General features: G+C 69.3%; 49 protein-coding genes and 3 pseudogenes (1 of these 52 running past the window's edge). 26 read left to right on the forward strand and 26 right to left on the reverse strand.

Annotation, left to right across the window (positions count from 1 at the left end):
* On the reverse strand, nucleotides 1–1,040 hold the 5' portion of the coding sequence (locus tag ACIHCL_RS12590) for a radical SAM protein (protein ID WP_399860426.1). Its footprint begins 481 nt before the window's first position; only the first 1,040 of its 1,521 coding nucleotides appear in the window; the start codon lies at nucleotides 1,038–1,040; its stop codon lies off the left edge, out of view.
* 211 nt (nucleotides 1,041–1,251) lie between these two features.
* Here ACIHCL_RS12590 and ACIHCL_RS12595 point away from each other — a divergent pair, with 211 nt between their 5' ends.
* Nucleotides 1,252–2,637 carry a hypothetical protein gene (locus tag ACIHCL_RS12595; RefSeq protein WP_399860429.1) on the forward strand — a complete coding sequence of 462 codons (1,386 nt, stop codon included), beginning with the start codon at nucleotides 1,252–1,254 and terminating at the stop codon, nucleotides 2,635–2,637.
* Nucleotides 2,638–2,646: 9 nt separating this feature from the next.
* On the opposite strand, the gene ACIHCL_RS12600 is transcribed toward ACIHCL_RS12595, so the two are convergent.
* Nucleotides 2,647–3,456 carry an SDR family NAD(P)-dependent oxidoreductase gene (locus ACIHCL_RS12600; protein WP_399860431.1) on the reverse strand — a complete coding sequence of 270 codons (810 nt, stop codon included), beginning with the start codon at nucleotides 3,454–3,456 and terminating at the stop codon, nucleotides 2,647–2,649.
* Nucleotides 3,457–3,736: 280 nt separating this feature from the next.
* Between ACIHCL_RS12600 and ACIHCL_RS12605 the strand changes: the two genes are divergently transcribed.
* The 13 genes from ACIHCL_RS12605 to ACIHCL_RS12665 all read left to right on the forward strand — a co-directional run bounded on the left by ACIHCL_RS12605 (nucleotide 3,737) and on the right by ACIHCL_RS12665 (nucleotide 17,120).
* Complete coding sequence (locus ACIHCL_RS12605; protein ID WP_399860434.1) at nucleotides 3,737–4,309, forward strand: ATP-binding protein; 573 nt, start codon at nucleotides 3,737–3,739, stop codon at nucleotides 4,307–4,309.
* 536 nt (nucleotides 4,310–4,845) lie between these two features.
* On the forward strand, nucleotides 4,846–5,520 hold the full coding sequence (locus tag ACIHCL_RS12610) for a hypothetical protein (protein WP_399860436.1): 675 nt from the start codon (nucleotides 4,846–4,848) through the stop codon (nucleotides 5,518–5,520).
* Nucleotides 5,521–5,592: 72 nt separating this feature from the next.
* The gene (locus ACIHCL_RS12615; protein WP_362622105.1) at nucleotides 5,593–5,787 is read left to right on the forward strand and encodes a DUF5999 family protein; all 195 of its coding nucleotides are present in this window, start codon (nucleotides 5,593–5,595) and stop codon (nucleotides 5,785–5,787) included.
* A 425-nt stretch (nucleotides 5,788–6,212) separates the two neighbouring features.
* Nucleotides 6,213–8,081: a glycoside hydrolase family 15 protein gene (locus ACIHCL_RS12620; protein WP_399860569.1), complete on the forward strand. Its 1,869-nt coding sequence runs from the start codon at nucleotides 6,213–6,215 to the stop codon at nucleotides 8,079–8,081.
* Nucleotides 8,082–8,550: 469 nt separating this feature from the next.
* Entirely contained in the window at nucleotides 8,551–9,669 is a 1,119-nt protein-coding gene (locus ACIHCL_RS12625) for a hypothetical protein (RefSeq protein WP_399860438.1), read from the forward strand.
* Entirely contained in the window at nucleotides 9,656–10,705 is a 1,050-nt protein-coding gene (locus ACIHCL_RS12630; RefSeq protein ID WP_399860439.1) for an enolase C-terminal domain-like protein, read from the forward strand. The genes ACIHCL_RS12625 and ACIHCL_RS12630 overlap by 14 nt, the downstream gene beginning before the upstream one ends.
* A complete protein-coding gene (locus tag ACIHCL_RS12635) occupies nucleotides 10,705–11,154 on the forward strand; it encodes a hypothetical protein (RefSeq protein WP_399860442.1) in 450 nt (149 codons plus the stop codon). Before ACIHCL_RS12630 ends, ACIHCL_RS12635 begins: the two co-directional genes overlap by 1 nt.
* The gene (locus ACIHCL_RS12640; protein ID WP_399860445.1) at nucleotides 11,151–11,855 is read left to right on the forward strand and encodes an HAD family hydrolase; all 705 of its coding nucleotides are present in this window, start codon (nucleotides 11,151–11,153) and stop codon (nucleotides 11,853–11,855) included. The genes ACIHCL_RS12635 and ACIHCL_RS12640 overlap by 4 nt, the downstream gene beginning before the upstream one ends.
* Nucleotides 11,852–12,628 carry a class I SAM-dependent methyltransferase gene (locus ACIHCL_RS12645; RefSeq protein WP_399860448.1) on the forward strand — a complete coding sequence of 259 codons (777 nt, stop codon included), beginning with the start codon at nucleotides 11,852–11,854 and terminating at the stop codon, nucleotides 12,626–12,628. Before ACIHCL_RS12640 ends, ACIHCL_RS12645 begins: the two co-directional genes overlap by 4 nt.
* Nucleotides 12,629–12,701: 73 nt before the next feature.
* Entirely contained in the window at nucleotides 12,702–13,472 is a 771-nt protein-coding gene (locus ACIHCL_RS12650) for a phytanoyl-CoA dioxygenase family protein (protein ID WP_399860451.1), read from the forward strand.
* Nucleotides 13,473–13,487: 15 nt separating this feature from the next.
* A complete protein-coding gene (locus ACIHCL_RS12655) occupies nucleotides 13,488–14,141 on the forward strand; it encodes an L-threonylcarbamoyladenylate synthase (protein ID WP_399860454.1) in 654 nt (217 codons plus the stop codon).
* The gene (locus ACIHCL_RS12660) at nucleotides 14,131–16,251 is read left to right on the forward strand and encodes a phosphoketolase (RefSeq protein ID WP_399860457.1); all 2,121 of its coding nucleotides are present in this window, start codon (nucleotides 14,131–14,133) and stop codon (nucleotides 16,249–16,251) included. Before ACIHCL_RS12655 ends, ACIHCL_RS12660 begins: the two co-directional genes overlap by 11 nt.
* The gene (locus ACIHCL_RS12665) at nucleotides 16,248–17,120 is read left to right on the forward strand and encodes a phytanoyl-CoA dioxygenase family protein (RefSeq protein ID WP_399860459.1); all 873 of its coding nucleotides are present in this window, start codon (nucleotides 16,248–16,250) and stop codon (nucleotides 17,118–17,120) included. Before ACIHCL_RS12660 ends, ACIHCL_RS12665 begins: the two co-directional genes overlap by 4 nt.
* A 23-nt stretch (nucleotides 17,121–17,143) precedes the next feature.
* On the opposite strand, the gene ACIHCL_RS12670 is transcribed toward ACIHCL_RS12665, so the two are convergent.
* The 3 genes from ACIHCL_RS12670 to ACIHCL_RS12680 are packed head-to-tail and all read right to left on the reverse strand — an operon-like array spanning nucleotide 17,144 to nucleotide 20,053.
* Entirely contained in the window at nucleotides 17,144–18,322 is a 1,179-nt protein-coding gene (locus tag ACIHCL_RS12670) for a cytochrome P450 (RefSeq protein WP_399860461.1), read from the reverse strand.
* 4 nt (nucleotides 18,323–18,326) lie between these two features.
* Nucleotides 18,327–19,511 (reverse strand): MAB_1171c family putative transporter, encoded by a 1,185-nt coding sequence (locus ACIHCL_RS12675; protein WP_399860464.1) that lies wholly within the window; start codon nucleotides 19,509–19,511, stop codon nucleotides 18,327–18,329.
* The gene (locus tag ACIHCL_RS12680) at nucleotides 19,508–20,053 is read right to left on the reverse strand and encodes a regulator component (protein WP_399860466.1); all 546 of its coding nucleotides are present in this window, start codon (nucleotides 20,051–20,053) and stop codon (nucleotides 19,508–19,510) included. Before ACIHCL_RS12680 ends, ACIHCL_RS12675 begins: the two co-directional genes overlap by 4 nt.
* 351 nt (nucleotides 20,054–20,404) lie before the next feature.
* Between ACIHCL_RS12680 and ACIHCL_RS12685 the strand changes: the two genes are divergently transcribed.
* Nucleotides 20,405–21,247: a helix-turn-helix domain-containing protein gene (locus ACIHCL_RS12685; protein WP_399860468.1), complete on the forward strand. Its 843-nt coding sequence runs from the start codon at nucleotides 20,405–20,407 to the stop codon at nucleotides 21,245–21,247.
* A gap of 33 nt (nucleotides 21,248–21,280) precedes the next feature.
* Here ACIHCL_RS12685 and ACIHCL_RS12690 read toward each other — a convergent pair whose 3' ends face one another.
* Nucleotides 21,281–21,727 (reverse strand): Secondary metabolite protein, encoded by a 447-nt coding sequence (locus ACIHCL_RS12690; RefSeq protein WP_399860470.1) that lies wholly within the window; start codon nucleotides 21,725–21,727, stop codon nucleotides 21,281–21,283.
* A gap of 431 nt (nucleotides 21,728–22,158) precedes the next feature.
* Between ACIHCL_RS12690 and ACIHCL_RS12695 the strand changes: the two genes are divergently transcribed.
* The 9 genes from ACIHCL_RS12695 (at nucleotide 22,159) to ACIHCL_RS12735 (ending at nucleotide 29,176) form a co-directional block, all read left to right on the forward strand.
* A complete protein-coding gene (locus tag ACIHCL_RS12695; RefSeq protein WP_399860472.1) occupies nucleotides 22,159–22,485 on the forward strand; it encodes a transcriptional regulator in 327 nt (108 codons plus the stop codon).
* A gap of 1 nt (nucleotide 22,486) precedes the next feature.
* The gene (locus tag ACIHCL_RS12700; RefSeq protein ID WP_399860474.1) at nucleotides 22,487–23,506 is read left to right on the forward strand and encodes a hypothetical protein; all 1,020 of its coding nucleotides are present in this window, start codon (nucleotides 22,487–22,489) and stop codon (nucleotides 23,504–23,506) included.
* 54 nt (nucleotides 23,507–23,560) lie between these two features.
* Entirely contained in the window at nucleotides 23,561–24,211 is a 651-nt protein-coding gene (locus ACIHCL_RS12705) for an ATP-binding protein (RefSeq protein WP_399860477.1), read from the forward strand.
* 119 nt (nucleotides 24,212–24,330) lie between these two features.
* Nucleotides 24,331–24,897, forward strand: coding sequence for a WhiB family transcriptional regulator (locus ACIHCL_RS12710; protein WP_399860479.1), 567 nt, complete (start codon nucleotides 24,331–24,333; stop codon nucleotides 24,895–24,897).
* Nucleotides 24,894–25,916: a DUF2637 domain-containing protein gene (locus ACIHCL_RS12715; RefSeq protein ID WP_399860482.1), complete on the forward strand. Its 1,023-nt coding sequence runs from the start codon at nucleotides 24,894–24,896 to the stop codon at nucleotides 25,914–25,916. The genes ACIHCL_RS12710 and ACIHCL_RS12715 overlap by 4 nt, the downstream gene beginning before the upstream one ends.
* 101 nt (nucleotides 25,917–26,017) lie before the next feature.
* Complete coding sequence (locus tag ACIHCL_RS12720; RefSeq protein WP_399860485.1) at nucleotides 26,018–26,242, forward strand: hypothetical protein; 225 nt, start codon at nucleotides 26,018–26,020, stop codon at nucleotides 26,240–26,242.
* The gene (locus ACIHCL_RS12725; RefSeq protein WP_399860487.1) at nucleotides 26,239–26,904 is read left to right on the forward strand and encodes a MobC family plasmid mobilization relaxosome protein; all 666 of its coding nucleotides are present in this window, start codon (nucleotides 26,239–26,241) and stop codon (nucleotides 26,902–26,904) included. The genes ACIHCL_RS12720 and ACIHCL_RS12725 overlap by 4 nt, the downstream gene beginning before the upstream one ends.
* Complete coding sequence (locus tag ACIHCL_RS12730) at nucleotides 26,904–28,664, forward strand: relaxase/mobilization nuclease domain-containing protein (protein ID WP_399860489.1); 1,761 nt, start codon at nucleotides 26,904–26,906, stop codon at nucleotides 28,662–28,664. The genes ACIHCL_RS12725 and ACIHCL_RS12730 overlap by 1 nt, the downstream gene beginning before the upstream one ends.
* Nucleotides 28,665–28,771: 107 nt before the next feature.
* Nucleotides 28,772–29,176 carry a hypothetical protein gene (locus ACIHCL_RS12735; RefSeq protein WP_399860492.1) on the forward strand — a complete coding sequence of 135 codons (405 nt, stop codon included), beginning with the start codon at nucleotides 28,772–28,774 and terminating at the stop codon, nucleotides 29,174–29,176.
* Between the two features lie 54 nt (nucleotides 29,177–29,230).
* Here ACIHCL_RS12735 and ACIHCL_RS12740 read toward each other — a convergent pair whose 3' ends face one another.
* The 5 genes from ACIHCL_RS12740 to ACIHCL_RS12760 all read right to left on the reverse strand — a co-directional run bounded on the left by ACIHCL_RS12740 (nucleotide 29,231) and on the right by ACIHCL_RS12760 (nucleotide 31,048).
* Nucleotides 29,231–29,446, reverse strand: a complete 216-nt coding sequence (locus ACIHCL_RS12740; RefSeq protein ID WP_399860495.1) for a hypothetical protein — start codon at nucleotides 29,444–29,446, stop codon at nucleotides 29,231–29,233.
* 181 nt (nucleotides 29,447–29,627) lie between these two features.
* Nucleotides 29,628–29,981, reverse strand: coding sequence for an esterase (locus ACIHCL_RS12745; RefSeq protein ID WP_399860498.1), 354 nt, complete (start codon nucleotides 29,979–29,981; stop codon nucleotides 29,628–29,630).
* Between the two features lie 65 nt (nucleotides 29,982–30,046).
* Nucleotides 30,047–30,259, reverse strand: coding sequence for a hypothetical protein (locus tag ACIHCL_RS12750; RefSeq protein WP_399860501.1), 213 nt, complete (start codon nucleotides 30,257–30,259; stop codon nucleotides 30,047–30,049).
* 220 nt (nucleotides 30,260–30,479) lie between these two features.
* A complete protein-coding gene (locus ACIHCL_RS12755) occupies nucleotides 30,480–30,656 on the reverse strand; it encodes a hypothetical protein (RefSeq protein WP_399860502.1) in 177 nt (58 codons plus the stop codon).
* Nucleotides 30,657–30,709: 53 nt separating this feature from the next.
* Nucleotides 30,710–31,048 (reverse strand): DUF317 domain-containing protein, encoded by a 339-nt coding sequence (locus tag ACIHCL_RS12760; protein WP_399860505.1) that lies wholly within the window; start codon nucleotides 31,046–31,048, stop codon nucleotides 30,710–30,712.
* A 285-nt stretch (nucleotides 31,049–31,333) separates the two neighbouring features.
* Between ACIHCL_RS12760 and ACIHCL_RS12765 the strand changes: the two genes are divergently transcribed.
* Nucleotides 31,334–31,528, forward strand: coding sequence for a hypothetical protein (locus ACIHCL_RS12765; protein WP_399860508.1), 195 nt, complete (start codon nucleotides 31,334–31,336; stop codon nucleotides 31,526–31,528).
* A gap of 5 nt (nucleotides 31,529–31,533) precedes the next feature.
* On the opposite strand, the gene ACIHCL_RS12770 is transcribed toward ACIHCL_RS12765, so the two are convergent.
* The 15 genes and pseudogenes from ACIHCL_RS12770 to ACIHCL_RS12840 all read right to left on the reverse strand — a co-directional run.
* A complete protein-coding gene (locus tag ACIHCL_RS12770) occupies nucleotides 31,534–32,019 on the reverse strand; it encodes a hypothetical protein (protein WP_399860511.1) in 486 nt (161 codons plus the stop codon).
* Between the two features lie 47 nt (nucleotides 32,020–32,066).
* Nucleotides 32,067–33,013 (reverse strand): annotated as a pseudogene (locus ACIHCL_RS12775) (DUF317 domain-containing protein).
* Between the two features lie 118 nt (nucleotides 33,014–33,131).
* Nucleotides 33,132–33,974, reverse strand: a complete 843-nt coding sequence (locus ACIHCL_RS12780; protein ID WP_399860514.1) for a winged helix-turn-helix transcriptional regulator — start codon at nucleotides 33,972–33,974, stop codon at nucleotides 33,132–33,134.
* A gap of 147 nt (nucleotides 33,975–34,121) precedes the next feature.
* A complete protein-coding gene (locus ACIHCL_RS12785; RefSeq protein WP_399860517.1) occupies nucleotides 34,122–34,973 on the reverse strand; it encodes a large ATP-binding protein in 852 nt (283 codons plus the stop codon).
* The gene (locus ACIHCL_RS12790; RefSeq protein ID WP_399860519.1) at nucleotides 34,970–35,638 is read right to left on the reverse strand and encodes a hypothetical protein; all 669 of its coding nucleotides are present in this window, start codon (nucleotides 35,636–35,638) and stop codon (nucleotides 34,970–34,972) included. The genes ACIHCL_RS12785 and ACIHCL_RS12790 overlap by 4 nt, the downstream gene beginning before the upstream one ends.
* A complete protein-coding gene (locus ACIHCL_RS12795; protein ID WP_399860522.1) occupies nucleotides 35,635–36,111 on the reverse strand; it encodes a hypothetical protein in 477 nt (158 codons plus the stop codon). Before ACIHCL_RS12795 ends, ACIHCL_RS12790 begins: the two co-directional genes overlap by 4 nt.
* Nucleotides 36,108–36,875, reverse strand: coding sequence for a glycosyl hydrolase (locus ACIHCL_RS12800; protein WP_399860524.1), 768 nt, complete (start codon nucleotides 36,873–36,875; stop codon nucleotides 36,108–36,110). Before ACIHCL_RS12800 ends, ACIHCL_RS12795 begins: the two co-directional genes overlap by 4 nt.
* Entirely contained in the window at nucleotides 36,872–37,477 is a 606-nt protein-coding gene (locus ACIHCL_RS12805; protein WP_399860527.1) for a DUF4913 domain-containing protein, read from the reverse strand. The genes ACIHCL_RS12800 and ACIHCL_RS12805 overlap by 4 nt, the downstream gene beginning before the upstream one ends.
* Before the next feature lie 60 nt (nucleotides 37,478–37,537).
* The gene (locus ACIHCL_RS12810; RefSeq protein ID WP_399860570.1) at nucleotides 37,538–38,437 is read right to left on the reverse strand and encodes a DNA cytosine methyltransferase; all 900 of its coding nucleotides are present in this window, start codon (nucleotides 38,435–38,437) and stop codon (nucleotides 37,538–37,540) included.
* Between the two features lie 115 nt (nucleotides 38,438–38,552).
* A pseudogene (locus ACIHCL_RS12815) lies at nucleotides 38,553–38,807 on the reverse strand (hypothetical protein); the annotation flags it as partial.
* Nucleotides 38,737–39,315: a hypothetical protein gene (locus tag ACIHCL_RS12820; protein ID WP_399860529.1), complete on the reverse strand. Its 579-nt coding sequence runs from the start codon at nucleotides 39,313–39,315 to the stop codon at nucleotides 38,737–38,739. The gene ACIHCL_RS12820 and the pseudogene ACIHCL_RS12815, both read right to left, overlap by 71 nt.
* Nucleotides 39,316–39,363: 48 nt before the next feature.
* Nucleotides 39,364–40,536, reverse strand: coding sequence for a DnaB-like helicase N-terminal domain-containing protein (locus tag ACIHCL_RS12825; RefSeq protein WP_399860532.1), 1,173 nt, complete (start codon nucleotides 40,534–40,536; stop codon nucleotides 39,364–39,366).
* Nucleotides 40,533–40,778, reverse strand: coding sequence for a hypothetical protein (locus ACIHCL_RS12830; protein ID WP_399860535.1), 246 nt, complete (start codon nucleotides 40,776–40,778; stop codon nucleotides 40,533–40,535). Before ACIHCL_RS12830 ends, ACIHCL_RS12825 begins: the two co-directional genes overlap by 4 nt.
* Before the next feature lie 27 nt (nucleotides 40,779–40,805).
* Nucleotides 40,806–41,729 (reverse strand): hypothetical protein, encoded by a 924-nt coding sequence (locus tag ACIHCL_RS12835; RefSeq protein ID WP_399860537.1) that lies wholly within the window; start codon nucleotides 41,727–41,729, stop codon nucleotides 40,806–40,808.
* Nucleotides 41,726–43,084 (reverse strand): annotated as a pseudogene (locus ACIHCL_RS12840) (type IV secretory system conjugative DNA transfer family protein); the annotation flags it as partial. The pseudogene ACIHCL_RS12840 and the gene ACIHCL_RS12835, both read right to left, overlap by 4 nt.
* A 211-nt stretch (nucleotides 43,085–43,295) precedes the next feature.
* On the opposite strand from ACIHCL_RS12840, the gene ACIHCL_RS12845 reads away from it, so the two are divergent.
* Nucleotides 43,296–43,456, forward strand: a 161-nt coding sequence (locus ACIHCL_RS12845) for a transposase family protein (protein ID WP_399860572.1), incomplete at its 3' end; no start/stop codon positions are given.

The raw sequence follows: 43,456 nt of genomic DNA on the forward strand, positions 1-43,456 counted from the left end.
CGTACGGCACCCGCCGTGTTCACGTGCTCGATGGCGCGCACCAGGATTTCGGGCGTGCAGGTGAGGGTGTTGCGTTCGATGACGGCTGGGTCGAAGCTCTCGATCCCCATCGGCGCGCAGTTTCCCTCGGTGCAGAAGTCCGCCACCAGCTTGGCGATGCGTAAGCCAACGGGCGCGGCGACGGCCAGTGGGTCGGCGTTGTCGATGTGGAGCACCTCCAGCTCGGGGCAGCGCTCGCGGATGCCGCTGAGCAGGGCGCGGATCGCGTCCTCGTCCCGGTTGCGGTAGGAGAAGAAGCAGGTCTGCTGGCCGAGTCGGAAGTTGCGGACGCCGGCAGCGTAGAGCTGGGCGGCCTCGGCGACGATGTCGTCGACCTCGCGGAAGGCGACGAGCGGGGACTTGGCCGGCTCGTTGCAGAAGTCGCAGAACTTGCGTCGGGTGCAGCCACGGTACAGCTCCAGCTCGGCGACCGGACGCCAGGGCATCTGTTCGACAAGGCCGGCGAACGAGTCCCGTTCGCGTCGCATCTGCTCGTAGTCGGCCGGACGCCGACTGCCGAGCAGGAGATCACCGGACGTCACGGTGTGGGTGTGGACGGCGTCGAACAATCCGGCGTACTCCGCAGGGGAGGCCAGGGCGTATGCGGACAGCGGGCCGAGGAGGTATCGGCGGCCCCGCGTGCAGGCGAGCGCGCGAGCGATCTCCTCGAACGATCCGTTCACCGCGTGGAGATGGACGGACGGAACCGCGTCTCCGGCGATGACGATCACGATCTCGGCGTCCCGCAGGAGCTGGACGGCATCGTCCCGGTTGACGGTGGCGGAGTAGGTGAGTCGGTCGCTCAGGGGCGGTTCGACGGTGGGCTTGCCGCCGGCCAGGCACCAGCGGACGTCGTCGATGGTCATGTACCGGACGTCCGCCTCCGGCCGAGCTCGCCGCAGTGCCGACCAGGCGTTTCGGACGTAGGTCGACAGGTAGGGCGGTACGCCGAGGCCACTCGGCTCGACAGTGAAGCAGTCCAAGATCACTACAGGCTGCATTGGTTCTCCCTCCAGTGCTGAGGGCGCCGGCGGTGTTCCAACGGCGTCCTCGCCGAGAAGGGCCGCGTGCCCCACAGCTCTCTCAGTGTCAGTGCTGGCAGAGCTCGGGAGGAGGGGGCGGCAGGGTTGTTCGGTTGTACAGGGGTTGTATTTCCGTGGCTCTGTGTCCGAAGGCTGGGACGCAGGGTGATCCACAAGGCATCATCTGCACATGGGTAGTTCAAGGGCGAGCGGCGAGACCAACACCGCATTCGCGGCTGTGCTCGGCGAGGCCGGTTGTTCGCACGCCGCTTTGGCGCGCAGGGTCAACGAACTGGGTGCGCTCCAGGGCGAGGTCTCCCGCTACGACAAGGCATCGGTGACCCGGTGGCTGCAGGGGATGACTCCGCGAGGTCGCGCCCCGGAGTTCATCGCCGCCGCCCTGGCGGGGTTCTTGGGCCGCCCTGTCTCTCCCGTGGACATCGGCTTCTCCGAGCAGTCGCAGAGGCCCGTGGTCGTTAGGGCCTTGACGTATCGTGAAGATGTGGGTGAAACACTTCATACACTCGCGGAGCTTGGCTCGACCGACATCTCGCGGCGCAGCCTTCTCGGTGCGGCGCCGTACGTCGCGACAGCCCTTCTGGACCCCCAACGGCATTGGTTGCTGTGGCTCTTGGAGGAAGAACAGGCACCTCGGCTTGCGGTAGTTGCCGGCAGCGGGCCTGCCGAACAGGTCCAGGCGATGATCGAGATGTTCGACGAGATGGACAACCGCTTCGGCGGCGGTGGAGTCCGAGCGAGCATCGTGCACTACCTGAGCACCGAACTCGCCCCCATGCTCCAGCAGCGCAATCTGCCCTCGCACCAGCGCCGACTCCTCTACACCTCGGCCGCGAAGCTCGCGGCGATGGCCGGTTGGTGCTCGTACGACTCCGCCGACTACGGACTCTCGGAGCGCTACATGATCCAGGCACTGAGGCTGTGCGCCGAGGGCGCCGACCGCGTGCTCGGCGGGCAGATCCTGGCCGGTATGTCGCACCTCGCCACCAGCCTCGGCAACCCCACCGAAGGAGTTTCACTGGCGAGAGCGGGAATCGCGACCGCCAAGTCTGCGGGCAGCCCCCTCGGGCTTATGCGCTTGCACGCCATGGCCGCCCGCGGGTACGCGGTCCTGGGCGATTCCCGGCACGCGACGGCATCGCTCCTGGAGGCCGGCAAGGACCTGGAGGCCAGCCGAGGCCCTGCTGAGGAATCGCCGTGGGTCCGCTTCCTGGACCACCACTATCTGGAAGCCGAAGCCGCTCTGGTCCATCGCGATCTTGGCGAAGCGGGACAGGCCGAGCGCCTGGCACTGGCGTCTGTCGAGGCGAACGGCGACCGCCGTCGTCGACAGGCCATCAGTCGCTCGGTGCTCGCGACGGCATTCCTCCAGCAGAACAGACTGGACGAGGCAGTCGGCACCGCGAGCAACGCCGTGGACCTGCTCGCCGGAGTTCACAGCGAACGATCCGTCCAGGCCCTTCGTGACTTCCGTACACGTCTTGCCCCTCACCGGGGCGAAGCCGTCGTCCGCGACTTCGAGCGAAAGGCTCGGCCGATCCTCGGCACAGCAGCCTGAAAGCTCCGGTCAGTACCCGTCCGGTGTTGGGGCGTTCTGGCCCTTGTCGGCAGGCAGGTTGATCCCGGTCACCGCACGCGACTGGTCCGATAGCAGGAAGGCGATCACGTCTGCCACCTCCCCCGGCCGTACCAGCTCTCCCCCCGGGAACTCCGCACGGAATCGGTCGAAGGCTAGCGGGTCCTCCCGGCGCATCCGGTCCCACCGCTTGCCCGGGATGAGCATCGATCCGGGTGAGACCGCGTTCACGCGGATACCATCTACGGCCAGTTCCCTGGCCAGGGACGACACCATGTGGATCTGAGCCGCTTTTGCCGAGCCGTACTGAGCCTGCGGTCCTGGCTTCCACCCGGAGACTGATGCCACCACGACGATTGATCCGCCACCGGCTTCACGCAGATGCGGGGTACTTGTCGCGACCAGCCGGGCAACGTGGCCGACGTTCATCCTCCACGTCGCCGCCCAGTCCTCGGCAGACGCCTCAGTGATCCCCCGCCCCTGCGCACCGCCCGCACACGCGACGACACCATCCAGCCCGCCCAGAACTGAGGCGGCATCATCTACGAACTGCTCCAGGAGCTCCGGCACGGATACGTCCAGAGACCGGACGAACAGAGCAGCTGGCGTGTCCAGCGAAGCGCGGAGCGTTTCCAGCGGCTCGGACTTCCGGGCGCATGTCGCCACCTGTGCTCCTTCTGACAGGAGTAGGCGCACCACGTGCTCCCCCAGCCCTCTGGAGCCTCCCGTCACCACAATGCGGTGGCCCGCGAACCGCCCTGTCAAACCGCGTTGTCCGTGGTCATGCTCTGTGTCCGTCATCTGCGCAACCCTTCAGCAACTGTGCCAACCCGCGTGGTTGAAGACATCCTGCATGCCCCCTTCTGACCAGGGCTCCGCAGCGGTTCCCTTATGGACGTACCCGGCCAGTGCCAACCGTGCAGCGTCGAACTGTCGGCACTGGCTCTACGGACCCGGGTGATGGCACGAACCCGGGACGGCAGTCCACCGCCGCTTATCCGTCGAACCCGGGTCAGGCGGTCCCCAACACGAAGTGAGAGCCAGCGGCACCCCGCGCTCCTCTCCCGACTCGGGAGGCACCATGCCCCAGGCACCACACCCGCGAGACACGCTCACGCTGGCTGGCACGCCCAACGCTGTCGGCCTGGCACGGCTGCACACGGCCCACATCCTCTTCCGCTGGGGCGTGCCGGCCGAGGTCGTGGAGACGGTAAAGCTCATCGTCTCGGAGCTGACCACCAACGCGGTACGGCACCCCAAGAAGAAGGAGGGCGAGGAGGTCTCTCTGTTCTCCTCGCAGTTCGACGTGCAGACCTTCGAGCTGGTGCTGGAGATGGCCCGTGACACCGTCAGGGTGTCCGTGTGGGACCGCGACGCGAGGCCGCCGGTGCTGACGGAGCCCGGGGGCGAGGCGACAAGCGGGCGAGGGGTCTTCATCGTCGCGATGATGAGCAGTCGCTGGGGCCACTACCCGGCTCGGGGCAGGTCCGGCAAGGTGGTGTGGGCCGAGGCCGGTCTCAGCCCGGTGAGTTGTGGCGGTGAGAGCGAGGGCCTGGATCGACCCCCGGGCCGGCCTCCGTCGACCGGGAGCAGACAGTCCCGGCCCGACCCCCGCCTTCTCGGCCGCGTGCTCGTCGGCGTCAGGGGCCTATGAGCCGTGGATGCGGCTCGGCGTCCGGGAGTACGGGAAGTTGAACCACGCTTTCCGGCTCGCTGAGGCGACATGTCCCCGGGACATCGAATTCCTTCAGCTCCTCAATGGGGAGTACGACCTCGCGACCCGCCACGAGGACTCGCAGCCTGCCGCTGCTTCCTGACGTACCCGGGCGATCTCCAGACCGTCCTCCCCGTCGCTGCCCACCGGGGCGCGGCCGGGAGGACACCTAGCCGGGCCCCTTCGACGAACGATCTGCCGAACGCATTGGCGGCCAGGGGTCGGCACCGCGCCCGACCGGAGGGCACGGTGCCCCGGCCGTTGAGTGGTCCTGCTCAAGGCCCGAACACAGCGGTCGGCCCGTCTCCTCCGTCGGGCGGCCCCGGGGACGCGAACCGCCGCGCGAACCCGACCGCCCGGCGGAGGACCCACCACTACAAGAAAGGCCCCAGATGAATCCGACCGGTGCCGAAGTGCGCACGATCACTCTCGCTCCGGCAGAACGGCCCGTTCACCCAGACGTTGCGGAAGCCGCGGTGACCACCGACCCTCGCCAGCCCCGACTGCTTCCGGTGCCCGCCATCGCCCTGTGGTCGAGCCAGCAGGTCCGCACCCCGCCCCTGCGGATCGCACCTGATGGCATCTACCACGAGGGCTCCGAGAATCGGGATGCAGACGGCCAGTTATGGCCCCAGGTCCACGGTCCCCAGGCCGGGATGCCGCACTACGCGGTGATGAACCCCCTCAAGCAGTGCCAGGCGATGGAACATCTGCTGTGCCAAGTTGGCATGGGGCCGGCCACCCGCACCGAGCAGGGCCTGCTGTGGGTACTGCCCCGGCCGACCGGCTCGCCCGATGATCCGGAGTACGACTGGGACCAGGGCGTGACGACGACCGAGCCGCCCGTATGCCTATTCCACGCCAGGGTCTCGGCACACCAGTGTCCCCGGCTCAGCACGAGGGGACACGTGGCGGTTTACGTCCGCGAGGCGGAGCTGGTGGCGGTGGAGGGAACGTACTACCCGCCTCCGCCGACCCGGGCCCGCCCGATCAAGACGGTCCTGCCCATCGACGCCCCGGACGCGCGCCTGATGGTCGCCGAGGGGCTTGCCCGCCGTCTTCGGGCCGTGACGCCCGTCGACACCACCGACCGCACCCTCGCTCATGGAGCGGTCCCCTGCAACCGCCGCACCCGAAAGAAGGACCGGTGAGCCACGACGAGGCCGCCCGTTTTCGTCCACCGCGTCGCTCCCTGATCGCCCCTCCCTACAAGGACGCTCCCTATGTGTCAGCACCAACCCACCTGTCCCACCACCGAGTCCCCCGACCGCGAGGCGGCTCGTCTGAGCGCACACCACCCCGAGCAGGGGTGGAGCCTGTTGTGCAACGGCGTCGTGCTCTTCGAGGACACCGGGGAGCTGCTCCCCGACGGGCAGATCATCGCCCCGCGCCGCCCCATGACGGCGGTGGCCGCGTGATCGCCCTCGACCAACCGAAGGGCGTCGCCAAGGCGTGCGCCGCGCTGCGTGACGTTGTCGGCAAGCTCTCCTACGGCGCAACGCTGCCCTCGGTCGGAGCCCTGGCAGTCCGTATCCACCAGTCAGCGTGGCTCACCCGCCGGGCGCTGCGGGAGCTGGACGCGGACGGCGAGATCGCCCTCGTGCACCGGAAGCCGGCACGACGTCTGCGCCCGGACGAGGTGCACCCTGCAGACGTCCAACTCACGCGGGAGATCCGTGACGCGATCCTCTCCGGACACCACCGGGCCGGCATACCGCTAGTGGTTCAGCGGCGCGGTCTCGATGCCCGCCGCGTAGCCCGGGTGTGCCGAACCCTGCTCGCCGATGGTCTCCTCGTCCGCCAGGACGAGCCCGACGGCCCCCGCCTCTACGTCGCCGCACCCGTGCCGGGTGAGGACGGGCCGGGGCTGATCGAGGACTACGCTCTGATCGGCGACCAGCGGGGCTCTGCCCTGGTCCGGCGGGACGGCAGCATCGACTGGCTGTGCCTGCGCCGGTTCGACTCCGACGCTGTCCTCGCCCGCCTTCTGGGCACCGCCGAGCACGGCTTCTGGCAGCTCGCCCCCGTTCATCTGGCCGACGGCTCCTCTGCGCCCGTCCCGGTGCGCCGGTACGCGGACGACACGATGGTCCTGGAGACCGAGTGGGTCACAGAGACCGGGATGGTGCTCGTCACGGACTTCATGGTCCCGGGCAACAAGGTGCCGCAGGTCGTCCGCATCATGACCGGTGTCCGGGGCGAAGTGGCGATGCGGACTCTGCTGCGGGTCCGGCCCGGATACGGGGGCGATGTCCCCCGCCTCGACCGCGCCGACGAACGGCATGTGGCCGTCGACCTCGACAACGACAGCGGGCGGCTGTGGGTGGATGCCACCGTCCCCCTCCAGACGAACGGCGGTGACATCCACGCCACCTTCGTCGTCTCCGAAGGCGAGACGGTCGCGCTCAGCCTGGCGTGGTGGGAGGGCACCGACACCCCGGTACCGCAGCCGGCCCCTGACGCCCTGCTGAAGCAGACCCTCGACCACTGGAATGCGTGGGTTGCCCGCTGTACCTACGTCGGCCCGGACCGCGAGGACATCGTGCGTTCGCTGCTGGCCCTGGCCGCCCTCATCCACGCCCCGACCGGGGCGATCGTGGCCGCGCCGACCACGTCCCTGCCCGAGGAGATCGGCGGCACCCGGAACTGGGACTACCGCTATCCGTGGCTCCGCGACGGTGCTCTTACCGTCGCCGCCCTCGCCCGCTGTGGGTATCTGCCCGAGGCCCTTGCCTGGATCGACTGGATGGTGCGCGCGTGCGCCAGCGCCCCCGGGCGTCGGCAGATCATGTACTGCATCGACGGTGAGACGGACCTGCGGGAGCAGGTGCTGCCCCACCTGCCCGGATACGAGGGCTCGGCGCCGGTACGGATCGGCAATGGGGCGGCGAGCCAGCTCCAGATCGACGTGTACGGCGAGGTCGCCGACACCCTGCACGAGGTCGCACTCGCCGTCCCGGACGCGGCGCCCGACATCGCCGCCGTCATCGTCGAACTCGCCACGGAGCTGGAGACGCTCTGGCACGAGCCCGACATGGGTGTCTGGGAGATCCGCGGTCCGCGCCGCCCCTTCACCCACTCGAAGGTGATGGCCTGGGCGACCCTCGACCGGGCGGTCCGAGCCATCGAGCGCGGCTGGGCGACCGGCCCGCTGGAGCGGTGGCGGGCGCTGGGGGAGGCGATCCACCGCGAGGTCTGCGAGAAGGGCTACGACCCTGAGCGGAACACGTTCGTGCAGTACTACGGGGCGAGGGAACTCGACGCCTCCCTCCTGCACGCCCTCCTAGCCGGGTTCCTGCCCGCCGACGACAAGCGGGTCATCGGCACGATCGAGGCGGTCCAGCGCGAACTGGGCACGGACAGCGGACTCCTGCTGCGCTACCGGACCGAGGGCGAGTGCGTCGGCGTCGACGGACTGCCCGGCGACGAGGCACATTTCCTGATCTGCACCGGGTGGCTGGCCGAATGCCTCGCGCGGATTGGCCGCGCCGACGAGGCCCAAGCAGTCCTCGATCACCTTCTGTCGCTGCGTAACGACGTCGGCCTCCTTGCCGAGGAGTACGACCCGCGCGCCCGCCGCCAACTCGGGAACTATCCGCAGGCGTTCAGCCACCTGGCACACATTCGTGCGGCCCTGGAAATCGGATCCGCGACCGCCGACGGCGAGCACGCCGTCGCCCTGGCCGTCGAGCCCGCCGGGACGGCGTCATGAGCCTCGCGCACCTACTCACCAGCCGGGCGAAAAGTCACCGGCGCAGGGCACCGGAGGGCCGTACCCCTGGTCTCGTCCTGCTCGGGGCAAATGTGATCGGTTTCGCCTTGATTGGGCACTTGGTTGCGCACGAGACCGATCCCGCCCGCAGTCTCGGTCCAGCCGCTGCGGTCCCGGACCAGACGCCTGCCGAAGAGCAGCCGCCCCGTGCGGCCAACGCCACGGCAGTACTTGAATCCGGTGCCCCCGGGTGGGGGCGGACGGCGTGAACGTTTCTCTCTCTCCTGCACGTGCCCTACGGCTCGGTTCCTCGCTTGTCCACCGTGGACGCGGGGCCGAGGAGGACATGGCTGCCGCCGGCGCATGGTCGCTCAAGCTGGCGGACCCTGCTGCTCGGGGCCGCACACGGCACGATGCCAACCCGCTCCGTAGCAACACCCCTAAACATCAGAGACAGTTGGAGCCCTTCATGACGCATCTCTCCAAGAGTCCGGTCATATCCTTGGATGGTGCCGTCGGCGCAGCACGCCTGCGTCACCTGGAGCGGGCTGCCCTGACCTACGGGGTACCCGTCGAGGACGTGCTGCTGATCGCCGTCAACCTGCACGGAATCACTTCCGACCAGGACCGTCACCGGGCCCGGGTCAACCTCCGACTCACGCGCCGCCCCGAGGTCCCCTGGCAGATCATCGTCCCGCTGAACCGGCCGGCCAGCCCGTTCCGGCTGCGGGGCGACGAGCTGTCGCTGAACGGCGAGGTAGTCGCTCACGTGGAGCGCATCGACGCCGACGAAGCGGTCGGAGGGTACTTCCGTAACGACGGCCGTGCCGCGACCCTCAACCCCAACGCCCGCAGCCGATGCGTCGGGTGCGGTTGGTGCCCCAACACCCTGGAGGCTGCCGCCGACCCGCGGTTGCACGAGGAGCAGGGGCTCGACGACCTGCTGCGCGCCCTCGGCGAGCAACATCCCCGCCGCAACCTGGCCGAACTGACCGAGGTCACTATTTCCACCGGGTGCTTCGAGCGTGAGGAGGCGGCCGTCGCTCACCTGACCGCGTTACGGCCCGCTCTTGCGCGGGCCAGCGTCGAGGCCCGGATCGGCTTTCTCACCTCCGTGCTGCGCAGCGACGAGGCGTTCGAGGCCATCGCATCGCAGGTGTCGCCGTTTGTGCTCAGGCTGACGGCCGAGCACTTCACCCGGCGGGAGGCTCTGATGAAGTCCACCAAGGCCGACCTGCGGCCCGAGCAGATGCCGAACTTGCTGGCGCGGGCACGGGCAGCGGGGCTGGACACCTCGTACACGTACATCGTCGGCCTGGACCCGATGGAAGACCTGGTGCGTGGGGTGAATGAGCTGGCAGACGTGATCAGCGCGTTCCCGAACGTCCAGGTGTTCCAGGCGCACACGGTGATGATGCAGGGCATGCGGACGCCGGGCGCGGAGAGGCTGGAGCATTACCTGCAGGCGCGTACGGCCATCGAGCGGGCCATGACGTCGACCGGGCTGAGGCCGCTGGCATGGGAGTGCTATCGGCCGCTGTGGTACTTCACCTACGCGGGAGAGGACCTCGTCGATGGGCCTCGCTGACGCAATCATCGACCGGGTGCGGGTAGAGCGCCTCGACGAGAGCGTGGCGGGACCGTACGAGGCGGGCGACAGCCGGTTCGCGGTGGTGGTCGAGGCCCGTGGGGTGGCCGGGGTGTTCGCTCCGGTCGACGAGCTGCCCGCTGCGCTCGTCGCCGCCCGGCTCGGACAGAGCGCTCTGCGGCACCCGGTGGTCGACCACGAGGGTCTGCTGCGCAGGATCCTGGCCGAACTTGGCCCGCACGCAGCAGGGGTAGGGCGCTGGGCGGTCGGGGCGCTGGACTGCGCGGTGTGGGACCTGCACGGACGCCTCGCTGACCTACCGGTCGCCGCCCTGCTCAGCGGCCGGCCCGCGCGACAGGTGCCGGTCTACGCCTCTTGGCTCTCCCTGGACCTGAACTCCTCTTCGGCCGCCGAGTCGGTCAAGGCCACCGCCGAGCAAGGGTTCGCCTTCACCAAGTGGGCGATACGCGAAGAGCGAGCCTATGAGATCGCGCAGGTGGCCGAGCGGGCGGCGGCGTGGGTGGGGAAGAACGTTGCGATCGATGCCTTGGGCACATGGGGCCACGTGCTGGCCACAGAAGTCGCACCACTCCTCGCGCCAGAGACGGTGCGTTGGGTAGAGGACCCGCTGGCGCGGACCGACCGGGCCGCGTACACGCGTCTGTGCGGGCAGGCCGAAGGGCTGCGGGTTGCGTTCGGCGAGCGGCTGACCCATGTGGAGGATGCCGTGGCCATGCTGGAGCACTGCCGACCGGTCGCGTTCACGTTCGACGCCGTGTGGTGCGGTGGCATCACCGAAGCGCGGGGCTGGCTGGGTGCCGCGCACGACGCGACGGTACCCGTCCATCTGCACGGCCGGGCGTTCCTGCCCGCTGTGCACCTGGCCGCCGCGTTCCCTCACGCGGCGGGCGCGGTGGAGTACCAGGTGGTGTGGGAGCCGCGACGCCAGCGGGCACTGCGCGGCATGCTCCAGCCTGACGGAGGGCACGTCGCGGTCCCCGACCGGCCCGGTCTCGGGATGGAGGTGCGCTGGTAATGCCCATGCACACGGGCGAGCTGGCGGTCCGCGGACGCCTGGAGCAGTGCGGGGAGAAGGTGCTGCTCGTCGTGGACGAGCGGCTGAGCGGACACGACACTTTCCTGTCCGCGACCCTGCGCCTCGACCGGCCGATGCGCCTGCCCGAACTCCCGGTCCGCATCCTCACGTTCGACGATGTCACCGTCCTTTCACCCCTCAGCTTGGCCCTGCCACAGGCGCAGGCCGGCAAGGAGTGGAGCGGCACGCTGCTGATACCGCACGGCTCGCGCCCGCCGGCGATTCCGGACGACCTCGCCCAAGCAGCCGATAAGGCCAGTGTCGACACCAGCGGCTGGTCGCCGGCTGAGGCCCGACAACTGTTGACCTTCCTCGGCGAAGCCGGTCCCGGCCCCGTGCGTGCCGAACGGATCGGCCTGATCATCGCGGCTCTGGCGGAGCCTTCGTGAGCGCCGCGACCCCGGTGCGGCTGGTGAGCCTCGATGTCGGATACACACTGGGAGAACCGTCCGGGACGACGCTGACGCAGCACTTGGTGGAGCTGTCCCCGCTCCCGGTCCGGCAGGCGAAGCAGGTCGCACAGAAGATCCTGCACGCCCTGGATCCGCACAGCGATGCGACGGGGCCGCAGACGGTATGCGCCGCCCTGGGCATCGCGCCCTCGCGCTTCCCTCACGGCCACCGCCCGCCCGGCTTCGCCCTGTGGCCCGGCGCGGTGGAGGCGGTGGCGCGGATCGCACGGACCGCACCGGTGGTCACCTTGTCGAACGTAAGCTACTGGGACGAGCAGGCGGTCGACGTCGCGGCTCTCCTCGCCCCTCACATACGGGCCCATCACCCGTCGTGGCAGCTCGGGTTCGTCAAGCCCGACCCGCGCGCCGTGCAGACTGTCGCTCGACTGCACGGCCACGACCCCGCAGAGATGCTGCACGTCGGCGACAGCCTCGACTACGACGTGCGCTGCGCCCTCGCCGCCGGAGCCCAAGCCATGTGGATCACCTCGCGCCCAACGTGGTCGGCTGAAGAGCTCCGGCTGCTGGCCGAGCACCCCGGCCGGGTCACGATCGTGGCGGACCTCGCTGGCGCGGTCCGTCACATCGAGCAGACCGCCCTCCCGTCAACCCACACCACCAGGAGCCGTACCTCATGAGCAAGTTCGACACCACCGCCCCGTACTACGCCACTTACCGGCCAGGCATTCCGGACGAAGCCGTCGAGCTGCTCGCGCAGCGAGTAGCCGGCAAGGAGCACCGAGCTCTGCTCGACCTGGGATCCGGCACCGGGCAGGTCCCCCTGGCCCTGGCCGGGCAGGTGACGGAGATCGACCTCGTCGAGCAGGACACGGGCATGATCGGCGAGGCTGGCAAGGCACTCGCCGGGCTGCCGGTCGCCGTCCGTTTGCACAACACATCGGCCGAAGAGTTCACCCCGCCCGCCTCCTACCGGGCCGACTTGGTCACGGTCTGCCGCGCTTTCCACTGGATGAACCAGAGCGTCGTGCTGTCGCGCCTGGAGAGCATGACCGCGCCGGACGCGACCGTCGCCGTCATGGGAGACGGCAGCCTGTGGACCGCGCGCACAGAGTGGACCGACGCCCTGCGGACCTTGATCCAGGAGTACTTGGGAGAAGAGCGGCGGGCCGGGAAGGGCCAGAAGTACGCGGCGCACGACCGGCCGTACCGCGAGATTCTTGCCGAGTCCGCGTTCGGCCAGGTCGAGGAGCACAGCATCACCGTCGAGCGGGAGTGGAGCACCGAGACGGTGATCGGCTACCTGTACTCGACCTCGTTCGCCGCCCGGCCGCTGTTCGGCGAGCAGGTCGACGACTTCGAGCGCCGCGCCCGCGCACTGCTCGACGATCACGCCGCCGGCGGCCTGACCGAGCACGCCTCCTTCCAGGTCGTCCTCGGCCGGCGCGACTGACCGCCACGCCCTCGCCGCCGGGGCGGCCCCTCTCCGCCCCGGCCATCCCTTCCTCCCGAGAAGGAGATCCGCCATGCCCCAATCCGCTACTTGGAGCGACGACGAGCGGCGTCAATTCGTCGACGACGGCGTCCTCATACGCCGTGGCCTAGTCCACGGCACCGTGCTGTCCAAAGCCCGCGAGCTCGTCGGCGGCTGGCTGAACGAGGCATACAACCCCGCGCAGCTCACCGCCTACACCGAACGCAGTTTCGCCCCCGAGCTGGAAGAACACCCCGACCTCCTCGCCCTCTACCAGCGAAGCGGCCTGGTGGAGCTGTCCGGAGATCTGCTGCGGCCCGCGACCACCGCCGGGGTCACCCGAGCACAGATCCAGATCCGGTTGCCGCACGGCGCGCAGCAGCCGGTGAAGGCGATGCACGTCGACGGCGTCTCCTGCCCTCACCTGGAACCCCGTGATCTGCGTACGTTCACCTTCATCGTCGGCGTTGTCCTGGAGGGCGGCGCCACCGCGGACGCCGGCGCTCTGCACTACGTCCCTGGCGGGCACCACCGGATGGCCTCCCACTTCGCCGAGGACTGGGTCCTGGGGCAGCCGGCCCAGACCCCCGACGACATTGATGCCCAGGACGGCATCGCTTTCACCGCCGAGCCCGGCGACGTGGTCGTGATGCACCACCTCGTCCCGCACCGGGTCGGCATCAACACCAGCAGCACGCCCAGGGTGATGGCGTACTTCCGCGTCAGCCATGCCCAGCACCCCGACCTCGCACTGCGCGCTCTGTCGGACCCGTGGCTGGAATACCCAGTGCTCGCCGCCCTCGCCCGTCCCGGAACCGTGTGAGAGGGGGAGAGCACCGTGGATGTCCTCACCCTCGACCAACTCCCCGGCGCGGCCCGGCTCCTGGCCGCTGGGAAGGTGATCGCCGTGCCTACGCCCCGCTGGTACATGCTGTGTGCCCGCGCCGCCGACCCCACCGTCACCAGCAAGGTCTTCCGAGCCAAGCAGCGCCCCGAGCACAAGCCGCTGCTGCTCCTGCTCGACTCCCCGACCACGTCCGGCGCGCTGTTCGAGCTGAGCGACGACGCATGTCGGTTGATCGGTGCTCTGTGGCCGGGGGACCTCGCGCTGCGTCTTCCCTGGAAGCCTGGAGCGGAGCCCCTTCCGGCCGTCGGCTCGCCGGCGCTCGTCGGCTGCCCCGACGGCGTCCTCGGTGAACTGGTCGCCCTGGCCGGTGAGCCCCTGGCCGCTGCCGTGTGCAGCATCTCCACCCCCGCCGCCGGCGACGAGGACCGCCCGGCGCTCACTCCGGGGCAGGTCGCTGCCTTCGACCAGGCCACGGGGGCCGGAATCGCCGCGGTCCTCGACGACGGGATCTGCCCGCAAGGCCGTCACATGACCATTGTCGACTGCCCCACGGGCGCCGCCGCGCACCTGCAGCGGGAGGGCACCGTCCACGCCCGCGCCATCGAAGCCGCCCTAGCCCCGGCAGGAGGACCGCATGTGGGCTGACCTTGCCCGCCGCACGAAGGACCTGGTGCCCGATGCTTCGGTGGCTGCCGTCGCCGACGCGCTCGACTACCTCTGTCTCGCCCAGCTCTACCTGCGCGACAACCCGCTTCTGGCCCGGCCCCTTACCCCGGCTGACGTCAAGACACGACCGGCCGGCCACTGGGGAGTGTGCCCGCCCGTCAACCGAATGCTCGCCGCCCTCGGCCCGCTCCAAGCGGCCGTCCCCGACGGGTACGAGCTGCACGTCCTGCACGGCGCCGGACACGCCGGGCCATCCGCCCTCGCCCACGCTTACCTCACCGACCGGCTCGGCCGCGTCCACCCCGGCCAGCGCCAAGGCGCGGCCGGGCTGCGCGAACTCGTCGCCGGCTTCCCCCAGGCCGACATCGGCGGGGAGATCACCCCGATGATCCCCGGCCACCTGTACACCGGAGGCCAGCTCGGCCCCGCCCTCGCGATCGGGCAGGGCACCGTCCTCGACGCGCCCCACCGGCTGTCCGTGATCCTGATCGGCGACGGGGAGTGCGAGACCGGGACGACCGCCGCCTCCTGGCTCGCCACCCGCGCGCTGCACGGTACGGGCGACCACGGCACCGTCCTTCCCGTCGTCCTGCTCAACGGAATGCGCATGGGCGGGCTGAGCCTGCTGTCCACCCTGAGCCGCACCGAACTCACCGCGTACTTCAACGGCCTTGGCCACCGGCCCGTCTACAGCGACGGCCGCGACACCGCCCAGCTCCGCCAGGCGGTGGCCGAAGCGCTCGGCGTCGCCCAGCCCCTGGGCATTCCGGGACCGTCGAGCGTCCTGGTGCTCACCCTGGACAAGGGCCACGGCGCCCCCGCTCACCTCGTCGGCACGCCGACGGTCCACAAGACGCCGCTGCGCGATCCGGCCGGCGTGCCCGCCGAGTTCGACGCGCTCGCCGACTGGCTGGCCTCCTACCAGCCCGGCCAGCTCCTGACCCCGGGCGGCCGGCCCCGGCCACACCTGCTGCCCGCGCTCCCGATTCCCCGGCCCGAGCCCGACGGTCTCCAGGCGCCGCGCGGCTGCGTCGCCGCCTCCGCCCAGGTCGCTGCCCATGCCGCCGGCCGCCCGTTCGCACAGGTGGTTCCCGAGGTCCTGCGGGCGCGCACCGAGCAGGGTCCGTTCCGCCTGTTCAGCCCCGACGAACTGGCCTCCAACCGCCTCGACCTCACCGACGAACACGGACGCCTGGCACCGTGGGCGGTGGAAGTACTGAGCGAAGAACTATGCCACGCCTGGGCCCAGGGCTACACGGAGACCGGTCGGCACGCCCTCGTCGCCACCTACGAGGCATTCGCGCCGATCACCCTCAGCCTCATCCAGCAGCAGCTCAAGCACCGGGCCGTACGCCGGCATACCGGGCTCGCTCCGCTGCCGAGCCTGGTCTACCTCATGACCAGCCTGGGCTGGCACAACACCTTCACCCACCAAAATCCCAGCCTCACGTCGGCGCTCCTGGCCAGCGGCGATCCCACGCTCCACGTCCTCACCCCGGCCGACCCCGCGCGCACCGCCGCCGCGCTCACCTTCGCTCTGCGCAAGCTCGACCGGTGCACGCTCGTCGTCGCCGGCAAGCACACGCAGCTCCACCACCCGCTGGAATCCCTTGACGAAGAACTGCGTCACGGCATCGCAACCTGGTCCCACCTGACCCACCCCGGCTCCGACGAGCCCGACCTGATCCTCGCCTCCGCCGGCGACCTGCCCGCCGAGGCCCTGACCGTCCTTGCCCAACGCCTGCGCACCGAACGACCGGACCTGCGCTTGCGATACGTCCACGTCCACGACCTCACCGCCCTCGCCGAGGACGGCACCCGCCCCCTTGCCCTCGCCCCGGCCGCGTTCGCCCGCTACTTCGGCACCCGCGCGCCGGTCATGCTGGCCACCAGCGGGCATCCGGCCGACATCCACGCTCTCCTCGGCCGCCGCCACCCCGGGCCCCGGCTCACTGTCCTCGGCTACCGCGACCCCGGCCGCCCCGTCTCCCCGGCCCGCCTCCGAAAGCTCTGCGGCCTCGACGACGCCGCCCTGTGGCAGCTCGCCACCACCCTCACCGACGCCCCGAAGGAGATACCGGTCCCATGAGCACTCCGCTCCCGCCCGTCGCCCCCGACACTGGCACCATCGACGCCTTTGAACGTGACGGGTGCGCGGTCATCCGCGACGCGATCACCCCCGACCTGCGCGACCGGCTCCTAACCGCCGCCGAGAAGCTCCTGGCCAGCGACATCACCCGCGGCCGCGACCGAGGAGGCGACGGCAAGGACGGCTTCCGCGGATGCCTCAACCTCGACCGCGCCTTCCTCCCGCTACTGGCCAACCCCGCCGTCCTGCCCACGGTCGTCCAGCTCCTCAGCCCGAACATCCACCTGCTGTCCGCGCACCTCATCGCCTTGCCCAGCGGCCCGCCCCGCACCATCCGCATCCCCGAACGCCACGGATGGCACCGCGACATGTACGGCGTCACCGCCGACCTGGGCTTTCCTAACACCCCCCGTATGGCCATCAAGGTCGCCCAGTACCTCACCCCTGTCACTCCCGACTGCGGGCTGACGATGTTTCTCCCCGGCAGCCACCACCTCACCGAAGAACCCGTCGTTCGCGCTGGCGCCATCGACCCGCCAGGCGCCATTACCCCCGACATCGCCGGAACCGACGTCGTCCTCTTCGAGAACCGGACCTGGCACACCGGAGGCATCAACCTCTCCGGCCGCCCCCGCATTGCACTGATGCTCCAGTACGGATACCGCTGGCTCCACCCCGTAGACGACCCCGCCACCGATCTCCGGAAAGACCCCGCCCTCACCCTGATCGAGCAGCAGCTCCTGGGCCTGCCCGACCGCCGCCCGGACGGATCCCTCGCCAAGGGCAGCGGAGCAGCCCCCATCCGCTCGTGGTGGGGAACTCGTTCGGTGGCCTCCCTCGTCAACTCGGAAAAGTTGGACGAGCGTTAAGGGGCCCATCGGTTGACAAGAAGTTAGGCGAGGACCGGCAACGATGCCAGACCGCGCACCAGCCGGGTCCGGCGCCAGTCCAGGTGGTCAGGCGGTTCCGCAAGCCGGATTCCGGGGAAACGGGTCAGGACGGCTCGTATGGCGATGTCGGCTTCCGCCTTGGCGAGGGGTGCGCCGACACAGCGGTGGATGCCGTGGCCGAAGCTGAGGTGAGTAGTAGCGTCTCGGTCCAAGTCGAGGAGGTCCGGAGACGGGAACCGCTTCGGGTCGCGGTTGGCGGCTCCAAGAGCGATGAGTACTGGGACACCGGCCGGGATGTCAGTTCCGCCGAGCGTGACAGCCTCCGTGGTGTACCGGAAGGTGGCGGTACTCACGGGGGAGTCGAACCGGAGCAGTTCGTCCAGCGCGGCTGGGACGCTGTCGGGGGTCTTCCGAAGACGGTCGAGCTCATCAGGGTGCTGGAACAGCGCCAGGAGGGTGTTGCCGAGGAAGTTGGTGGTGGTCTCATGTCCGGCGACGAGCAGCAGCACTGCCAGAGAGACCAGCTCCTCCTCGTTGAGTCGGTCGTCTCCGTCGCGAGCCGAGATGAGCCGGTCAAGGAGGGAGCGGCTGGGGTGCCGGCGCTTGGCAGTGATGAGGTGTGCCATGTAGTCGGCCATGGCATGAGAGGCCGCGTCGATGACGTCGGGCTTGCCTGCCGCGAACAGCTCTCCGGACCACCGCTTGACGTCGGGGCGGTCTGTCTCCGGGACTCCGAGCAGCTCACAGATCACAATGACCGGCAGCGGCACAGCCAGGTCGGCCACGAAGTCGAACCGCTCGCCGGCTGGCCACTGGTCGAGCAGCTCATCGGTGACCCGGCCAATGAACGGACGCAGCTCCGCGACGGCTCCTGTCGTGAACGCCTTGGTCACCAGTTTGCGCAGCCGGGTGTGCCGGGGTGGATCGCTGGCCAGCATGCTGTGCGCCACCGCGGAGTGCAGGCGACGCCGCGACCCCTTGTCCGCGAAGAAGGTGGCCGTGTCCTTCGAGAGCCGAGGGTCGCTGAGCGCTTCCCTGGCTTCCGCATAGCCGGTGATCATGTAGCTGAGGTGCCCACCAGAGCCGGTGGGGACGGCCTGTACAGAGCACCTGGACCGCATGGCCGCATACGTGGGGTAAGGGTTCTGCAGGAAGCGGGGATCTTGTGTCGGGTCGGTCATGCCTTCAGGCTCCAACCGGCTCTGGCTGGTCGTCGTCGGCGACACGCCCAACACGGTGTGCGTAGGCGTCGGCCACAAGGAGGAGCCACTCCGTGTCCGCACGAAGGTCCTTGCGGGAGGCGGCCTCCGCCGACGGCAGGGCAAGCTCGTCGGCGAACCGACCGGCCTTCGAAGCGGTTAGCGCGGCCTTCACGACAGCCGCCTCGACCGCTGCAGACCCTTTCTCTGTTCCAGCGTCGAAAGTGCCCTGGGCTGTCTCCTGCACTCTGCGGGATCGGTATGGCCGGAGGGCGAGGATGCCGTCGCTGATCTCGATGACTCGACGCTGGAGCAAGAAGTCCGAGTCGTTCGAAGCGCCCTTGGCGAAGTCTGCGGACGACAGGACGATCTCTGGCATCGCGGCTGTCAGGTCCTGCCAGAGGGAGCCGAGCGCCTCGAAGGACTGAGCCTCCCAGCGACGGCGGCGGGCTTGGCTGATCGGGTAGACGACAGCCGGCAGCGTGAGGCCGAGACAGATCAGCAGGACGGCGAGCATCGGGGACGTCACACTGCAGACGCACGGCGCGGCTATGAGCGACGAGCACTGCGAATGGTCTGGGATCAGGTGGAATCCCAGGCCAAGGGAGATGAGGACCGTCAGCTTGTACACGGAGTAGACGAGTGCGAAGGCGCAGCCTGCTGCCGCCATCCGCAGACCTATCCGGATGCTGCTGCGACGAGTCGACTTCGACTGACGCACGGCCTGCAGCAGGAAGTCGACGATGGCGAAGCTGAGGTAGGAGATGAACAGGAGCAGGTAGAGCGCGTATACCTGCGGAGAGCGGTGCGTCATCTGCTCGTACGTGAACAGCGCGGCCATCCCGACGACGGATGTCGTGAAGAGAACGAGGCGCAGTCGGATCCGTCGCTGTGCTTCCGCAGGGTCCAGGTTGAGCTGGAACGAGACGGCCAGCACCGCTGTGGCTGCGGCCAACGAAGCACAGTTGCTCAGCAGCCGGGCCACATGAGGCACGACTGCTTCGACCGCGTTCTCGAACAGCGGTGCGTAGGAGGCGAAGGCCAGGGCGAACGAGCCGAGGAGGGCGCCCATGGCCCACGTACCGGTCGGACGGGGCGTCTTACGGCCGAGGATCCAGTAGCCGGCCGCCGCTGCGAGGAGGCAGGCCATGCCAAGAAATACGGCATTCATCGTGCGCGGAACCGACCTTTCTTGATGGGCTGAGCAAAGAGTGCGTCCCAGCTGTCCGATCCCTTTTCCGGATGGCGAGAAGGGGATTCGCGTTCGCGATAGATGCGCTGACGGATAACTGTCGCCATCATTTCCGCTTCGCGTTCATCGGCCGTCGAATAGCTCGTGCGGCCCGTCATGCGCATCGCCAACGTCGGGTTCACCCCGAGGGCTTCGGCCGTATCTGCGTCGACCTCCAGGCTTCCGGAGTGATCGCAGTACACGTGGCAGAGCTCGTGAGTCAGGATGTGCCGCTGGTGATGCATGGAGGTGCCCTCCTCGTAGTAGAGGAGATCGGCCCCTGGTGTCTCCAGGCGTATGCCGCAAGGTGCGTCTATCGCACCTAGCGTCCTTAGCGGCTTCAGCAGGATGGGTTTTCCACGGCGCGCGGCTATCGCCTCGCGTAGTTCGCGCGTACTGAAGCGGTGCGGCAGGTGCAGGAGATCGACCTGCATTTCGCACGATCTGCGCAAGCGGCGCTCGTCGTCATCTGGCAAGGACATGGCTGTCTCCCCTCGGCCTGGGCTGTGCAGCGAATCGCTGGCGAGTGCGGCAAGAGGATGCCAAGAAGTAGGGGGAAGTCACGCTTCCTGGAACTGTCAGTTCCGATTACGGATGGTGACTATTTCGAAGGGCGGTGAAGGGGAGGTTTTGTTCCTCTCGTTCCGTTGGCCTTGTTCTCCGGCCAGCTCTCACCGGCATTCTTGATGCTTCGTCATGCACCGCACGAGACATTGAACTTTTGACCACCCGTTATGTCCGGCTGCTCTGAGTTACTGTTGCGTGATTCTTTGGTGGATATTCAGAGCGTGTTGTGGTGCATGTCACCTGAACATGGGATCTAATTGCGGGCCATGGACTTACAGTGTGGGCAAGGTGAGGGCGGGGAGCTCGGCGGCGAGTCCCTACCTGAACTGCTGCGTTCGTGGCGGAGGCGTACGAATCCCCGAGTTGTTCCTGGGCTGAAGGTCTCGGATCGTCGGGGTGATGGGTTGACGCAGCGAGACGTGGCTCGCCTGGCTGGGGTGAGTGAACGTTGGTATGGAGCCCTGGAGCGCGGCAAGAAAGCCGGGTACTCCACCGACTTCCTGGACCGGGTCGCGTCGGCGCTACGGTTGAGTCGGCCAGAGCGTGACGCGCTGTACCTGGGGGCGGTCGGTCGTCCGCCGGCACTTGCTGTCGTGCCGGAGGCTGAGGCGTTGGCGGAGATGGACGAGGTGCTCCAGCTCCTTCTCGACAACCAGGCACCTGTCCCCGCCTTCGTGACGGACCTGGCGTGGAACGTGATCGGCTACAACGGGCCTTTGCTGGACTGGTTCCCTTGGGCCGCCCACCAGGCCAATCAGATGAGGTGGGCCTTTCTCAGTCCGGAGGCTCGCGAGCAGCTCGTGGGCTGGGAGGCCGACTGGGCCCGCCCCTATCTGGCGCAGATCCGCTACGAGCGGGCGCGTCACCCGAAGAATGAGGCTTTACGGCTGCTGGAGCGCGACATCCTCGCGGGATCTCCTGCTGCGCAAGCGATCTGGGACCGGCACGAAATGGTCGAGCACGTCGATGGGGACGTGCGCAGACTCAGGCTTCCGTACCACCGGGGCCGGGAGGTCTCTGTCCGCATCGCCGCCCTGCGTCCCATGCGCAGCGACCGGCTCCGCATGATTGTGCTGATGGAAGACCGTCGAGGAGCGGTCGGCGTGTAAGACCCGGAATGGACCGTTGCGCGCGGCGGGTCCTCATTCGTCGTCGAGCAGTCCGGAGGAGTCCGGGTCGTCCTGCATTCCTTCGAGCCGCCGGGCCTGGTCGATCACGGTGTTCAGCATGTGCAGGCTCGACGTGCTGAGCCCGTTGGCGCGCAGCGCTACCCTGCGCACGTCCTGGTCGCGCATTGCGGCGACCACCTTGATCTCCGCGCGCTGTCGCTCGGCCTCCTCCTCGTCGAAGAAGTAGCCCGGGCTTACTCCGAAGAACGCGGCCAGCGCCCGGATGGTCTGCATCTTGGGGTTCGTGTTGGTGCCGGTACGAAGCTGCTGGATGGCGCTTGCGGAGATGGCTACGCCGGAGGTTTCCCGGATGCCCTGTGATACCTCCGCGTACGTGTATGAGCTCCGGTCTTTTGGGTGCACCTCCCGGAACAGGTAGTCGAGCAGCTCCGCGAAGGTGCGCTCGGTCTTCTCGGTCATGTGCGGCCTTTCGTCATGATCACAACCTTATCCATTCCAGTGGTGATCGCTCCTCCTAGTGTCCCAGGTTTCGACATTGCAGTTGACGAATCGCCGCCATTGCAGTGTACGTTTGCCGCCAAGTTCATCCAGTGCAGTGTTCCATGCCTGGTCGGAGTGGGTGCTGAGGCTCTGGACTTGTGCCAGGTGTCGCCCTATGGTTCTGGTCCCCGCGCAAACGGGGCACCGGCAGGAAGCAAGCCAGGAGAGGAGGGGTGATGCACAGACACGGGCCGTAGCGCCCGCAGAGGCGAAGGAGACCGGCGCCCGGGAGCTACCAACTCCCAAGCGCCGGGCCGGCACCCCGAGGGGTACCGATTCACATCTCGCGAGCGGCGGGGCTTTTGCACGAGAACCGCCGCATCGCACTCCTACGAACAACGGAGTATCGCATGCTCGCCATGCACAGTGGAACCCTGGCCTGCCCGGACACCGACCGCCAGCACCGCCTCGCGGTACAGCTCGCCGACATGATTCCGGGCGCGGCCACCATACGGGTCAGCCTCAACGACCCGAAGCAGGCATGGCCCCACCCGCACGCCATCGTCAAGGACGAGGCCGGGCAGACCATGCAGCTGGCCCGGACAACTGCCAAGATCGCAGCACGCTGGATCCTGCGGTTCTGGCCGGAGGTGGACTGGACGCGACCGCACACCTTCGACCTCGCCGACGCGACCCTCACGCGCAGCGACCTGATCGCCGACGGCCGGGGTCGCTGACATGGCGCGGATACGAACCATCAAGCCGGAGGCTTTCGTCTCCGAGTCGCTTGCCGAAGTGAGCGTCGAGGCGGAGCGGACCTTCTTCGGGCTCCTCACTCAGGCCGATGACCATGGCCGTCACCGCGACAACGCCGCGATCATCGCCGGGCTGCTCTGGCCCCTGCGCGCCGAGCACACCTCGGTCCACGTCGAGGACGACCTCCACCAGCTTGCCGCCGCCGGTCTGATCTGCCGGTACACCGGCTGCGACGGCCGCCGCTACCTTCACATCGTGACCTGGTCCGAGCACCAGAAGATCGACAAGCCGAGCCAGTCCCGTCTCCCCGCCTGCCCGCAACACCAAGCAGCCGACCGGTGCGCTCCCTGCAAGGGGACCTGCACCAGGCGGACCGAGGAGTCGCCCACCCCTTCCCGAGGGCTCGCCGAGGCTTCGCCGAACGCTCCCCGAGCCCTCGATCTGCCCGCGCGGCCCGCCGCGACGCCTCGCAACCACACAGACCAGGCTCCCGCCACCCAGCAGGACGCCTTCGACGGCATGGCCGGCACGCCTAGCCACGCGGACATGAAAAGCGCAGGTCAGGATGCGTTCGCCGAGCCCTCCTCGACCCTTCCCCGAAGCTTCGGAGAGGGCTCGGCGCCTGGATCTAGGATCTTGGATCCTGGATCTTCTTTCCCTACGGGGCGCACAACGCCCGCAGCCACCGTCTCGGCCAACCAGCTCGTCGGCGAGTACATCGCTGCCTGCGACGAGCGCCCGCCCAGTGACGTGATCGGCCACCTCGGGCGGCTCATCAGGAAGCTCCTGGGCGAGGGCATCGCCCCGGAGCACATCCGGGGCGGGCTGCAGAACTTCGCCGCCAACCCCAAGCACCCCAGCGTGCTGACCAGCATGGTCAACGAGGCCATGAACGCACGCTCCGCCGGTTTGGCGCGGCCGGGAATCCGCCCTAACGTGCCCGCCCACCAGGCGTGGACCAACCCCGCCAATGCTGCCACCGCCTACGCCGAGGAGCTGTGATGCGCACCCGTTAACCGCGAGCCGCGGACCCTCGGCGAGGGCACCCTGGACCGAATGGCCAGGATCTTGGCCGCTCGGAACATCGCCCCAGCCGCAGTCGCCGCACTGGTCGATGAGCCCGAGCCGTTCTCCCCGCTGGATGCCCTGTCGGCAGGGATGCCCCCGCGCTACCAGGCCGCCGTCGCCGACCACCCCCAGGTTTTGGCCTGGGTCCGGGAGGTCGCCGTCGCGGCCGTCGCCCCCAGCCGGGGAGCCCGGCGGCAGGTCACCACAGGGCCGAGCCTGCTGATGGCCGGGGTCGTCGGCGCGGGCAAGACGCACCAGGCGTACGGCGCGGTCCGGCTGCTGGTGCAGAGCGGAGTCGGCGTGCGCTGGCGCGCGACCACCGCCGCCGACCTGTACGCCGACCTGCGGCCCCGGCCCGGCGTCGACAACGAGCGGGAGCTGGCAGCCGTCAGCCGCTGCCCGCTACTGATCATCGACGACCTCGGCGCGGCTCGGGCAACGGAGTGGACCGAGGAGATCACGTACCGGCTGATCAACCGTCGGTACAACCACATGCTCCCAACCCTGATCACCACCAACCTGCGCATCAGCGATCTCCGGGCCTACCTGGGTGACCGCGTTGCCTCCCGGCTGGCGCAGATGACCACCCGGGTCGAGTTTGAGCAGGTCGACCGCAGACGGCACAGCCCCGCAGCCTGACCCACCGCAGGCCACCACGCCGGGCCGCGCCCGCTGCGCGCCGCCCTGAGCATTTCCCCGACCCAGCGCGCCTCTCCGCCGACGCCCCTGCGCGCGGAGAGCGATCGGAGCCAACCCGCATGACCACCACGACGATCAGCCCTGCCCGCCACCGGTCGCTCGGCGACCAGACCTGGCAGGACGAGGCCGTCTGCCAGAGCACCGAGTACAACCTGGTGGACCCCGACATGTTCTTCCCGGAGCCCGACGAGACCGGCAAGATCACCGCCGCGAAGGCGCTGTGCCACCAATGCCCGGTCCGCCGCACCTGCCTGGACGCCGCCCTGGAAGGAGGCGACACCGACGGCATCCGAGGCGGACTGACCGAGGAGGAACGCGGACCACTGCACGAGAAGCTCGCCCACCGCCTCGACTACAGCCGTGTCAACGACACGATCGCGGGGCGCGACGTCCACCTCACCAAGGCAGAGCGCCGCGCGGTCGTCTACGCCGCCTTCCGCCACGGGGTCACCGAGCAGCGCCTGGCCTGGCTCCTGAAGATCACCGAGGAGCACGCCCAGAAGCTCTACCGCGAGACCCGCCGCGCTCTCGTGCATCGTGACCTGGAGCCGGCCACGAACACCACCGCGCCTCCCGAGACCGATGGTGAACGCCTGGGCCGCGACGACTTCGGGACGGCGGCGTGAGTACCGCGAGCATGCCGAAGGCGGCGCACATCACCGGCTGGGACCGCGCGGTCGTCATCGCCCTGGGCGGCGCGGGATGCGCGCTGTCGTACGACGCCCTCCAACAGATGGCCGTCGCCGTCCATGTCCGCGGTTTCCTCACCTACCTCTTCCCTCTGGTGATCGACGGGTTCATCGCCTACGGCATACGGGCACTCCTGGTCCTGCGCGACGCGCCCCTGCGCGCCCGGCTCTACGTCTGGACGCTCTTCGGCACCGCCACCGCTGCCAGCATCTGGGCCAACGCCCTCCATGCGGTGCGCCTCAACGAGGAAGCGGTCGTCGGCACCGGGCTCCGGCTCGGGGACACGGTGGTCGCGGTGCTGTCCACCATCGCCCCGCTCGCGCTGGCCGGAGCGGTCCACCTCTACATCCTCATCGCCCGGGGCCCGGTCAAGGACAGCGACCGCGAGGACCTCGGTCAGGCTGGCCACGCCGATCAGGCTGACCGGCCCGAGGACATCGCGGTCACCCGGACTGACCGGATCGGTCAGCAGCAGCCGCAGGCTGGTCAGGTCAGCGCCGGACAGCCGGTCACCGCCCTGACCGACCGGCCGCGACTGTCCCTGGATAAACAGACCCCGAGTCCTCGGTCACTGACCGGGGACAGTACTCCGGCGGACAGCAACAACCCGGTCACCGGTCACCACGAGCAGCCGCCCCAGGTCGCTGACCTGCCCGGACATTCGGACACTCCGCCGCCGGTCACTGCCCGCGCGGCCGCCACCGACCCGGTCACTCCGCCGCCGGTCACCAGCCGGGACACCCGGACACCCGGCGACCGGCGGTCCGACCCGGACACCGAGGACCTGCTGAAGATCGCCCGGTCAGCGGTCAGGGCCGAGGACAAGCTGACCCGCAAGGTGGTCGCCCAGGCGATCCGAGGCCAGCAGATCCCCCTGTCCAACGACACGCTGACCGCCCTGATGGCCCAGCTCCGCAAGCAGCACGGACAGCCGGTCACCTCCGCCCGGAACTGACCGGACAGCCCGAAGCGGGCGACCGAGCCGGACACCCCGGCCGGTCACCCGCCCCGGACACACACCCACACAGACCCCCGAAGCGGAGCGGAAAGCACCTCATGCGCACCCACCCGGCCACACCTGCCGAGGTCGATTCCTGGCTGACCGTCCTGCACCGCCACGGCCACCTCCACCGCGCCCAATCCGGCCCCGGCAACACATGGACCGTGCAACGAACCCCGCATACTCGCCCCTGGACCCTGCACCATCCGGTCCTGGCCATGGACTGGATCGAGGAACTCGTCCGCGAAATCCGGCAACAGAACCCGGAGACGAGCCGGTGACCGCCAACGACCCGACGGTCACCACGCCCGGACTGGAGCGTGACCCAACGACGGCTCCTGGCGGAGCAAGTTGTCGCGTACGACGGTCCTACGGCCCGTCGTACGCACTTGCCTCCGCCCAGGAGGGCGGAGGAAGCCCGGCTGGTCCCCGAACGAGGGCGCTCGGGGACCAGCCGGGCAACCGGCACCAGGGGGCGCCGGTCGAAGGGGGAGAAGCAGACGACGCTGCCGAGCGCGAACAGCCGAGCCCGAGCACGCCCGCGTTTCCCGACCGCAAGCCGCGCCGCCGCAGCCGCAACCCGAGCCAACGCACCCGCAAGACGACCACCCGTCTCTCCGACGCCGAGAAAGCCGAGATCGCCGCCGCCGCCGCACAGCGTGGCGTCACCGTCGCCCGCTTTCTCGCCGCCGCCAGCCTCGCCGCTGCCCGCGGTTCCACCACCTTGCACACCAACGAACCACTCGACACCGCCATCGACGAGCTGGTCGCCCTGCGCACTGCCCTGGCCAGGATCGGCAACAACATCAACCAGATCGCCTACGTCCACAACGCCGGCGGACAGCCCCGCCCCGGCGAACTCGACCACGTGCTTGCGACTCTGACCCGGCTCATGGCCCGTATCGACGATGCCGCCGATGCTCTGGTGAGGAGGCGACTCTGATGGTTCCCAAGATCCGGCGCGGCTCCCGGACCCACGGGTTGCTCGTCTACCTGTACAGCCCTGGCAAACGAGACGAGCACATCGACCCCCACCTTGTCGGGAGTTGGGACGGCTTCGCCCCCGACCCCGGACGTGGCACCAGCCCCGACTTCGACGCCAAGGTCACCCTCGCCCGCCTCGTCGCCGCGCTGGACCTGCGGGTCAAGCAGGCCGGCACCACGGCACCGGCCGAGCACGTCTGGCATTGCTCGGTCCGTACCGACCCCGGCGACCGGAACCTGACCGACGCCGAGTGGAACACTGTCGCCCGCCGCCTGGTCCACGCCGTCAACCTCGCCCCCGAAGGCGACCCGGACGGCTGCCGCTGGGTCGCCGTCCGGCATGCCGACGACCACATCCACATCCTGGCCACCATGGTCCGAGGCGACCTGCGCCGCCCCAGGATGAACTACGACTTCAAGAAGGCCCAGGCCGAATGCCGCCGCATCGAGAAAGAGATGGGCCTGCGCCGGCTCAAGCCCGGCGACGGCACCGGAGCCAAGACTCCTACCAGCGCCGAACGCTTCAAGGCCGAGCGAACCGGCCGAGGAGAGCCACCGCGCGAGACGCTGCGCGAAGCCGTCCGACAAGCCCTCGCCGGGGCCGCCACCGAAGAGGAGTTCTTCGCCCGACTACGCGAGGCCGGCCTGCGCGTGAAGGTGCGAAACGCTCCGTCCGGCGATGCCATCGGCTACAACGTCGCCCTCCCCGGCGACCGCAACCGCAAGGGCGAACCGATCTGGTTCCCCGGCTCCAAGCTGGCCCCCGACCTGTCCCTGCCGAAGATCCGCCGCCGCCTGGCCGACGACATCGCCAAACAGACCACCGCGTCGGCCGACACCAGCGGCCGACCGGACTGGTCCCGCCCCGCCCGCGAGCGGCGCACAGCCACCGGCATCGCCGAACGCGCCGCCCCTCTGCTCGACAGCGACGACGACGAGGCACCCGCTCAGCTCGTCGGAATCGGAGAACTCCTGGACGCGGTCGCACAGACATCCCCAGCCGCCACCCGCACCGAACTCGGTGCAGCAGCCCGCGCCTTCGAACGTGCCACCCGCAGCCACGTCCGAGCCGAGCACGCCGACACCCGGGCCATCCGCTCCGCCGCCCGCGGAATCATCCACGCCGGCACCGCTCTCGGCCGTGGCGAAGACGGCGGCACCACCGCCATGCTTCTTTCCACCCTGATCCTGGTCACCCTCGCCGCCGCCCGCTGGCACTCCGCCCGCGGACACGCCCAGCAAGCCCACGCCTCCCGCCAGACCGCCGAACACCTACGAACCGCCTACCACCAGGCCGCCACCACACCCATGCGCGCACTGCGCGACCAGGGCCGCGCCCTGCCCGAGGCCGAACGCCGAACCCACGAGGCAACCATCCGCGCCGCCCTGCCGGAACAACAGCGGGATGCGGGCAGTACGTCGGCGAAGAACGACGCCCTGGCCGCCACCCTCGCCCAGGCCGAGCAAGCAGGACACGACCCCAAAACTCTCCTGCAACAAGCCATCGACATGCGCGAACTCGACACCGCCGAGGACGTGAACGACGTCCTGGTCTGGCGACTGCGCCGACTGGCTCAGCTCCCCGCCCACCCCGACGAAGCGCCTCGCCGACCGCATGCCGGCACCAGCCAGCCCAAGACCTCGACCAACCGGAGCGCCCCCACGATCGCAGCCCGCCCGATCACCTTCGACCCACGCAACCGCCCACCTCGACGCTGACCGGCGTCCCGCAGGCCGCCCAACCGGTCTGCGGGACGCTACGAAACCCCTGGACAACCGCTTCCACCAGCTGTTACGGATGGAAACAGAAGGACCACGACCGGGAGATGACGCTCGTGCTCAGAACCACCCACAGCCCCGCAGAGCCGGCAACCGCGCAGTCCGCCGACCGCGTCGGCGTCGACCCGCTGCTGCAACTCCAGTACGAGACACAGCCGCCCAGCGGCCCTGGCGTGACCCGATGCCTCAACCACCCGCGCGAACTGGACCTGCGCGGAATTCCCGTGAGATGCTCCGCCTGCCGCGCACGACGCGACTGGTTGCTCGTCAACTACCGCCGCGATGTCTGGGTTGTCTGCCGGTGCAGCAACCAGTGGCTCGAACCCGAGATCAGCCGCACCGACTTCGACGCCCTGATCGGCATCCCAGACGGAACGGTCTACCCCAGCCTCCAGCACGGACTCGCCGCGCTCGGCTTCGACGGGGCCTTCGCCGGCACCTACCTGGAGTAGATGAACAAGGCACTGACTGTCGAGGGGCGCCATGCAGATGGCACCCCTCGACAGTCAGCCACGGTGGCTGTTCTTCGGCAGCCTGCCCCGGAAGTCGCAGCCAGGACACACGTCTTCACCGTGGATATGCCCCTCGTACCAGCCGTGGACGGCCGCGTGCAGGATCGCGTCGTTCACGGAGGCTTCGCCGCTGCGAACGGACTCGATGGCGTTACCCACGATCACCCGGAGCGCGGCGTTGTCGGGCGAAGGGAATGGCGGAGAAGGCATCCGGGAGTCATGACCACAGCGTACGGACGAGTACGAGTGCCAGTCAGCCAGACAGAACGATCTCATGAGTCCGGGCCGAAACGGTGGGATCGTCGCGCGCCAAGGTCCCCCTGTTCTTCCTCCGCACATGACAAGGCCGCCCCCTGCCTGTTCGGCGTGGAGCGGCCTTCTGCGGTTTCGGTCAGACCTCGGCGAGGCTGTTCGAGAGGTCGAGGGCGGTGGTCGCGACGGTAAGGGCGGCGCAGAGGCCAAGCACCTCGTGGACGGTTGGGTGGACCAGACGCGGCCAGTCGTCCGGAGCGGCAGGCCAGTAGGCGAGAAGCACCTCGGTGGTGGCCAGGCCGAGGTGGGCGGTGACGTCCCAGCCCGCAAGGGAGGCGGGCTCCCAGTGAAGGCGGATGCGACCGAGGGGGAGTCTTGGAGTTCCGGCGGCGAGCCACGTGACGTCGAGCGGGCCGTCGGATCGGGCGGAGACGCGCTGCACCAAGGCGCCGCGTACGCCGTCCGGCATGGGGCGTACGGAGAGGCTGTGCAAGGGGAGGACGGATGAAGGGCGGGATCGCGACGAGATATATGCCTCCGTGGTGTTGATGGAACTGGTCAGGCCCAGGCGAGAGCGTCGCGCACCGCCGCCGGGAGGTAGCCCTCCTGGCCGGTATCGGCGATGAATGCCATGCCGTCCCGGACAACGACGTCGGTGCCCACGTAGTGGGTGAAGGGGAAGTCGGGGTTGATGGCGAGGCGGATCGGCAGGTTGGGATCGAGTTCCTGGAGCTGGCGGAGCAGGTGGCCGACGGTGAGGTAGTGGGGCACGGGATTCTCCGAGGGCGGTACGGGAAGCGGATGGGGTTTGAAACGGAGTGCCGGGGTGTGGCCGGGCACGGTGGACGCTCGCTGGTGTGGGGAAGGTGCTCGCATGCCAGCCGTAACCGGGCAGACCGGCTCGCGCGGCAGAGGTATGGGCGGAAGAGTGGGCGAACACGTGGGACGGAGGGCTGAGGCCGGAAGCGTGGGAGCCTGGTTGGGTTGTGTGTCAGGGAAGTTGGAGCGGACTACGTGTCTCGTGCGGGAGGTCGGGAGCGATGTCCTTGCGCCATTCGCGGGCCTCGCGGGCTCGTTCGCGCCCGTGGTGGTACGAGCCGGGGTTGTGCCCCGGGCAGCAGTTGCAGCGGTGCAGTCCACGCCGAGTCATCATCTTGTCGCGTGTCATTCGAAACCCTTCCGTTGGGCGGTGCTGTTGGAACAGGTGGTATGGGGCGGCAGTCAGCGACGCGCGTGGAGGGCAGCGACGAATCCGGCAACGGCCTCGGCAGGGGTGTTGATGCCGAACTCCTGGACCCACGGGTCACCTTCGGCGGGCTGGACCCGGACCTGCCAGACGATGTCGCGCTGCCAGGCGGCGGGGTCTTCGGGGAGCCAGCCGACGTAGGCGCGGCCGTCCGGGCTCGTCGCGTGGAAGTTGGCCTCCGGGGTGTCGACGACTATCCAACCGAGAGCGTGGAGGAGGTCGAGCACCGGCCCCGCGCAGTGGTCGGAGGAGAGCCACCGGTGTTCTTCCACTACGGGACCGACGACGGCGGGAAGGAGGGAGGAGGCATTCATGGTTGCACGATCCCTTTGTTGACCTGCGGTTTTCCCGACACCCGTACGTTGGCATGCGGTGCGCCGAAGTGCGTAGTCCCTTTCGGGAAGCGACGTCTGCCGTGGGCGAACTGGCGGCGGTCATGAGATCGACCACGCCCGGGGAATGGACTGGCCGTCGCGGTTGTCGTAACTGGGTTGCGGCAACGGGCCGCATGGGACCGAAGGGGGAGCAGGGATGGCGGAGCCGAGCAGACACTGGGACGAAGCCGGGCTGGAGCGCAAGATCCGGGCGGCTGGGCGGCCGTGGACGGTAGCGACCTCGCGATGGTCGCCGACGGCCAGTGGGCGGTCGGCGCGCACCCCGGCAGCTGGCCGGACGAAGGCGCGGTGGTGGAAGACCGGATCGCGGACGGGCGCCGTGTCGAACTGACACTGGAGGAGCTGGCCCGCACGGTGGGCGCCCGTATCCGGGATGCCCACCGTGACGACGTTGACTGAGCTGTTCAGCGACGAGGCCCCAGGGCGGGCGACGACGGCCCGACAGCGGCCGAAGGAGCGGGCTGGTCGGGTGCCTGGTCCACGGAGTGGGGCGCGTGCGCGGAGCGGGCGACAGCGGCCTGGGCCAGACGAACTTCCGGGCCGCTGTCCGCGGTCGCGGCCTCGCGTGCTTCAATCGCGTGGCTGATCGCCTGCAGGAACGCATGGCTCTCCGCCTGGGCGACGCGAAGGTCCGGTGCTGACCTGGTGATCCGGTCAAGGTCGTAGAAGGCCGGCACATGGCCGGGCCGGGTCAGGGCGTGCAGACGTTCCTGGTACACCGTCACCGCGTTTTCGGTGACGACCAGGGCGGAGCGGATGTGCATCGTCGAGCGCAGGAGCGGGTCGATACACGGGCGGCGGACCGCGAGGGCCTCCAGAGCCTCAATGGGACGGCCCCAGGACTTTTCGATCAAGGCTGTGGCCTGATCGAGTGCGGTGGCATCGGGCATGGCGGGCTCCCGTCATCTGGGAATGCTGCTTCGGTCAGGGGCGGGAGTCAGCGGCTGTGCCGTGGCGCCGGCGGACCGACGGGCGGCCTGGCACTGACCGAGTGCGCGGGACTGCTCGACCGAATCTGCGCCGAAGCCGGGGTGCGGCTGCGAGCCGCCATCGCGCGAAGGTCGGCCGCGGTCTGCGGGGCGCGTGCGGCGCGGTGGACGGCCTGAGTAACAGCAGTGCGGCGTACGTCCAGTGGGGTTGGCGTACGAGAGACCGGGGCATCGGCGATCGGGGCGACCGGGGTTAGTGTGACCAGGTGCTTCACCTTGCGGTCGATCTGGTGCCGCTCACGGATCACCGGGGCCGAACTCGCCATGGTGGCTGCTGTCGCAGCGATCAGATGGGACGGAGTGCGGGCAGTGAAGGTCGCTTCCGCACGTGTGCCCCAGCCTGGCGGACCGGCCCAAAGCGTGACGGTTTCGTCGTCCCAGTCAGAGAGGCGGTTGTCGATCAGGATGCCTGCCTGCCCGTCGGGGGCGGGAACTCGACGGTGCCGCGCTCGGCTCCGCCGTCGCGGGTCCAGCCGGCATCGGTCAGTGGCTGGACGGCGTCGGCCCAGCGCAACGATGGGCTCGCCAGAAAGCGCCCGTTGCCCTCGTAGGCGTCGGCTTCGGCGTAGTCGTGAGCCAGAGCGGTGGTGAGACCGGCGACGATCTCGGCCGGGGTGACGTGGTTGAAGGTTGCCGTCCAGCGGGGTGCGGAGACAGCCTCCTTGGCTGCGGTGATCTTCCACAGCTCGAAGTCGTCGCCGAACCAGCCGATCCGAATCCGCTGATCGGGCGAGGTGACGAGGAGCTGGCAGGGGCCCTCGTCGAGATAGTGGTGCGGCCAGTGGGCGACGGGGGCGAAGCCAACGTCTCCGGCTCCGTCGGAACCGGCCAGGTACATGGGGCTGACCAGTACCTCTTGGTAGAGATACGGGTCGTAGAGGGTGCGGTCGTGCATAGCCGAGGCTCCGGTGAAGTGGGTGGGGAACGTGCCCGCGTGCGCAGTGGAATGGTCTGCTCGACTGCACGCGGGCACGGTGGCAAGAAGTCGCGGCTGGCTCTCGGTGTCACGCGGATCACCGGACCGGGGAGGGTGCCGACTGGGCGGTGACGGCCGCCGGCACCCGCGGTTGTGGCTGCGGTGCGTGGCTGAACAGAGAGCCTGGCGCGGTGGCGCTCCGGCGCAGGGCCGCTGCGGCTCGGATGTCGTCAGACCTCAGTGGTGGGCCGGTGTGGGTCCGGGTGGCCGCCGTGACAGGGGCCGGGGGCGACGAGTTCTTCCGCGTGGAGGCGGGGGCACTCCAGTGCTCGACGGCTGCGTAGACGGGGCCCAGAGCCTGCCCGGCGTCGGTCAGGACATAGGGGTCACCGTGGCGTGTTCCGGTACGGGCGACCAGCCCATCGGCCTGAAGCCGGTTGAGCCGCTGCCCGGTGATGCCACTGTCCAGGCCGGCCTCGTCGGCGATCTCGACGAACCGCATGGGGCCGCCCGCATCAAGAACCTGGATCACGGCGGTCGAATGCCGAAGGTGCAGACGCCGCAACGCGTCCTCGACCCGCTCGGCACCGGCCACCGCGCCGCCGAGCGACAGACTGGCCTGAGACCAGTCCGCAAGGGCACCGTGCACCGAAGACAACGATTGACCGAACGCGCTGAGCTGGTACGGGGCCCCGTGGCGTTCGCCGACTCGGGTATCCAGCCCATCAGCGTGCATCTGGGCCAGCCGTTTGCCGACGAACTGCTCGCTGACGAAGGGGAGCCTGGCAGCGACATCACGCACACGCATGGGACGGTCCTGCTGCGCCAGGGTCTGTACCGACCAGGTGGTCCACTTCGGCGATATCAGGGAAAGCGCGTCCTCCACGCGCTGCGCATCGACCGAGCCGATGGAGGCGGAGGGCTGTGCGGGTGTGGACATGGGGTGAACTCCGTGCGGGATGGTGGGTTTCGAGAGATGTGACGGACCGAGAGGCTGGTGGGAAAGCACTCTCGGCGAGGCCCGGCGGGGCACCGAGAAGAGCGGAGGTAGCTCTCCCCGGGCATGGAGGGCTTCCGCTGGGGATGCTCAGCGGCCGTGAGACGGCTTGGAAGTGGGGCCGGGCAGGGCCGGGGGAGGGACCTCTGCGTCGGTGTGTCCCGGGAGAGGTGCGGCCTGGCTGCGCTGGAGAGCTGCGGTGACCCGTGATGTCGTTGTTCGGCCGTCCCGAAGAGCTTCCTCGCCCTTGGGAGTGAGCGACAGAAGCTGACCTGGCCGGTACAGCCCTTCACTGGAGTCTTGGTTGAGCAGTCCGTCCGCGACCAGCCGGGAGATGGTGTTGGGCCACACCTCCGGGACGGGGCGCTGGCCCGTCCCGTTGGAGAGATACGTGTAGCCGTAGACGGCACTCTGGCGGAGTCGCAGACCACCGGCCTCTACCGCTTCAAGCGCGGTGAGCTGGCGACCGTTGGCTATGGCCCAGTCGTCCTGCCGTGATTCCTGCCCGGTGTACGAACCCTGGTCCCGTTCCGGCTTCCTACCAAGGTTTGGGGCCTGCGAGGACAGCGCGACTTGTGGTTCACGAAGAAGATGGCGGTAGGACGAGATGACCTGGGTGAGTTGGTCGTAGGCCGCTGATCGGCGGGCTGCGAGCAGTTCGATCTGGCTGGCCGAAGCGCCCAGGATCCCGTCCGGGCTGCGCAGCGTGGAATGATCAACCCGACTGACGGATTCAAGGGCCTGGATCGCGGACTGGGCGGCTCCGCAGAGCTGGCGGTGGAGCGAGTCGACATCGCGGGCGGCAGCGGCGACCATCCGACCGACGAAATCGAGCGGGTGGTGAATCGGCAGGTTGTCGGTCAGATCCCAAGGGTCGTCCACCGCGAACTCCTCGGCGACGAGATGCGCACCGGGCCGCTCGGCCGGGTCGTAGCGATTCACTGGGCCGCCTCCATCCGGGCGAGCAGCGAGCGGACGAGGGTGGGCAGACTGCCGGGGCCGTTGTCGATCCAGACGGTGTCGGTCGCTTCACCGAGGACGTACGCGGCGTCTTCGAGGAGGCCGCTGGAGATCTCCATGCAGGCATCCGTGATCTGGGCGGCTGCGAGCAGGGACTCGGAGAGCACCTTGACGTAGTCCTCCGGCACGAGACCGGCGGCCTCGGCAGCGGTGCGGATCGCCGACAACTCCAGCGCGCTGAAGGTGAAGTCGAACCCGTCATCCGACTCCGCGGTAGCGGGGGCGAGGGTGGCCAGGGTCGGCGGCTTGGTGGGGATGCCCACACGGGTGCAGATCTGGTCGACCGAGGCGGTCAGCTCGGCGAGAGACTCGGTGAGCCATCCCAGCGCAGAGGCGTAGGAGGCCAGAGTGAACAGACCCGCCGGAGTGGTGGGGAGCGGCTCGTCGGATGCGAACCCTTCGAGCCGGTCGTTCAGCTCGCAGACCACCCGGGGCCCGGCGGAGAGCGCACCCAGAACGGGATGCAGGTAGGAGCGGCTGGCGGCCGTCAGGTACTCGGCAGTGAGGATCCCGGAGATGCTCTGCGCGGCATCGGCGAGAAGGCCCGCCAGGTCGGCACGGGTCAGAGGGGAGCGGTTGGTGGTCATCGCTGGGCCGCCTTTCGGGAGGCGTAGACAGTGGGCTGAGCTGCTGCAGGCGGAGTTGCCGGGACAGCCGTCGGCTGGTCGGTCGCGTGGGGAGAGCGGGACCGAGCGGCCTGCACACGCGTCTCGGTGGCAGAGGCTGTCTCGGTGTCCTGGCGGGGGCCAGTGCGGAGGTGGGCCGAGCGGTAGACCGCGTAGTCCTTCCGGCTGCCGGCGGCGACGAGATAGATCTCGCGCTTGTGATGCGAGGTCGGCGGCGCCGGGCGGAACTGGACGACCATCCGGTAGGAGACGGAGGGATCGACGTAGACCTTGTGGAACCCCGCGAGCCGTCCCTTCAGAGGCAGACAGTCGTCGCTTCCGTGGACCAGGTTCTGCAGCTCAAGCAGCGCCAGATCGCGTATCTCGTCAGGGAGTTCCCGCAGGTCCGCGATGGCGTCCGGGTGTGCGGCGAAAGCGAAGCGGGCGCGGCTCACATCGACCGCCCGGGGTTCGGCCGCTGGGTTGTTCCCACCGGCGGCATGCGGTGGGCATCAAGGCCGGCCTCCGGCAGCGCGGCGGTGCCCGCCGACCGAGTGAGGGCAGCGCGGGTACGTAGGGCGGCGACCTCGTCGCGGTGCTCGGGCGGCAGCGGCAGCGGACTGTCGCGTTCGTCCAGCCAGCGGCGGGCGGCGCCCTCGTCGGCGAAGGCACCCTCACGCAACGTATACGTGTGGGTGTCGAAGTCACCCTCTTCGAGGAAGAGACGGATCGGCACCAGAGCAGCGTTGGAGTCGCGGGTCAACGTCCACGTCTCGCACGGGTCGTAGTCCGTGGTCTCGCTGTCGAGGACCTTGTACCGGTCGCCCGACGTTCGGATCTGCTGCTCGACGCGGATGGTGAGGTCATCGGCGGGCCGCATGAAATCCTCGCCAACCTGGGCGATCTCCTCGGGTGGACAACCTCGTTCAATCAGCCAGTTCTGGGCGAAGGACACGGTGGCGTGGTACTCCGCCTCGAAGGTGAACGTGTTCAGGCTGAGGTCTCGCGTGACCTTGATGGCAGCCATTTGCGGTTCGCCGGGCACACCCCACGTGACAGACCCGTCGTGGGCGACGACGAAACTGTGGGTACCGTTGAAGCTGGTGTGGTGCTCGGCCAGGACCGTCAGGTCACCGGACCAGAACCGCTGCTCCGCGTAGTCAGCGTCCGCGTCAGCGGGTTCGAAACCCTCAAGGCGGAAGTCGGGTCGGTCGCTCATGCCGCCAGCCCCGACTGCTCGGGCGCGGGGGTGGCCAGCACGCGATGGTTGGGCCGGGTCGGGCTCGTCGTGCACGCGGCGAAGGGCCCGTCGGGAGCGCGGAGGTGAACCAGCGCCTGGTCCAGATGGTCGCGGTGCCACGTCGAAGGACCGGACAGGCCGGCCTCGGCATCAGTGAGCTGCTGCCACGCGAGCCAGAGGGCATGCAGCCGGGCGACCGCCTCGGGGTGCTCATGCCACTGCGCGCACCACGGGCGAGTCGTGCTGATCTCCCGGCCGTACACCGGCAGGAAGAGGTAGTTCACCCACTCACTGAGTGCGGTCAGTTCCACGGCGTACGCCTCGCCGCCCAGGGCGAGGATGAACACCGAGACGGGGCCGTCTCCCCGCTCGGAGTCGGCTGCTTCTGCGGCCGGAGCATTGTCGGCCGGCTGGGGTTCAGCGGACGCGGGGACGGGCTCGGAGCCTAGTCGGTCGAGAATGACGCCGTGCTGCCTGACCTCGGCCATGGTCTTGGCGAGGGTGCTGGCGAGATCGTCGAGATCATCATCGGGGACGCGGAACGGCTCGGGGCCGGGGGTGGTCTTGCCGGTGTCGGACATGGGAATAGGTTCCGGAGAAACCGCGATTTGGCCCGGCCGGGAAATCCCGGTAGTGACGCGCTACACCGCCGTGCAGCGAGGGCAACGCGGGAAGGGTGGAGCCAGCAACTGCAAGGCGCGGGCGGCTTGTTGAGGCACGACGCCGTTGCCGAGTGCGGTGAGCTGAGCCGGCCGTCCGAGTCCTGGAGTGGCGGTGACCCAGCCGGGCTCCAGGCCCTGCATCCACTCCACGAAGTCGGCGCGGAGCCGTCCTGCCGCGTCGGTGGGTGACGGTGCGGGACGGGTGAGCGTCTCCCATCGGGTGATGGCGGCTGTGTATGGGCCCCATCGCCGGTCTGCTCCCGGGCCCCTGGAGGCGTTTCCGTCCAGAGTGGGACTGCCGTAGAGGTGGGAGGGCGCCGTCCCTTGCCGGCTCGGCGGCCCGGGGGGTCCAAGTCGTCGGCCGGCGGTGTTGGCAGCAGTGACGCCGCTGCACTGGGCAGGGTCATGTCCCCGTTGCCGTGCCGCTGGTTGGGTGAGCCCTTGATCCCGTCCGACGCCTTCGGGGTCGGCAGCAGGAGCCATTCGACCTCGTCGGCCAGGTTCGGGCCGTGCCCCCCGCTCTTCCGCTTGGCGGGATGTTGCGAGCCGCCGTTCTTGCCGATATTGCTGGTCGGTGTCTTGAGCAGGGTGTTCGGCGGGCCAGGCGGTGAGGAAGGTGCGCTCGCGGCGGTGTGGGGCGCCGATATCGGAGGCGCGAAGCACGAGCCACCTTGCGTCGTACCGGAGGTCGGCCAGGGATCCGAGTACGGCTCCGAGTGCCCGCAGAGGAGGCTGACCTGGGGTGTCTCCCAGACACCACGGGCAGAATTCCACGTCGCCAGGGGAACCGGCGGGTGAGGTGAGGAGGCCGCGCACATTCTCGATCACAACCAGGCAGGGTCGGAGGGCCTCGACCGCACGGGCGACGTGCAGCCACAGCCCGGAACGGGTCTGGGAGTTGAGTCCGGCCCGTCGGCCGGCGACCGAGACGTCTTTGACAGGGGAAGCCCGCCGTCAGGACGCACACCCGGGGAACGGTGGACCAGTCCACGGCCGTGATGTCGCCCAGGTTGGGGACGCCCGGCCAGTGCCGGGCCAGGATGCGGGAGGCGTTCGGATCGATCTCGGCATGCCAGGCCGGCGTGCCGCCGAGAGCGGTCAGCACACCGAGGTCCAGGCCGCCGTACCCCGAGCAGAGCGAGCCGATCAGCGGAGGGCGCTCGATGGTGGTCTGCATGTCACCGGCTCCGGGCGATCCGGGCCGGGGGAGCCGACGTGGGGCCTGCCGGAGGCAGAGGCCCGGGAGCATGCACCGGACTGGTGGACCGGCTGCGAGCGGCCTGGATCCGCACGGACGGCGGCAACACCGTTGCCGACGCAACGTACAAGGCGTCCGCCGCTTCGCGCAGGGTCATGTCCGCCGTACGGAGCGCGGTGCCTATCACCTGTTCCACAGCCTCCCGGGAATCGCGGACGTCGGGCTTGTTGCTGAGGTGCTCGGTCTGGTCCAGGAAGGCGAGCTGGCGAGCCACCGTCCCGAGGGCGGATGCGGCCTGGCCGGCAGGTCGAAGAGCGGCGGCGAAGCCGGTGATGGCCGGGGCGGTGCTGCCCTCCCGGTTCTGTTCAGCAGCACGGTGGAGTACCTCGTCGGCCAGGTCGGTGATCAGCTTGCCGAGTTCGGAGATCTGCCTGGCGACGGTGACGCTGTCGGGCGAGCGGTGCGGGTCTCCGGGCACCGAGAGTTTGCCGCGCTGAGCATCGAAGCCCGAGGCCGTGGCACGAAGGGCCAGGGCATCGGAGATGGGGTTGTCGATCAAGGTGAATTCCAGTGGGGAGGATGAGATATGGGCTGGGTATGGGGGGTGTCAGCTGTGGCCGTGCGCAGGGGATCGCGCGGAGGCCGGCGTGGGCGCGGAACCGCGCTGTTCCGTGGGCCCCGGGAAACGGCGCGGTGCGCTCCGGGTGAGAGCGGCGCGCACCTGCGCGGTCGGTGGTCCGGGCGGCGAAGGATCGGCAGTCGAAGGTTTGGGAGCAGGCTGGCCGCTCGCGGCTTGCCAGCGGGTGCGTACTTCGTCGAGCGGACCGAGCGCGTGCAGGGCGTGATTGATGAGTTGCCCGGGGGGCAGGGCCTCGTTCTCCGCCAAAGCGTGGACGGCACGTGCGGAGACGGCTGCGGTCCGGGCGACCGAGGCGCGCAGGATCTGCTCGCCGAGCCATTCGGCGCTGCCAGCACCGACGCCGTCGCAGATGGCGGTGAGCTGGTCGCCGGACAGTGTGCCGTCGGTCAGGAGCCCTCGTCGTTGGGCTTCCCAGAGCAGGGTGATCCGGTCGATGGGCTCGCCGCGGTGGTGGAGCGCTGCGAGGCAGCGGTAGAGCTGCCCATGGGCCGGGTCGGCGAAGTCGCCCGACCGTAGCCAGCCCACCACCTTGTCCATGGCCTTCGGCCGCTCGGCAAGGACGGCCAGAAGGAACCGCTCGTCCTCGGCGGTCTGGTCTGCTCGGACCGGCGGAAGGACGGCGGCGACGGTGGCCGGCGGAGTAGCAGGCGTGACCGGGCGCGGCTCGGTTCCCCAACGCCGTGCGAGATCGTCGAGCACCCCGGTCAGAACGTCCGCGTAGTGCAGCGATCCCTCGACCCCGCCCTGCAGGGCATCGGCGCGAGCCGCCTGGTGAAGACGGATCGCGTGTGCAGCGACGCTGCGATGAATCGCACCCTCCAGCACCATGCGCCCGTACACCGGAGCGTGCGCGGAACGCGGGCAGGCCGAGACCAGGGTGTGGGCGTACACCGCGGTCAGCCCCCGTACGTGGAGGCCGGCCTCGTCGACCGCATCGGTCACCCATGACAGCGGTACGGACTTCTCGGCTGTCAACGCGGGGTGACTGTCGTTCTTGAGCTTGCGCAGTGCGGCGAACAGCGCCTGGTGGACCGGCCGGTAGAAGTGGTCCGGCGCAAGCCAGTCAAGATGCGAGAGCTGGCCCGGGTCGAGCAGCACGGCGCCGAGTACCGCCTGCTCGGCACGCAGCAGCGGGTTCATCGGTGCCGCCCGGGGCGGGGGGCCGGCGGACCGCCCTGTTCGGAGCGGAGAACGGCGACGGCCCGGTCGGCGTCGGCCATCGCTGCGGCGAAGCGGTCCAGCTCACTGGTGAACGTCGGGTCGGTGGCGAGGACCGAGCCCGATCCGGTGATCAGCCACCACTGACCGTCGCGCCGGACGACTGGTGACCGGGCAAGGCGTCCGGAGCGGGCCGCAGGGGAGGAAGGGCTGTGCGAGGACATGAATGGACTCCTGAACAGGTAGAGGCGTCAGGCCGCGAGAGCGAGATCGGTCTGGACGGGGGCACCGGAGCGGCAGGACCAGGGGGAGCAGCCGTCCGGCTCGCCGTTCTCCAGCTCGGCGTCCGCGACCGCGTCGAAGATGTCGCCCTGGCGCCCGGACCACTCGTGGGCGGTGCCCCGGTCGATCGGTGCCTGATCCAGAGGCCGGCGGCTGCGGTGCAGGTACGCCTGCCCGAGCAGCGGAGTGCCCTGCGCGGTCGCCCGTGCGTTGCCGGACCTGATCGCGGCATCGAACTCCACGACGTCCTGCCACTCCTGGGGAGAGCCGTCGCGCAGCGCTCGCCACTGGGAATTGCCGTGGTACGGACACCCCAGGCATGCACTTTTCGGAGTCTGGCCGAACCCGCGCGAGCGCAGCAGCCGCAGGCAGTCCGAGCGGGAGAACCCGGCCTCGATCAGCGGAAACCGGTTCTTCATGTAGGCGACGTCCGCGTCCTTGGCCCGGTGGAACTCGTCCACCGAGATGCCGATCCACTGTTCGACGTGGACTCCGGCAGGGATGCGCTGCGGGTGGGGGTAGCCGAGCAGCTCGCGGACCTTCTCCTTGATCGGCCGGATCTTGTACTGACCTGTGCACTGCCGTCGCGACATCCCCTCACCGCCATCGGAGTTGAGGATGTGCAGGGGCATCGACGCGAAGCGCTTGGAGGGGTCGAGCGCGTCGGATCGGATGTTGCCGGAGGACACCCGCAGGATGGGGATACCGGCGGGACCGGCGATCTCCCTCTCGATCCGGTCGAGATGGTCGTACACGGAGCGGGGCTCCCAGCCTGTGTCCGCGAAGATCGCCGCGTCCAGGCGGGGCAGGTGGCCTTCGGCGGCCATGAGCAGCAGGCAGGTGGACTGGACCCCCGCGCCGAGCGAAAGCACCTTGAGTGCCGGGGCGCTCATGCCGACAGCCCGAAGTCGTCGCGGCCGAGGCTCTTCGCCAGGGCCCGCTTGGTGATGGTCTTCGTCGCACGGGCGGAGGCAGGGCCGACCACCTTGGCGGAGGGCTCCTTGTACCAGGGACGCAGGTCGAGCATGGCGACCCGGATCCCGGTGGCCAGGAGCAGCGCCTTGCCCTTGGGCAGGGCACGGATCGCGTCGGGCGGCAGGATCCGCTCGGTGCGCATGCTCACCGAGGTGGACTTGCCGCCGTCGCTGGTCGACACCGAGGTGGTCTGGACGTCGTGGTCACCGACCTGCCTGCTGAGCCGGTCGGCGAAGTCGGCGTCATCGATACCCGATCCGATGATCTTGACGGTGGCGGCGGACCAGAGGGCGTCCATCCCGGCCTCGCCCCAGCACCGCTGGCCCTGCCGGTAGGACTGCAGGATCGTCATCGGGATGACACCCCGGCTGCCCAAGTGGCTGTACAAGTCGGGGAGATCGCTGATCTTGCACACGTTGGCGGCCTCGTCGAGAACGCACAGGGCGGGCGGGTCGAGCCGGCCGCCGGAGCGCTCGGCGACGACCACGGCCGCGCGCATCACAGCATCAGCCGCAGCGGCGATGATCGCAGACGCGCTGCCGCCACCGTCCTTGCTCAGGAGGTACAAGGTGTCGCGGGACGTGGCGAAGGTGAACGGCTTGAACTCGGGGAGGTCCTTGGCGGGGGTGACCCAGGCGGCGACGTCCGGGTCGAGGAGGCAGCTCGCGTACTGCCGCGCCGTTTCATAGATGCCGTCGCGGGTTTCGGTCGCGCCGGAGACGGTGCCCTGGAGCTGGGCGGCGACCGCGTCGTGGCCGGCATCGGTGAGCAGGTCGACCGGGGTCCGGTCGGCGGGGGAGGCGAGCCAGGCCAGGACATCGGTGATCGGCCGCCGGTGGCTCGCGGCAGCGAGGAACAGCGCACCGAGGGTGTTGGACGCGGCGGTGGACCAGAAGTCGGAGCCGTTCGACTCATCGACGCTGGCGGCGACGAAGTGCCCGGCCAGACGCTTGGCCCCGGCCAGATCGCGGGCGTCGGCCAGGATGTCCCACCACATCTCGCGCGGGTGATGGGCGATCTGCTGAGGGTCGAGGGCCCAGACCGTGCCGACCTCGGTGCGAGCGTCGACCGTCGCGGTGAACGCGTCGTTCGCGGCCTTGTTACTCGTAAGCAGGACCGGGCCGGGGGCCGTGAGAATCGCGGGTATCGCCAGTCCGGAAGTCTTCCCACTTCGCGGAACCATGATCGCGACGATCACGTCCTCCCAGGACGCGCGGACATCCGCCCGCCCCGGGGAGAGAGTGCCGAGCAGGATGCCGCGGTCTGCCGGAGCGTTTACGGCTCTCCTGCCGTATGTGTGGGCGCTCTGACCTGGCCGGATACGTGAAACACGCCGTTCCCTGCGAAGCTTGAGGTCTCTAGTCACAAGCTCATAACCGCAGAGAAACGGCGTGTCTGTCTTCAGCATATGGAAGCGGACCCTGACGGTCGAAAACACCGTGGTCGAGGGGGTTCGCTGGGACGAATCTGAACAGTGTGTGATCGTGTCGGTACGGCCCGACGCGCGGCGGCGGAGCAGGTGCGGGCGGTGTCGTCGGCGGGCCCCCGGCTACGACGCGGGTCGGGGCCGACGCCGCTGGCGAGACCTGGACCACGGAGCGGTACGGGTGCTGCTGGAGGCCGACGCACCCCGGGTGAGCTGCCG

This window comes from Streptomyces sp. NPDC052042 (assembly GCF_044548345.1).
In the GTDB taxonomy this organism is placed as follows: Bacteria; Actinomycetota; Actinomycetes; order Streptomycetales; family Streptomycetaceae; genus Streptomyces.

Coding starts and splice junctions, on each gene's coding strand:
- ACIHCL_RS12705 (WP_399860477.1), top strand. CDS start 23,561: ATGGCCAGGATCTTGGCCGCTCGGAACATCGCCCCAGCCGCAGTCGCC.
- ACIHCL_RS12675 (WP_399860464.1), bottom strand. CDS start 19,511: ATGAATGCCGTATTTCTTGGCATGGCCTGCCTCCTCGCAGCGGCGGCC.
- ACIHCL_RS12800 (WP_399860524.1), bottom strand. CDS start 36,875: ATGAGCGACCGACCCGACTTCCGCCTTGAGGGTTTCGAACCCGCTGAC.
- ACIHCL_RS12695 (WP_399860472.1), top strand. CDS start 22,159: ATGCTCGCCATGCACAGTGGAACCCTGGCCTGCCCGGACACCGACCGC.
- ACIHCL_RS12615 (WP_362622105.1), top strand. CDS start 5,593: ATGTGTCAGCACCAACCCACCTGTCCCACCACCGAGTCCCCCGACCGC.
- ACIHCL_RS12730 (WP_399860489.1), top strand. CDS start 26,904: ATGGTTCCCAAGATCCGGCGCGGCTCCCGGACCCACGGGTTGCTCGTC.
- ACIHCL_RS12685 (WP_399860468.1), top strand. CDS start 20,405: ATGGACTTACAGTGTGGGCAAGGTGAGGGCGGGGAGCTCGGCGGCGAG.
- ACIHCL_RS12635 (WP_399860442.1), top strand. CDS start 10,705: ATGCCCATGCACACGGGCGAGCTGGCGGTCCGCGGACGCCTGGAGCAG.
- ACIHCL_RS12805 (WP_399860527.1), bottom strand. CDS start 37,477: ATGTCCGACACCGGCAAGACCACCCCCGGCCCCGAGCCGTTCCGCGTC.
- ACIHCL_RS12645 (WP_399860448.1), top strand. CDS start 11,852: ATGAGCAAGTTCGACACCACCGCCCCGTACTACGCCACTTACCGGCCA.
- ACIHCL_RS12605 (WP_399860434.1), top strand. CDS start 3,737: ATGCCCCAGGCACCACACCCGCGAGACACGCTCACGCTGGCTGGCACG.
- ACIHCL_RS12790 (WP_399860519.1), bottom strand. CDS start 35,638: ATGACCACCAACCGCTCCCCTCTGACCCGTGCCGACCTGGCGGGCCTT.
- ACIHCL_RS12665 (WP_399860459.1), top strand. CDS start 16,248: ATGAGCACTCCGCTCCCGCCCGTCGCCCCCGACACTGGCACCATCGAC.
- ACIHCL_RS12700 (WP_399860474.1), top strand. CDS start 22,487: ATGGCGCGGATACGAACCATCAAGCCGGAGGCTTTCGTCTCCGAGTCG.
- ACIHCL_RS12770 (WP_399860511.1), bottom strand. CDS start 32,019: ATGCCCGATGCCACCGCACTCGATCAGGCCACAGCCTTGATCGAAAAG.
- ACIHCL_RS12760 (WP_399860505.1), bottom strand. CDS start 31,048: ATGAATGCCTCCTCCCTCCTTCCCGCCGTCGTCGGTCCCGTAGTGGAA.
- ACIHCL_RS12825 (WP_399860532.1), bottom strand. CDS start 40,536: ATGAACCCGCTGCTGCGTGCCGAGCAGGCGGTACTCGGCGCCGTGCTG.
- ACIHCL_RS12735 (WP_399860492.1), top strand. CDS start 28,772: ATGACGCTCGTGCTCAGAACCACCCACAGCCCCGCAGAGCCGGCAACC.
- ACIHCL_RS12755 (WP_399860502.1), bottom strand. CDS start 30,656: ATGACACGCGACAAGATGATGACTCGGCGTGGACTGCACCGCTGCAAC.
- ACIHCL_RS12630 (WP_399860439.1), top strand. CDS start 9,656: ATGGGCCTCGCTGACGCAATCATCGACCGGGTGCGGGTAGAGCGCCTC.
- ACIHCL_RS12650 (WP_399860451.1), top strand. CDS start 12,702: ATGCCCCAATCCGCTACTTGGAGCGACGACGAGCGGCGTCAATTCGTC.
- ACIHCL_RS12740 (WP_399860495.1), bottom strand. CDS start 29,446: ATGCCTTCTCCGCCATTCCCTTCGCCCGACAACGCCGCGCTCCGGGTG.
- ACIHCL_RS12670 (WP_399860461.1), bottom strand. CDS start 18,322: ATGACCGACCCGACACAAGATCCCCGCTTCCTGCAGAACCCTTACCCC.
- ACIHCL_RS12625 (WP_399860438.1), top strand. CDS start 8,551: ATGACGCATCTCTCCAAGAGTCCGGTCATATCCTTGGATGGTGCCGTC.
- ACIHCL_RS12710 (WP_399860479.1), top strand. CDS start 24,331: ATGACCACCACGACGATCAGCCCTGCCCGCCACCGGTCGCTCGGCGAC.
- ACIHCL_RS12690 (WP_399860470.1), bottom strand. CDS start 21,727: ATGACCGAGAAGACCGAGCGCACCTTCGCGGAGCTGCTCGACTACCTG.
- ACIHCL_RS12835 (WP_399860537.1), bottom strand. CDS start 41,729: ATGAGCGCCCCGGCACTCAAGGTGCTTTCGCTCGGCGCGGGGGTCCAG.
- ACIHCL_RS12595 (WP_399860429.1), top strand. CDS start 1,252: ATGGGTAGTTCAAGGGCGAGCGGCGAGACCAACACCGCATTCGCGGCT.
- ACIHCL_RS12600 (WP_399860431.1), bottom strand. CDS start 3,456: ATGACGGACACAGAGCATGACCACGGACAACGCGGTTTGACAGGGCGG.
- ACIHCL_RS12830 (WP_399860535.1), bottom strand. CDS start 40,778: ATGTCCTCGCACAGCCCTTCCTCCCCTGCGGCCCGCTCCGGACGCCTT.
- ACIHCL_RS12720 (WP_399860485.1), top strand. CDS start 26,018: ATGCGCACCCACCCGGCCACACCTGCCGAGGTCGATTCCTGGCTGACC.
- ACIHCL_RS12680 (WP_399860466.1), bottom strand. CDS start 20,053: ATGTCCTTGCCAGATGACGACGAGCGCCGCTTGCGCAGATCGTGCGAA.
- ACIHCL_RS12660 (WP_399860457.1), top strand. CDS start 14,131: ATGTGGGCTGACCTTGCCCGCCGCACGAAGGACCTGGTGCCCGATGCT.
- ACIHCL_RS12780 (WP_399860514.1), bottom strand. CDS start 33,974: ATGTCCACACCCGCACAGCCCTCCGCCTCCATCGGCTCGGTCGATGCG.